Below are 57,671 nucleotides of genomic sequence, written 5' to 3' on the forward strand. Positions count from 1 at the left end.
GATCATTATCGCCGTGATCACGGCACCCGAAAGAGGGACGCTCAGCGGGCACACAATCGCGTGAAGACAGTGGCGTCGACGTCGGACGCGAGAGGCCCGATAGGGGAACGGCCACCGCGACAGATCTAGGCCTGATCGACGCAACTGCCCACCACGCTGAGACCGTGTCGGAGGGGAAGGATAAACGCGGCGATTATCTGCCGCCGGAGTACGCGGGGACGGGAGCGCGCACGACGCTCTGACTGCCCGCCCAGCAACCTACAAACCCGGCGGAACCGCTCATCGTTCGCCGGGGTCAAAGGCGGTCAGGACGGCGGCAACAGGTAGCCGCGTAGGAACTCATCGAATGCGGCGGGCATGTCGACGCTCCCGTCGAGCAACCACTGCTGCTGGAGCCCATCCATCACGGCAGTGATGAGACGCGAGGCATGCCGCACGTCGAGGTCGGTGCGCACGAGGCCGTTGCGCTGTGCCTCGGAGAGCACGCGCTCGGTGTCGGCGGCCGTCGCCGCGTACCGTTCGACGAAGTAATCGTGCACCGGATACTCATAGTCTGTTGCCTCGGCGGAGATGACCGTGTATAGCGATGTCAGCCCGCGCGTGGTCTGATTGTAGGCGACGACCTTGCGCATCTGCTCGAGAAGTGTGATCTCGCTAACATCGCCGACGGCAGCGCGTACGCGCTCGTCTCGCTGTCTCAAGACCTCCGTGAACAAGTCTTCCTTCGAGGCGAAGTGGTGCAGCACCCCCGCGGGGGTCAGCTGCACCCGCTTGGCGATCTCACGTAGGGAGCCGCTGTGGAAGCCGCTCTTACCGAACACGAGAAGCGCGGCATCCAGGATTTCCTGACGTCGGGCCTGGCCCTTGGGGTAGCTACCGCGCTTGCGGTCCTGAGTGTCCGTCATAGAAGAAACCTATCGCATGTAAGGTTTTTGGGCTAGGGTCGAAACTCAACGAGGGGCTTCACCCCTCTGCGGCCGTTACGAGCAGTCGCAACTCTGTCATACGGCAGGAGTCGAACCAATGGAGGCACGACATGAATCGATGGGGATCAATCGCGGCAATGGCCCTGGTGGGGGTTATCGCCCTGACCGGCTGTGGCCGTTCCGAAGGCGGGAATACCGCGACGAGCGGCGCCGTAATCGACGACAAGCCGGCAACGGGCGAAGTCACGGTCTGGGCGATGGGCAACGAGGGCGAAGTACTCGACCAGCTCGCGACCAAGTTCGAGGACGAGAATCCGGCTGTCACGATCAACGTCACGGCGGTGCCGTGGGATTCCGCGCACGACCGCATTGCCACGTCGATCGCTGGCGGCGAGACCCCGGACATCTCGATGCTCGGCACGACCTGGGTCGGCGAGTTCGCTGCCACCGGCGCGCTCGAGCCCACCCCGGAAGGCCTCGTCGACGAGGCATCCTTCTTCGAGGGCTCTTGGAGCACCGCGGTCGTCGACGACGTCGTCTACGGTGTGCCGTGGTATGTCGACTCGCGTGTTCTCTACTACCGCACCGACCTCGCCGAGGCCGCCGGCGTCGAGGCGCCCACCACGTGGGACGAGTACAAGGCCTTTGCCCTGGCGCTCAAGGGCGGCGGCGCCACGTCAGGCGTTTCCCTTCCGCCGGGCGGATTCGACTCCTGGCAGTACGTTACCCCTCTCGTCTGGCAGGCCGGCGGCGACATCCTGAACGAGGATGGCACCGAGTTCACGTTCGACACCCCAGAGTGGGCTGAGGCGTTCGAGTTCTACAAGAGCTTCTTCGACGAAGGAGCCTCCGAGGCGGTTCGCCTTGAGGGCGGTGAGATCGAACAGAAGTTCATCGACGGATCGGTCGGCTCGTTCTTCAGCGGCCCGTTCCACGTCGGACTGCTTCGTGAGCAGGGCGGCCCGGACTTCGCCGATAAGTTCGCCGTCGCCCAGGTTCCCGGAGCCGACACCCGCACGAGCTTCACGGGAGGCGGCAACCTTTCCGTCTTCGGTGACAGCGAGAACCGTGACGCGTCGTGGAAGTTCGTGCGCTGGCTCAGCCAGACTGAGACGCAGCTCGAGTGGTACGACATCTCCACCGACCTTCCCTCGGTTCAGGCCGCGTTCGAGGATCCGATCTTCGCCGACGACCCCTACCTGAGCGTGTTCGCCGCGCAGCTCGCCGACTCGAAGGCGCCGCCCGCGATCCCGACCTGGGCTCAGGTGTCTGCCGTCATTGACCAGGAGCTCGAGAAGGTCACGCGCGGTGACCAGACCGTTGACGCCGCACTCAATTCGATCCAGCAGCAGGCGGACACGATCGGCACCGGCAACTAGCCATGGTCGTCTTCGCACCAGAGACCGGGCGGGCGCCCTCACCGCGTCCGCCCGCGCCGACGGCGCTTCGGCGCTCGCCCGGTCGGCGCAAGATGACCTGGATCGCGTGGGGCTTTGCCGCCCCGTTTATGATCCTGTTCGTGGTCTTCATGGCCGGCCCGATCTTCGCGTCCTTCGTGATGAGCTTCACCGACCTCACGACCCGCGACCTTCGATCGCCTTTCAACGTGAACTTCATCGGCCTCGAGAACTACCTAAACCTCTTTCAGGACCCCCGGTTCCTCAAGGCTCTCTCCAACACCGCGGTCTTTGTGATTGTGGGCGTCCCGCTCACGATCGTTCTCGCTCTGCTCGTGGCCCTCGCCCTGAACAACGGCATCAACAAGTTCCGCACCGTGTTCCGCGTGGGCTATTACGCCCCCGTCGTCACGAGCATCGTGGCGATCGCTATCGTCTGGAAGTTCATCCTCCAGCCGGACGGGTTGCTCAACGGGTTCCTCTCGATCTTCGGAGTCTCCGGCCCCAACTGGCTCGAAGACACCACGTTCGCCCTTCCCTCGCTCATTGCGATGGCGATCTGGCGCAACATTGGAACCCTCATGGTGATTTTCCTCGCCGGGCTCCAGGGCGTGGGGCAGGAACAGCTTGAGGCAGCCATGATGGATGGCGCCGGTCCGGTTCAGCGATTCTTCAACGTCGTCGTACCTGCCCTGCGACCGACCCTGCTGTTTGCGGCGGTCATCACCGGCATCGGGTTCCTGCAGTTCTTTGAGGAGCCCTTCGTGATGACCCGCGGCGGGCCGCTCGACGCGACCCTCTCGACCGCGATGTACACGTTCAACCAGTTCGGATTCGGCAACTATTCCTATGCCTCCGCAGCCAGTTACGTGCTGTTCCTCGGCATCGTTGTCCTGTCGCTCCTGCAGTTCCGATTCCTCCGACAGAAGGACTGACCATGATGAGACGCAAACCAAGATGGTGGCTCTACATGGTGCTCGTCACGGGGTTCGTCGCGATGATTTTCCCGTTCATCTGGATGCTACTCGGCTCGTTTAAGACGAACGCCGAGATCCGCAGCGCCCCACTGAACTTCTTCCCGGAGAACCCGACGCTTGAGAACTACGTGCAACTCTTCGCGCGGCTCGACTTCACGACCTACTTCACCAACAGCGTTGTCGTCGCGGTCTTCGTGACGCTCGGCAACATCGTGTTCTCGTCAATGTTGGGCTACGCGCTTGCAAAGCTTGAGTTCGCGGGCAAGAAAGTGCTGTTCGGTCTTGTGCTCGGCACGCTCATGGTGCCGGGCGTCGTGACCTTTGTACCGCTGTTCGTGCTCACCTCGAACCTCGGCCTCGTGAACTCGTATCCCGGCCTCATCCTGCCGTTCCTGATCACGCCGCTCGGCGTGTTCCTGATGCGGCAGTTCATCCTGAGCCTTCCCGACGACATTATCGAGGCCGCCAGGATCGACGGAGCCAGTGAGTGGCGGATCTTCCTCCGGGTGATCATGCCGCTGTGCGGACCAGCCGTCGCAACCCTTGCGATCCTGACCTTCCTAGGCAGCTGGAACAACTTCCTCTGGCCGCTCGTCGTCGCCACGAGCGAGGACAAGTACACGCTTCCGGTCGCCCTCGCGCTCTATTCAGTCGGCCAGAACGCCTCGCAGTACGGCCTGATGATGGCGGGCGCCGTCGTGGTCGTGGTGCCCGTGCTCGCGATCTTCATCATCCTGCAGCGCTACTTCGTTCAGGGCATCGCCCTGACCGGAATCAAATAGTAAGGAACACAATGACTTTTCCCAACGGATTCCTGTGGGGTGCCGCCACTGCGCCGCACCAGGTCGAGGGCAACAACACTTCCAGCGACTGGTGGCTGCGCGAACACGGGCAGCTGCCGAGCCCACACCCGGTCGAGTCGCCGAGTGGCGATGCCGCGGACAGCTACCACCGCTACCCGGAGGACATGCGCCTGCTCGCCGACGCCGGGCTCACGAGCTACCGGTTCGGCATCGAGTGGGCCAGGATCGAGCCGGAGGAAGGTTTCATGTCCCGGGCACAGCTCGACCACTACCACCGGATGATCGACACGGCTCTCGGCCTCGAACTCACTCCCATGGTCACACTGCACCACTTCACCAACCCCGCGTGGCTCGCGCGGGACGGCGACTGGCGCAACCCCGCGGTCGTCGACCGGTTCGCGCGTTACGTCGAGTCGGCTCTGCCGATCCTCTCCGACGTCGACCTCGTCTGCACGATCAACGAGCCGAACATGGTCGCCATCATGGCGAACTCGAGCGAGGCCTTCCCGCACGTCGGCCTCCGGCCCGGCGACCCCGTCGTCACCGAGAACCTCATCGCCGGACACACACGCGCCGTCGACATCCTGCGCGGCGCCGGCAAGCGCGCCGGTTGGTCGGTCGCGACGCAGGCCTACCAGCCCGAGCCGGGCGCCGAGCAGGCGGCCGACGACTACGGATACTCACGCGAAGACGTCTTCATGGACGCAGCGCGCGGTGACGACTGGATCGGAATCCAAGCCTATACGCGCACGAAAATCGGCTCGAACGGGCCGATCGCAATTCCGGCTGCTGCGGAGCGCACCCTCACCGGCTGGGAGTACTACCCCGGAGCGATCGAATTCGGCATCCGCCGCTCATGGCAGCGCACCGGTGGCGTACCGATATACGTCACGGAGAACGGCATTGCCACCGCCGACGACGCACGCCGCATCGACTACACGACGGGAGCGCTCGAGGGGATTCTGAGTGCCCTCGCGGACGGCATCGACGTGCGCGGCTACCTGCACTGGAGCGCGCTCGACAACTACGAGTGGGGCAGCTACGCGCCCACCTTTGGACTCATTGGCTGGGATGCCGAGACGTTCGAGCGCCACCCCAAACCAAGCCTGGCGTGGCTCGGCGAGGTCGCCCGGGCCGGGCGGCTCTCAACCTGAACACCATGCAGCTGAGCCTCAGCACTGTATCCGCTTACACTCAAAGCCACGTGCCCCGCGCACTGCAGATTCGGCCGCTTGTTCAAGCCGCTGCAGGGCCGGCACGGTCAAAGACGACACGAAGGAAAACTCTGTGAAATGCACACCGAAGATCGCGGCCCTCTGCGCCGCACTCGTCGCCGGAGCACTCATCGTCGCACCGAGCGCATCCGCTTACCCCGCTCAGGGTGCGGTCAAGGGAGCCAGCGACAGCGACAGCGACAGCGACAGCGACAGCGACGGTGAGGCCAAGGTACTCAAGGGTTACGCGGCCGACACCTGGAAATCACTGTCCGCTATGACTAGCAAAAAGACAGGTCTCCCCGCCGACAAGCTCGCGGGCGACCTCTCCACCCCCAGCGACAACACCAGCCCGACCAACATCGGCGGGTACCTCTGGTCGACGATTTCGGCGCGTGACCTCGGCATCATCAGCAAAACTGATGCCTACACCCGCATGGCAACGACCCTCGAGACCCTCGCCAGCATCGAGCGTCACGAGCCCAGCGGCATGTACTACAACTGGTACTCACCCCTCGACGGACACAAGCTCACCGTCTGGCCCGGGAGCGGCGACCCCGTCGACCCCTTCCTGAGCACGGTCGACAACGGCTGGCTCGCCGCCTCCTTTCGCATCGTCGCCGAGGCCGAACCCCGGCTCGCCCCCGCCGCCCATGCTCTCTACGAGAGCATGGACTTCAGTTACTTCCACGACTTGACCGCCGGCGCTGGCGCTGCCTACGGAGCCGGCCTCAACCGCGGCGGTTTCTGGGCCGCCCCGCCGCCCGGCTGCAGCGTTCTCGGCAACTACGGTGACGACGGATCCGAGCTTTACTACACCTGCCACTACTACGACACGACCGTCAGTGAGGCGCGCATCGCGACCTACATCGGAATCGCCAAGGGAGATATTCCGGAGAAGGCCTATTACGGGACTCTGCGCACCATGCCCGATAGAGGCTGCGACTTCTCCTGGCAGGAACAGAAGCCGACCGGTGAAACTCGCGAGTACCTCGGCGTTCCCGTCTACGAAGGTGTCTACCAGTACCGTGGTACGTCCCTTGTGCCAGCCTGGGGTGGCAGCATGTTCGAGGCGCTGATGCCTGACCTACTCGTGCCCGAAGCCGAATGGGGAGCGCGCTCCTGGGCGATCAACCACCGGGCCACCGTTCGCGCTCAGAAGGAACACGGTCTCGACGAGGCCGGCTACGGCTACTGGGGCTTCTCCCCGGCGAGCGACCCCTTTGCTGGGTACGCCGAGTACGGCGTCGAAGAAGTCGGCATGAGCACCGACGGGTATGCCTCCGACAAGGAGCGCACCAACGTCGACAAGGGTTACGACGGATGCCGCGAGGCCGCCAACCCCACGCCGACCTTCGGTGACGGCGTCGTCACCCCGCACGCCGCCTTCCTAGCCCTGCCGTACGACAAAGCCGGCGTGCTCCAGAACCTCGCCGGAATCAAGAATAACCTCGGCGCCTACGGCCCCGGCGGCTTCTACGACGCTGTTGCGACCAAGAGTGGCACCGTGGCCGCCCGGTACCTTTCCCTGGACCAGTCGATGATCATGGCGGCGATCGCCAACGAACTGCTTGACGATCGCGTAAAGGACTACTTTGTCGACAGTGGTTTCGAGGCGGCGGTCCGCCCGCTCATTGCCGCCCAGGTATTCGGCTCGCGCCTGGAGTAGGGCTCGCTCGGCGGTCGCTCGTGCTTCGGCGCGGCGACCGCCACCGCCTGAGATAGTGGTCCGTGCACCTGTCCACGGACGCAGTTTCGGCGCCTATTCGCCGACGTTACGAAGTAACGTGCCCCTATGTTTTTGTCAAGCGGCGAGTTGGTGTTTAGTTTCGTAGAGGGTGCCGTCTCGGAGCATGGCGAAGAGAACATCACAGCGGCGTCGGGCGAGTGCGATGAGGGCTTGGTTGTGGCGTTTGCCTTGGACGATTTTGCGGTCGTAGTAGGTTCGGGAGGTGGGGTCTCGGAGTGCTGCGAAAGCGGATAGGAACAGGGCGCGTTTGAGGATCTTGTTTCCTCGGCGGGAGGGATGTTCGCCGCGGATTGAGCTGCCGGAGCGTCGGGTCACGGGTGCGAGGCCGGCGTAGGAGGCGAGGTGGCCGGCGGTTTCGAAGTGCTTGCCGGTGACTTCGGTGAGGAGCCGGGCTGCGGTCCTGACGCCGACTCCGGGCATGCTCGTCAGGACGGGGGAAAGAGGGTGGTTGTTCACCAGCTTCTCGACCTCGACGGCGATGTCGGACCGCTGTTGGCGTAGGGCGGCGAGCTGTTCAGCCAAGCGCGGGAGGACCGTCGCGGCGGCATGGGTGCCGACGACCACGACAGTTTGTTCGCCCAGTGCGTGGGTGATTTCTTCTGCCAGGCGGCGGCCCATCCGTGGGGCCAGCTTGAGCAGCCGGGTGGCCATCCGCGTGGTGCCGGCTGTTTTCATCGCCGCGGGTGACGGGTAATGCTGGAGCAGATCTAGCATCGCTGGGTGGTCCAGGTGCGGGCCCACGACCCGCTCCAACGCTGGGTGAATCTGGGTGAGCAGCCCGCGAATTCGGTTGCTGGTCGCCGTCATCTGACCCACGATGTCATCGTCAAAACCACACAGCATGGACAGCTCCGCGACGGACTCATCAGCCAGGTGGATCGACCGCAACGCATGCGGCAGCGTTCGGGCGGCTTGGGCGATGATCGCTGCGTCGCGGGCGTCGGTCTTCGCCTCACCCGTGTGGAGGCCTGGCGATGCGCCGCATCGCCAGGCCGGGCAGGTAGCCGACGAGGACTTCTTCGGCTTGGGCGACGGCGATCGGCAAGGCGCCGATCGTGGCCGGTTGGTCGACGATAACGAGCACCGTGCCGGACTGTTTCAGCTTCCGCAGCACCGCCCGCATCTTGCCTTCGTCGTTCGGTAATGCTTTGTCGAAGAGGACCTTGCCGGCCCGGTTCAGGGCGACGGCGTGGTGCTCGCCTTTGCCAACGTCGACACCAACGAACACGTCGACGCTGTCATAGTTTTCGATCATGACTGCTCCCATCCACTTGTATTCGTGGCCTGGTCTACGGCGTCAAGTCTCGGCATCCACGTTACGAACGACCTCGGCTTTACGCCTAGTCGAGCCCCTATCAGCGATCACCCGACGCCAATCGAGTCCGGTGACAACACCCCCCGGATCATCAACGACTGGGGGTAACAATCATGCCGGACCCGACAGGCCAACTCCCTCAGTGGCCTTGACCCCGGAGAGTGGACACGGGTTAAGCGGCGAGTTGGATCTTTGCGGCCTGTGACGAGTATTGCAGCTCGAAGTCCACAGGCGTGACGTGCCCGATCGAGGAGTGGCGACGGCGACGGTTGTAGGGGTCCTCGATCCACGCCGCGACGTCTCGAATCGCCCGGTCCCGGGTGGGCCAGATCCGTCGGTAATAGAACTCCGTTTTCAGCGTCGCGAAGAAGCTCTCAGCCATGGCGTTATCCCAGCAAATTCCGGTGTAGCCCATCGACCGGGTGATGCCATGCGCGGCCGCGAATTCGGTGATCTGAGCCGAAGCGTATTGGGTGCCACGGTCACTGTGAAAAATAACCGTCGGCGGGCGGTCCCCGCGCAGGACCATGGCCATCGTCAGGGCGTCCTGGATAAGGTCGGTGCGCATGTGGTCGGCGATAGCCCAACCGATCACGCGGCGACTGTGGGCGTCGATGACCGTCGCCAAATACACCCACCCCTCCCACGTCCTCAGGTAGGTAATATCGCCGACCCAAACCTGGTTCAACGCGCCGGTATCCCACTTCCGTTTCACGGCATCCACCGGGTAGGCGTCAGCGTGGTCGATGATGGTCGTCGTCTTCCACTTCTTCGGGCAGATCCCCGCCAAACCCAGGCGTTTCATGGTCCTGGCTACCGTTTTGCGGGAGATGATCTCGCCGTCTGCACGCAGGTCAACAAGGATGCGCGGGGCCCCGTAAACCTCGTCAGAATCGCCGTGAAAGAAGGCGACTTTCTGCTCGATGTGCTCCCGCCGGATCGCCGCCGGCGAGGGCGCACGATCCATCCACGCGTAATAGCCGGAGCGGGAGACCTCGAGGAGACGGACCATGCGGGTGATGGTGAAGTTGGTCTTCTCCGCCAGCATCAGTTCGAACGCTTGCCGTTCGTATCCGAGGCTTCCTGGGCGAAGAAGATGGACGCTTTTTTTAGAAACGCCCTGTCCATCTTCAGATCCGCGTTTTCCTTCCGCAGCCGAAGCAGCTCCGCCCTCTCGGACTCCGTCACCTCGGCCTGCCCGGTCTCGTTGCGGGCCTTGAACGCGGTCACCCAGCGGCCCAACGTGGCCTCGTTGATGCCGAGCTCGCGGGCGACGGTCGCGACCGCTCTGCCGGTGGTGACGACCAGCTTCACGGCCTCGTCTTTGTACTCAGGGGTGAAGTCCCGACGTGATCTTGCCATAGTGAACACTCTCTCTTGTGAGGTGTCCACACAACGGGGTCAAGGCCACAGATACTCACACCATCCGAGGTTACAAACAAGGTAAGGGGGAACGCCCCCCGGGATTCAAGTTCGGGCCATGAGAGCAGGTGCGCCGACTCAGGGTGGCGTTTGACTTGCAACTGGGCGATCCTCATGCTGAAGTGATGCAAGGATCCGTGATTGGTGAGCGATATGTCGTGGTCGCGTTGTTCGAGCCGATCGCTGTTGGGACATTATTCAGCCGAAAGGATTGGCCGGCACACGTGACGTTGGCATCGAATTTCATCACTGATGTGTCTGTTGATGACGTGGTCCTCGCCGTGAGACGGGTCTGTGCCCAAATCGAGCCGATTGTCCTACAGTTCGACGGCGCAGCGCTGTTTGGCCGCAATCACGATGTGCCAGTGCGGCTAGTGCGATCCGCAGGAGCCTCGACTCTGCACCGACACCTAGCCGATCAACTCCAACCATTGCCCGGCTTCGCCGCCGACGATCCCGCCTTTTGGCGGAACGGATATCGTCCTCACCTCACCCTCAGCTCGACGGAGTCCGTCAATGAGAGAGACAGCTGGAGCGCGTGCAGTGTCGCGATCGCGCGGCTCGATGACGTCGGCGCAGTGATTACAGCGGCTTTCAACATCCCTGAGAAGTAGCTCTATCTGAACGCGCTGCACGGCCCGTGCACGAGCGCCCGCAAGCGGGACCTCATACGGGAACGCCCCCGCAAAGACAGGGCCCCGCGCACCGTCTGAGCAAACTTGTCCCGTTTGACCTGTCGCGTAAGGAAATCCCGCCAAGGCACGTCAACTGCGACAGGCTGAGGACCGCGTTCGGGTCACGTCTACTCATGACAACGACATGACTTTCAACGAACTTGATAGCCGGATTGTCCGAAGTAGGTGGCAATAGTCCGAACTGGACTGTCACGTGACAGATGTGCCCCCAGGCAGATTCGAACTGCCGCCCCTGCCTCCGGAGGGCAGTGCTCTATCCCCTGAGCTATGGGGGCCAGGGTGGTTCAAGGTTAGCAGCTACCCGAGGTGACCGAGCACCGCCGACATGAGGCGCTCGGAGTCGCCCGGCTCGATGAAGGCTGGCGAGCTCAAGGTGACCCAGTAGGTTCCCGTGAAGACCTGTGCCTGGCCGCTGCCGGCGGCGGCGTATTCAAAGAAGCCGTCGACGGTCGGCGGGGTTCCGTAGGTGGGCACGGCCTGGCTGTCGGCATCCGCTTGCTGCTTGAGTGTGGTCATCAAGACGTCGTTCGGCGCCACCAGCGAGAGCTCGATGAGCTCGCCACTAGTCTGGTTCGAGTAGCCGCAGGCGAGTCCGTTGTAGTCAAGCGCAGACTCGGCCAAGCCACCGGCGGCTGGGGCGAAGCTCGGCGCGGTGCCGTAATTCGGGTTGAAATCGTAGAGATCCTGCAGGGTGAGCAGCTCATCGCAGGCTCGCTCAATCGGAGAACCGGTCGCTTCCGGCGTCGGCGTCGGCGATGACGAGGGCGCTGCACTCTCTGTCGGTTCAGCGGATGCCGTGCTCGTCGCCGCAGAATTCGTCGGCGTCGGCTCGTCGCCACTGGCGCAGCCGCTCAGAACGAGCGCGAACAGAGCGCTACCGGCGAGCACCAGGCCTGCCCGACGCCGCGCAAAGCGAGGAACGGTACGTGCAAATGAGGGGTAGACGCGGGTATCAGTCACGTGTTGACCCTACCAACAGGAGGGGCCGGTACGATTGTCCAGTGACTCCTGCCGAACTCTCCCAGTCCCTCTTCGATCTCATCCAGGACGTAAGCGAACGCCGACGCGAGGCTGACACGGCAAGGGTAGACCTCGGACTCACCCTCGCCGACGTCGCCGTCGAACGCCCGCGCAATCGCGACCACGGTGACTGGGCCTCGAGCATCGCGCTGAAGATCGCCAAGCCGCTCGGCACCAACCCGCGTGAAATTGCAGCGGAGTTGGCCGCCGGTCTCGAACAGCTCAGCGATGTCGCATCCGTTGAAATCGCCGGCCCCGGCTTCATCAATATCCGTCTTGAGGCTGCGGCGGCCGGCGCGCTCGCCAAAACCATCGTCAACCTGGGCGAGGTCTACGGCACCGGCCACCTCTACGACGGTCTCAAAATCAACCTCGAATTCGTCTCGGCCAACCCCACCGGCCCGATCCACATGGGCGGCGTGCGCTGGGCCGCGGTCGGCGACAGCCTCGCCCGCGTACTGCAAGCCGAGGGCGCCGACGTCACCCGCGAGTACTACTTCAACGACCACGGCTCGCAGATCGACCGCTTTGCCCGCAGCGTGCTGGCGAGCTACCTCGACGAGCCCACTCCCGAAGACGGCTACGGAGGAGCGTACATTGGCGATATCGCGGCCAACGTGCTTGCGAAGTACGACGGCGACGTCGCTGCCCTGCCCCGCGACGAGCAGCAGGAAGTGTTCCGCTCGATCGGTGTCGACCTCATGTTCACCGAGATCAAGGACAAGCTGCACGGTTTCGGCGTCGACTTCGACGTGTATTTTCACGAAGACTCGCTGCACGAATCCGGCGCCGTCAACCGCGCCATCGAACGCCTCCGCGAACAGGGTCATATTTTCGAAGCTGATGGCGCCATCTGGCTGCGCACCACCACCTTCGGCGACGATCGTGACCGGGTGATCATCCGCTCCAATGGTGAACCCGCCTATATTTCGGGCGACCTCGGCTACTACCTCGACAAGCGTGAGCGCGGATTCGACCAGTGCCTGATCATGCTCGGCGCCGACCACCACGGTTATGTCGGCCGCATGATGGCGATGGTGTCAGCCTTCGGTGACGAGCCCGGCGTGAACCTGCAGATTCTGATCGGCCAGATGGTCAACCTGCTCAAAGACGGCGAACCGGTGCGCATGAGTAAGCGCGCCGGCACCATCGTCACCCTGGACGACCTCGTCGACGCCGTCGGTGTTGACGCCGGCCGCTACGCCCTGGTGCGATCGAACAGCGACTCGCAACTCGATATCGACCTCGACCTGCTCGGCAAGAAGACGAACGATAACCCGGTCTTCTATGTGCAGTACGCCCACGCCCGCACCTGCTCGGTCGCCCGCAATGCGGCAGCGAGCGGCGTCGAGCGCTCGGTGTTCTCGCCGGAGCTGCTCGTGCACGACAGCGAATCCGCGCTGCTCGGCGTGCTGCAGGAATACCCGCGCATCGTCGCCCAGGCCGCCGAATTGCGGGAGCCGCACCGCGTCGCCCGCTACATCGAAGAGGTCGCCGGCTACTACCACCGCTGGTACGACAACTGCCGCGTCATCCCGCTCGGCGACGAACCGGTCACCGACCTGCACCGCACCCGTCTGTGGCTCAACGACGCGACCGGCCAGGTGATCCGCAACGGCCTCGACCTGCTCGGCGTCACCGCCCCGGAGCGTATGTAATCGTGGCCAAGCGCAAACGTCGCGGTCTGGTTCCGCTGATAATTCTGGGGACGCTTGCCGTTCTGCTCGTGGTCGCGTTTTTCCTGGTCGATAGCGGACTGCGCGCTTTCGCCCAGGACCGTGTCGAAACCGAAATCAGCAAGCGGATGCCCGCCTCCGTGACCGGGGACGTCACCGTGACCATCGGCGGCACCTCGGTGATCGCCCAGTTCATCGGAGGCAATTTTGACGAGGTGGAACTGACCGCGCCGAAGCTGACTGTCGACGGCGTGCCGGCATCCGTTCATGTCATTGCCCGCGATGTGTCGACCAATACGGCCAAGGCGATTGGCTCGCTCAGTGCGACCCTCGACCTCGATGAGGCCGCCCTCAATCAGCTCGTTCAGGCCTCCGGCAGCGCGCCGGCCGACGCCGTCCTGACCCTCGGCGATAATGACGTTGCATTGACCGCGTCGGTGAAGTTGTTCGAGTTCGATGTCGGCTACAGCGCCACGGCCACGGCCAGCGCCGCCGGCGATACCCTGAACTTCACCCCGACCGAAGCGACCGTCACCAGCGGCATCGGCGACATCGACGCAACACCGCTGGTCAATCTCATCCTCCAGCAGGCCCCGATCGGTGTCTGCGTGGCCAGCTACCTGCCCGAGGGAGTCGAACTGAGCGACGTTGACATTTCACCCGAGCGAGCACGCGTTACGCTGGAGTCGAGCACTTTGCGGCTCACCGTGCAGTCGCTGACCACCCTCGGCAGCTGCGCCGACTAATTCGATCGTCGTCACCTGCGGCGGTAGAATTTGGTCAGGCCGGCCCGTCTTGTGGGCTGACCAATTTTTCCGGCTTCAGGGACCAAACCGGGTTCGCTCGCTGAGATTCCCCTTCGACTCTCGTGAGGTACTCCCCGTGACGACTGAACCTAATTCTCTGGCCCCCGACTGGCTGCGCCTTCCCGCCGACGCGAACGCGCTTGCACCCGGCCTCTGGCCGGCGACGGCCGCCCGCAGCACCAGCGGTGAACTCCTCATCGGCGGGGTGAGGGCCTCGGCCCTCGCCGCCGAATTCGGCACTCCTCTCTATGTCATCGATGAAGCGGATGCCCGCGCCCAAGCGAGCGCGCTGCTCACCGTGTTCCAGGCTGAGTTCGCGCGGATCGGCACGAGCGTCAAGGTGTATTACGCCGGGAAGGCGTTTCTGTCGACCGAGATCGTGCGCTGGGTCACCGCCGCGGGCCTCAATATCGACGTCTGCAGCGGTGGCGAGCTCGCCGTCGCGCTGGCTGGTGGCGCCGAACCGGCCAGGCTCGGCTTTCACGGCAATAACAAGTCCCTCGCCGAACTCGACCAGGCCACCCGGGTGGGCGTCGGCACGATCGTGATCGACAGCGAGGTTGAAATCGGCCGCGTCGCCGAAGCCGCCGCGCGAAACGGCCGGGTGCAGAACGTGCGGCTGCGCGTGAACAGCGGCGTGCACGCCCATACCCACGATTTTCTGGCCACCTCGCACGAGGACCAGAAGTTCGGCATCGTGCTTACCGATGCACCGAGGCTGGTCGCGCTGATTCGCGCCGAACCCGCGCTGGGCTTTGTCGGCCTGCACTGCCACATCGGCTCTCAGATCTTCGGTGCAGACGGATTCGCCGAGTCGGCCGCCCGGCTGCTCAACCTGCACGCGGTCCTGCTCAAAGACGGCCCGGTGCCCGAACTCAACCTCGGTGGTGGCTTCGGTATCGCCTACACGAGCGCCGACGAACCCACGCCGATTCGAGAGCTCGCCGTGGCCCTGGCCGACATCGTCGCCACCGAGTGCGCGCGGCTGAACATCCCGCTGCCGGTCGTCGCGTTCGAACCCGGCCGCGTCATCATCGGACGCGCCGGCGTGAGCCTCTACCGTGTCGGCACCACCAAAGCCGTCGACGTGTCGGGCACGCAGCGCCTCTACGTCAGCGTCGATGGCGGCATGAGCGACAACGTTCGCCCGGCCCTCTATGGGGCCGACTATGCGGTACGCCTCGCCGATCGGGTGTCGACGGCCGAGCCGGTGCTCGTGCGCATCGCCGGCAAGCACTGCGAGAGCGGCGACATCGTCGTCGACGCCGACTATCTGCCGAATGATGTGACCCCCGGCGATCTGCTCGCGGTGCCGGCCACCGGCGCCTACTGCTGGGCTTTGTCCAACAACTACAACTACCAGGGCCGCGCGCCCGTCGTGGCCGTGCTGGATGGCACGGCGCGGGTGCTCGTGCGCGGCGAAACGATAGCCGACCTGCTCGCGCGGGACACCGGGATGCCTTCGACGGGCCCGGCCAATGGAGGAGAATCTTGAAGATCGAATACCGCAATCTGCGCGTTGCGCTCCTCGGCGGTGGCAACGTGGGCGCCCAGGTAGCCCGCCTGTTGCTGGAACAGGGCCCTGAACTGGCCAACCGCGTCGGCGCCACCCTCGAACTGGTCGGCATCGCGGTGCGCGACGTGAACGCGGAACGCACGGTCGATCTGCCCCGCGACCTGTTCACGACCAATGCCGAGGAGCTTATTCTCGGCGCAGACATCGTGATCGAGCTGATGGGCGGCATCGAGCCGGCTCGCAGTCACATTTTGCTGGCGATCAATAGTGGAGCGGATGTTGTCACCGCCAACAAGGCGCTCCTCGCCCAAGCCGGACCCGAGCTGTTCGCGGCCGCCGATCAGGTCGGCGCCCAAATCAACTACGAGGCCGCGGTCGCCGGGGCCATCCCCATCGTGCGTCCGCTGCGGGAGAGCCTCGCCGGCGATCAAGTCAAGCGCATTCTCGGCATCGTGAACGGCACCACGAACTTCATTCTCGACCGGATGGACACCGACGGGTCCAGTCTCAAAGACGCGCTGGCCGAGGCGACCGCGCTCGGTTACGCCGAGGCCGATCCGACGGCCGACATCGGCGGATACGACGCCGCGCAGAAAGCGGCCATTCTGGCGAGTCTGGCATTTCACACGACGGTGCCGCTGGCATCCGTTTACCGTGAAGGCATTGAGTCGGTCACCCCCGCGCAGATTGAATCGGCGCGCAAGGCCGGCTATGTCGTGAAGCTGCTCGCTATTTGCGAACGGGTCACCGACGAAAACGGCGTCGACGGGGTGTCGGCACGGGTCTACCCGGCGATGGTTCCGCGCAGCCATCCGCTGGCCGCTGTGCACGGCGCCAACAATGCCGTCTTCGTCGAGGCGGAATCCGCCGGCAGCCTCATGTTCTACGGCGCCGGAGCCGGGGGAGTGGAGACGGCCTCGGCCGTGCTCGGGGACGTTGTCTCCATCGCGCGGCGTCACGTTGCCGGTGGGCCGGGCGTTGCCGCGTCGACCTACGCCGAACTGCCTATCTTTGATATCGGCCGGGTCACCACACGGTACGCGGTGACCCTCGAAGTCACCGACGAACCCGGCGTGCTCGCGACCATCGCGAGCGTCTTCGGCCAACGCAAGGTCTCGTTGGCGCTCGTGGAACAGTCCATGACACCGGCCGTGATGGCAACGAAGAGTCGTGCAGCACGCTCGGCCACGGCTACCCTAGTGATCGGGACCCATGACGCAACGGAGGCCGCACTCGCCGCCACCGTGCAGGACCTGGCCACCAACAGTGTTGTCACCGAAGTCGCATCCGTTTTGAGAGTTGAAGGAGTCTGATGTTTAGCCCAAGCGAGACCAGTACCAATCTGACCAAGCCCGGCGCAATCGTCAGCCGCCAGTGGCGCGGGGTGCTGAACGAATACTCCGACCGACTGAATATCTCCGAGAAGACCCCGATCATCACCCTCGGGGAGGGCGGCACGCCGCTCATCCCCGCCGCAGCGCTCTCCGCGCGCACCGGCGCGAAGGTCTGGATCAAGTTCGAGGGCATGAACCCGACCGGGTCGTTCAAGGACCGCGGCATGACGATGGCCATCTCCAAGGCTATGGAAGACGGCGCGAAGGCTGTCATCTGCGCCTCGACCGGCAACACGAGTGCCTCCGCCGCCGCCTACGCGACCCACGCGGGCATCACCGCCGCTGTGCTCGTGCCCGAGGGCAAGATCGCCATGGGCAAGCTCAGCCAGGCCGTCGCCCACAACGCGCAGCTGCTGCAGGTGCAGGGCAACTTCGACGACTGCCTCGACATCGCCCGTGAGCTCGCCACCAACTACCCGGTGCACCTGGTCAACTCGGTCAACCCCGACCGCATCGAAGGCCAGAAGACCGCCGCCTTTGAGGTCGTCGAGGTGCTCGGCGACGCCCCGGACTTTCAGTTCGTTCCGGTCGGCAACGCCGGCAACTACACCGCCTACTTTCGCGGTTATAGCGAAGAGGTCGCCCGCGGCGCCACCACGAAACTGCCGCGCATGTTCGGTTTCCAGGCCTCTGGCAGCGCCCCGATCGTGCTCGGCCACCGGGTCGACAACCCCGACACTATCGCGAGCGCCATCCGCATCGGCAACCCGGCATCGTGGGACCTCGCGCTGAACGCGCGGGAGCAGAGCGACGGCTATTTCGGTGCCATCACCGATGCAAAAATTCTTGAAGCGCACCGCATCCTCTCGGCCGAGGTCGGAATTTTCGTAGAACCGGCATCCGCTATTGGAGTGGCCGGCCTGCTCGAGCGCGCCGAGGCCGGATTCATCCCCAAGGGCTCGACCGTCGTGATCACCGTCACCGGCCACGGTCTGAAGGACCCGAACTGGGCGCTGCGCACCGCCGACGGCTCCGACGTCGTGCCCACGATCGTTCCGGTCGACACCGCCGAAATCGCCAGCGTGCTCGGCCTGGGCAAGGCATGATCAGTCCGCTCTCGCTGATTGGGCGCGCCGTCTCGGTGCAGGTGCCGGCCACCACGGCCAACCTCGGCCCCGGTTTCGACACGCTCGGGCTCGCGCTGGCCAAGTACGACCAGCTCGAAGTCACCGTGCGCAGCGAACCCGGCGTCTTTGTCGAGGTGCACGGAGTGGGCGCCGGTGAGGTGCCCACCGACGAGAGCAACCTCGTAGTGCGTGCGATCATTCACACCTTCGAGGCCGTGGGTCAGCCCATGCCCGGGCTCAACATCGTCGCGCACAACGTTATTCCGCACGGGCGCGGCCTCGGCTCCTCCGGTGCGGCCATCGTGTCGGGCATCATGGCGGCCAAGGGACTGCTGGAGGGCGTCGTCGACATCGACGCCGAAATGCTGCTCGTACTCGCCACCGAGATGGAAGGGCACCCGGACAACGTCGCCCCCGCACTGTTCGGCGGTTTGACCATCGCCTGGACCACCCCCGAGGGTCCGCGTCACAAAAAGCTCGTTGTGCACCGCGGCGTCAAGCCTCTCGTGTTCGTTCCTGAGCAGGAGATGTCCACCGCGCTTGCGCGCAGCCTGCAACCAGCTTCCGTGCCGCACGAGGACGCCGTTTTCAACCTGTCGCGCTCTGCGCTGCTGATCGCCGCGCTGATTCAGAGCCCGGAACTGCTGCTGGCCGCGACCGAGGACAAGCTGCACCAGAGCTACCGCGCCGCGGCCATGCCGGAGACGAATAAGCTCATCACCCTGCTGCGCGAAGCCGGCTTCGCGGCCGTCGTGTCCGGTGCCGGTCCATCCATTCTGGTGCTGGCGAGTGACCCGGGCCAGCGTCTGGTCGCAGCCGAACTCGTCGCGAGCCAGTCAGACACCCCGTGGCGCGCGCTCATGCTCGCCGTTGATGTGCAGGGTGCCACCGTGCATCCGCTCGCTTCCGCGAGCACGGCCGAGAGCGCCGCGTAACGCTCGTTTTGATCGGGCTGACGTGCCTCGTGCGCGTCGGCCCGACTGGCGATTCGACTGGTGGTGGAGTGCTATGGTTGAAGCGCACCCGATAGAAACCGCCTCCGGCGACATCCGGTGCATTCCCTGTACCTCACTGCTATTGCGATTTCGTGCGTAGCTGTGTGTGTTTACACCAATCCCCTCCACTTGTCGGATTGGATCACCCGCAGCGCATCCGTCGCTGCATACATCTCCTGGCCTGAATTTTTGTTCGGCAGGGGAAAGGAACCCCCTTCGTGACTGATGTCAACCTCCGCGCCACTGGCTCGGATCTTCCCCGTCTCAGTACCCTTCGCGTGTCCGAGCTGCAGGCTCTAGCTCTCGAGCTGGGAATCTCCGGCGCTTCCAAGCTTCGTAAAGGAGAACTCGTGGACGCAATCCAAACGGCTCGGTCCGGCACCGAACAGGCCGATACCGAGCAGACCAGCACTAAACAGGCCAGTAACCCTGCTCCGGCCCTGACCGTTGCTCCCCTCGATGTTGCTCCCGTAGTTGAGTCGTTGCCGGCCGAGTCCGCACCGGTCGAGAGCCTCGCCGAGGCCATCGATGCTGCTCCGCGTAAGCGTGCGCCTCGTCGTGCCAGCACCAGCACCGCCGCTCCCGCCAAATCCCACGTCAATGCCGACGCCAGCTCCGGATTCGGCATCATCCTCCCCGACGCTCCGGCCGCCGGCTCTCGTATTGCACGCAACGCCCGTGGCGCTGCGGCCGCCACGAGCGCGCCGACAGCGGATGCTGCGGCATCCGATTCTGAAAACACCGGCGAGAACACCGAACCGGTCACCGACAAGCCGGTTCGCCAGGCGCGCAAGCGCGTGCAGGTTGCGCCGGTTCACCTCGATGGTGCGGCCGCCGTCGTCCTCAACACCGCTGACAGCGCCCCGACCGACAGCGCAGCCACCGACAGCGCCCCGGCCGCGAGCACGCCAGCCGAGACTGCACCGGCAGCCCGCCGTCCGTCCCGTCGGGCGTCGTCGCAGCGCAACGTTCCCGCAGCCGATGCTGGCACCGACAGTGCCGCGCCGGTCGAGGTGCCCGCGGACGCAGCGGCCCCGCGGGTCGAGGCAGTAGACGACTCAAACGAATCGACCGATGACTCCAACGAGACGAACGCGCCGCGCCAGGGCCGCAGCCGCAGCCGTAGCCGCGGTGGCGATCGTGCGCAGGTCGCCGACCGTAACCAGGTTGATCAGAACAACCAGAACAACCAGAACAACCAGAACAACCAGAACAACCAGAACAACCAGAACGACCGCAACCAGAACGGCTCAAACGACGAGGGCCTGACCCGCGCACAGAGCCAGCGTCAGGCGCGCAATGAGCGCAACCAGGAACGCAATCAGGAGCGCGCGCAGGCGCAGGCCGATCGCAATCAGGACCGTAATCAGGGTCAGGATCGCAACCAGGACCGCAATCAGGGTCAGAACGACCGTGGCCAGGAACGTAACCAGGGTCAGGATCGCAACCAGGGTCCCGACCGTCTCGACGACGACATGAATGGCCGCGGCAACCGCAACCGGTACCGTGACCGCAAGCGTCGCGGCCCGAACCAGGGCGATGACTTCGAGCCCGAGGTCAACGACGATGACGTACTCATTCCCGTCGCCGGAATTCTGGACGTGCTCGACAACTACGCGTTCGTGCGCACCTCCGGCTACCTGCCCGGTGCGAGCGACGTCTACGTCTCGCTCGGCCAGGTCAAGAAGTACAACCTGCGCAAGGGTGACGCCGTCGTCGGCTCCATTCGCCAGCCGCACGAGGGGGACCAGTCCGGCCGACAGAAGTACAACGCCATCGTCAAGGTCGACTCGATCAACGGCCAGACCGTTGAAGAGGCCGCGGCCCGTGTCGACTTCCACAAGCTCACGCCGCTGTACCCGACGGAGCGCCTGCGCCTCGAAACCGAGCCGGGCAAGCTCACCCAGCGCATCATCGACCTCGTTGCTCCGATCGGCAAGGGCCAGCGCGGCCTGATCGTTGCACCGCCCAAGGCCGGCAAGACCATCGTCATGCAGCAGATCGCGAACGCCATCGCCACCAACAACCCTGAGGTTCACCTCATGGTCGTTCTGGTTGACGAGCGTCCAGAGGAGGTCACCGACATGCAGCGAACGGTGAAGGGTGAGGTCATCGCCTCCACCTTCGACCGCCCCGCCGAAGACCACACCACCGTCGCCGAACTCGCCATCGAGCGCGCCAAGCGCCTGGTCGAGCTCGGCCACGACGTCGTCGTGCTGCTCGACTCGATCACCCGCCTCGGCCGCGCCTACAACCTGGTGGCCCCGGCCTCTGGTCGCATCCTCTCCGGCGGCGTCGACGCATCCGCTCTGTATCCGCCGAAGCGTTTCTTCGGTGCGGCGCGCAATATCGAGAACGGTGGCTCGCTCACCATTCTCGCCTCCGCGCTCGTGGAGACCGGCTCCAAGATGGACGAGGTCATCTTTGAAGAGTTCAAGGGCACCGGCAACATGGAACTGCGCCTGTCCCGGCAGCTGGCCGACAAGCGCATCTTCCCCGCCGTCGACGTGAACGCGTCGGGCACCCGCCGTGAAGAAATGCTGATGAGCGCGGATGAAGTCAAGGTCACCTGGAAGCTGCGTCGCGCCCTCGCCGGGCTCGAGCAGCAGCAGGCGCTCGAACTCATCCTCGGCCGTCTCAAGGAGACCTCCTCGAACGTGGAATTCCTCATGCAGGTTCAGAAGTCGATGCCGACCCTGAACGGGTCAGACAAGGATAAGTAATGTTCGAATCCGTCCTCACGCTGCTGGCCGAGCACGACGACCTGCAGTCGCAGTTGGCGGATCCGGAGCTGCACGCGAATCCGGCCCGTTCGAAGAAGGTCAACCGGCGCTATGCCGAGTTGAGTCGCATCATCGCGGCGTACCACGAGTGGAAAGCGGTTGAAGATAACCTCGAAGCCGCTCGTGAACTCGCTGACGAAGACGCTGCCTTCGCCGAAGAGATTCCGGATTTGGTGGAACAGCTTGATGTTACGGCTGAGAAGCTGCGACGCCTGCTGATTCCGCGCGACGAACTCGACGCCCGCGACGTGATCATGGAGATCAAGATGGGGGAGGGCGGTGCCGAATCGGCGCTGTTCGCCGCCGATCTGCTGCGCATGTACCTGCACTACGCCGAGTCCAATCGCTGGAAAACCGAGATCATCGAGCAGACTTCGAGCGATCTTGGCGGCATCAAAGACATCCAGCTCGCTATCAAGGGCAATTCGAGCGGCCCTGCCGAGGGTGTCTGGGCGCACCTGAAGTACGAGGGCGGCGTGCACCGCGTGCAGCGCGTGCCGGCGACCGAGTCGCAGGGACGCATTCACACGTCGGCGGCCGGCGTGCTGGTCTTCCCCGAGGTCGACGAGCCCGAAGAGGTCGAGCTGCACCCGAACGACCTCAAGATCGACGTGTATCGTTCGAGCGGTCCCGGTGGCCAGTCGGTCAACACCACCGACTCCGCCGTGCGCATCACCCACCTTCCGACCGGAATCGTGGTGGCCATGCAGAACGAGAAGTCACAGCTGCAGAACAAGGAAGCCGGGATGCGCGTGCTGCGGGCCCGGGTCCTGGCGCGTCAGCAGGAAGAAATCGACGCGGCGGCCTCGCTCGTGCGCAAGGGGCAGATTCGCACCATGGATCGCTCCGAGCGCATCCGCACGTACAACTTTCCGGAGAACCGCATCGCCGATCACCGCACCGGTTACAAGGCCTACAACCTCGACGCCGTCATGAACGGAGCCCTCGGCCCCGTGATCGACTCCTGCATCCACGCCGACGAGGAAACTCGCCTGGCCGAGCTCGGCGACCCCGAGTAGCACCCGCATTAACCTAACCGGGCCCGGGCCCGGAAAGCGGGCCCACGATAGAACATGGGCCTACTTTCCGGGCCCGGGCCCGGTCGTATTCTAGAGGTAGTACTCGGGCTCCAGGGTGCCTCCTCGGGCGGACTCGACCGTCGCGGGCGTCTGCGGGCGTATCGTCGCCGGCACCCCCACGAGCAGCGACCGCGGCGGGGCATCTTTGGTTACGACCGCGTTCGAGCCGATCGTGCTCCAGGCACCGATGGTGATCGGGCCGAGGACCTTGGCGCCAGCTCCCACGGTGACTCCGTCGTCGAGAAACGGATGCCGCCGCACGCCGCGCGAATGCCCGTGCCGGCTCTTGCCGCCCAGCGTCACCGCGTGGTACAGCATCACATCGTTCCCGAGCACCGCCGTTTCACCGATCACGACACCCATGCCGTGGTCAATGAACAGGCGACGCCCGATGGTTGCCCCCGGGTGAATCTCAATTCCGGTCAGAAACCGGGTCACCTGAGACAGGAGGCGGGCCAGCAGGTGCAGTCCACGACGCCACAGACGGTTCGCGATCCGATACGACCAGACCGCGTGCAGCCCACTGTAGGCAAGGAAGACCTCGGTGTTGCTGCGCGCGGCCGGGTCGTGGGTGCGCGCCGTCGCGATGTCTTCGCGGAGGCGCCCGAAAACGCTCACTGACTCTGGGGGATTCATGGAGGGGCTGACGGCTTAGTCGAGCAGGTCTTCGTACAGCACGGTTGAGATGTACCGTTCGCCGAAGCCGGGAACGATGACGACGATGGTCTTGCCCTTGTTCTCGGGCAGTTTTGCCTGCTCGAGCGCGGCCCAGACGGCAGCGCCACCGGAGATGCCGCCGAGGATGCCCTCATCGGTGCCGAGCTTGCGTGCCGTGGCGAGCGAGTCGGCCAGGGTGACATCGGTGATCGAGTCGTAGACCTGACGGTCCAGAGTTTCCGGCACGAAGTTCGCACCGAGGCCCTGAATCTTGTGCGGGCCGGGCTTGCCGCCGGAGAGAATGGGGGAGTCAATCGGCTCGACGCCGACGACCTTGAGGCCTGGCTTCTGCTCCTTGAGATAGCCGCCGGTGCCGGAAATGGTGCCGCCGGTGCCGATGCCCGCGACGAGAATGTCGACGGTGCCCTCGGTGTCGTTCCAGATCTCCACGCCGGTGGTCGCGCGGTGGATGGCCGGGTTGGCCGGGTTCGTGAACTGGCTGGCCAGAACGGCGCCCGGGGTGTTGGAAACGATCTCGGCGGCCTTCTCGACCGCGCCGCGCATACCGTCGGCACCGGAGGTCAGCACGATCTCGGCGCCGTAAGCGCGCATCATGACGCGACGTTCCTTGCTCATCGTCTCCGGCATGGCCAGAATGACGTTGTAGCCACGGGCTGCGCCGACCATGGCCAGGGCGATGCCCGTGTTGCCGCTGGTCGCTTCAACGATGGTGCCGCCCGGCTTGAGCGAGCCATCCTTCTCGGCCGCGTTGATGATGGCGACGCCGATGCGGTCCTTCACGCTGCTGGAGGGGTTGTAGAACTCGAGCTTGACGAGAACGGTGGCGCCGAGCCCGGCGGTCAAACGGTTCAGCTTGACGAGGGGGGTCCCACCGACGGCTTCGGTGATGTCGGAATAGATCTTGGGCACGTGAGCAACTTTCATTCGGTGATCTTCGGCAAAATATGGTGTGTAGGGCCTTATCCAGCCTATGGCCCTCGGCCACTAACGGCCGGGTGCGTTACATTTCACTACGTGCCTTCTTCAGATTCTGCCCAGCCCGCCACCGTCACTTCCCTGAGAAACCAGGCCATTGCCCGGCTCGGCGCCGCCGGAATCCTCGACCCGGAGGTCGACGCCGACCTGCTGATCGGCCACGTGCTCGGTCAAAGCCGCGGCGAAGTGCAGGCCGCCAGCATCCTGGCTAAACCCGTCAGCAAAGCGGATGCAGCCACCATCGACCTCCTGCTGGCCCGCCGCAGCGCCCGCGAGCCCCTGCAGCACATAACAGGGCGCGCCCCCTTCCGGGCGCTGGCCCTCAACGTTGGACCGGGTGTCTTCGTGCCTCGCCCCGAAACCGAGCAGGTCGCCCAGTTCGCCATCGACGCGCTGCGATCGATGCCCGACGCGGAGCCGATCGGTGTCGACCTCGGCACCGGCAGTGGCGCCATCGCCCTGGCCCTGGCCACCGAGGTGCCGCACGCCCGTATCTTCGCCGTCGAGAACTCAGTGGAAGCGTACCCGTGGACCTCTCGCAACTTCGCCGAGGTCGCTGCCCGCAACGCCACCCTCACCTTCGGTGACCTCGCCGACGCCTTCGTCGAACTCAACGGCACGGTCGCCGTCGTCATTTCCAATCCCCCGTACATTCCAGCGGATGCGATTCCCCGCGACCCCGAGGTGCGCCTGTTCGATCCGGCTCACGCCCTGTTCGGTGGTCCGGACGGCCTCGACGTGGTGCGAAGCGTATCGGCGACCGGCCTGCGCCTGCTGCGACCGGGCGGTGTGCTCGTGATCGAACACGGGGAACTGCAGGGAACGGCTATCCGGGCTCTGCTAGCCGCGGACGGTTGGCGCGCCCCGGCCACCCACCGTGACTACACGAGTCGCGACCGGGCGACCACGGCGTTGCACCCCTGAGCGACGCGCGACGCAACCGGTGGCCGTGGAATCCGCTTCTCACAACCGCACTGGGTTAGAATTGCCGGAAATGACACGTATCTACGACTGCACGAGCGACTCGGACACGGGCGAGTCCGACACGAGCCAATCGAAATACCAGGCGGCCATCGCACTGGCGTGCTCGGCGATCGGCCGAGGGGCCCTCGTCGTCATCCCCACCGACACCGTCTACGGGGTTGCCGCCGACGCGTTCAATGCCGAAGCCGTACAGCTGCTCCTGGACGCGAAGGGGCGCGGGCGCCAGTCGCCGCCGCCCGTGCTGATTCCCACCGTCAGCACCCTCGATGCCCTTGCCGTCGACGTACCGCAGCCCGTACGCGACCTGGTAGCGGCGTTCTGGCCGGGCGGATTGACCGTCATCGTCCATGCCCAGCCATCGCTGGTCTGGGATCTCGGCGAAACCCGCGGCACCGTCGCCCTGCGCATGCCGAGCAACCAGGTCGCGCTCGACTTGCTCGCCGCAACCGGCCCGCTCGCGGTGTCGAGCGCGAACCTCAGCGGCGCGCCCGCCGCCCTCGACGCGCTTTCCGCCGAGGCCGCCCTCGGCGAAAGCGTTGAGGTCTATCTCGACGGCGGCACGGCCGGCAACACCTATGCAAGCGCCTTCGGACTGGCTGGTGAGGGCTCCTCGACCATCGTCGACGCGACCGGCTTTGAGACCAATGGCGGCCTGCTGCACATCGTGCGCTCCGGGGTCATCTCCCGAGACGCGATCTCCGACGTCATCGGCGTACTGCTGGCCCCGGAGGCGGCGCCCGACGCAGCGGTCGATCCCGCCGATGCAGGCGAAACGGATGCTGCACCCACACTCTCCGCACCCTCCCAGGACGACACGGATACCAGCCGGTAGCCCATGACAGTATTCATTCTGCTCGCGCTCGTTTCGGCGATCGTCACCTTCGGGCTGTCGATCGTCGTCTACAAGCTCAGCCACAAGTACCGTCTCTACCCGAAGATTCGGGAACGTGACGTACACACCCGCCCGACGCCGCGCCTCGGCGGAATCGCCATGTTCCTCGGCATCCTGGTCGCATTCGGTATCGCCTACCTCACGGCCGGGGCATTCGCACCGCTGCGCCTGGTCTTTGCCGACCCGCAGCAGATCCTCGCGATCCTCGGCGCAGCGCTGCTGATCGTGCTGGTCGGGGTGGCCGACGACATCTGGGACCTCGACTGGATGACGAAACTCGCCGGCCAATTCATCGCCGCCGGGCTCGTGGCCTGGCAGGGCGTGCAGATCTACTCCCTGCCGATCGGCGGACTGACGGTCTGGAGCGGCTGGACGTCGATCGTCGTCACGGTCGTCGCCATCGTCGTCGTCATGAACATGATCAACTTCATCGATGGCCTCGACGGTCTCGTCACCGGCGTCGCCCTCATCGCCAACGGCGTTTTCTTTCTGTACAGCTACCTGCTCGTGCGTGACACCTCGCCGACCAACTACTTCAACCTCGCCTCGCTGATTGCTGCCATCCTGGTCGGCGCCTGTGTGGGGTTCCTGCCGTTGAACTGGCATCCAGCGAAGATGTTCATGGGCGACGCGGGTGCGCTCCTGGTAGGCCTGCTCATGGCCACGAGCGCGATAGCCATCACCGGGCAGATCGACCTGACCTCCCTCAACCGTTCGCAGCTGTTCCCGGCCTTCATTCCCCTCCTGCTGCCCCTGGCGATCATGATCATCCCGCTGCTGGACTTCGGGCTCGCCGTCCTCCGCCGGGTACACGCGGGCAAGTCACCCTTCAGTGCCGACCGAAAACACCTGCACCACCGCTTGCTCGATATGGGACATTCCCACCTGCATGCCGTGCTGATCTTCTATGGGTGGACAGCCGCAGCATCCATCGGATGCCTGCTCTACTACATCCTGCCGGTTTACCTCGGTCTTCCCACCGGCTACGCGACCATCTTCCTGGTGACCTCGCTCCTGATCTGCACCATCGTCACCCTCGCCCCGCTCGGTCGCCGCAAGACCGGCGAGTGGGCCAGCCAGTCGGCGCCGCTGCCGGTGGTCGTTCTGAATCAACTCGACCCGCTCGACGTCGCGGCCCAGCACACCACAGACACACCCGTATTATCAGACCCCGCAACGACACGAGCGACCGCCCCCGCGGCGACGCCTGCCGAGGAGAACGCATGACCAGCACCAACACGCCCGCCCCCACCCAGCCCACCTCGATCCCCGTGCTGCGTCGCATCCTGATCTACGGCATCTACGTCGCCGTGGCCATCGCGGTGGTCGGATCCATTGTGGGCTTTGTCGTCGACGGCGGTACCGGGGTACTCAGCGCTCTGATCGGAACGGCCATGTCGGTCGCCTTCATGGGAATCACGGCCGGCAGTATTCTCCTGGCCAACCGCGTGGCCGGAAACGAATCCGCCATCGGTGGATTCTTTGGCATCATCATGGGCGGCTGGCTGCTCAAGTTCGTCGTCTTCCTGGTGCTTTTGGTGCTGCTGCAGGACCGCGCCTGGATTCAGCCAATGGTGCTGTTCTTCTGCATCATTGCCGGAGTGATCGGCTCCCTCGTGGTCGATACGGTCGTGGTGATGAAGAGTCGAATGCCCTATACGAGTGACGTCACGTTGCCCCCTGCACCCATCGACGACTGACCTTGGCACCCAAGCCTCGACCCATCCCGCTCTCGATTCGGCGCAGCGCCTGATCTTTGCTAGAGTAAACACCGATCCAACCCCGGTTTGCACATGCTTTACAGCGTAGTGAACCTGCCCATATTCGTCGATGCGCGAGCAGAGCTCACCGCCCCGAAACAGGAGAAAGCGCTGCTAAAAATCGCCGTAAACCTGATGGTCCCGTCTGCCACCGACGACGGTGAATTCCACGGTCCCTCCATCAATGAGTTCTTCCCCGATGTAATCTTCTTCGCCGATACTCCGTTCGAGATTAACCGCATCATCCTGATTCGCTTCCTCGCGGTTGCGGTCCTGATGCTGGTGTTCTGGCTTGGTACGCGTCGCATGAAGATCATTCCGACCCGCGGCCAGAGCCTGGCCGAAATGGGACTCGACTTCGTTCGCGTCAATATCGCCGAAGACCTGCTCGGTAAGAAAGACGGCAAGCGTTTTCTGCCGCTTCTGACGACCATCTTCTTCATGGTGTTGTTCATGAACATCACGGGCATCATCCCGTTCCTCAATATCGCCGGTACGTCGGTGATCGGGGTTCCGCTGCTGCTAGGCGTCATTTCCTACGGAACCTTCATCTACGCCGGCATCAAGAAGAGCCCGGGCAAGTTCTTCCGTAACTCGCTCTTCCCGCCCGGAGTTCCGCCGGCCCTGTACATCATCGTGACGCCGATTGAATTTATCTCGACGTTCCTGGTGCGGCCGGTCACCTTGACTCTCCGACTGATGATGAACATGATCGTCGGACACCTTCTGCTCGTGCTGTTCTTCAGCGCCACGCATTTTTTCTTCTTCACTGCCGATGGTGGTTTCAAGCTCTTCGGTGCTGGCACCCTCGTCTTCGGCTTCGCCTTCACGCTGTTCGAAGTGCTGATCGCCGTCCTCCAGGCTTACATTTTTGCCCTACTCACCGCCGTCTACATCCAGCTCGCGCTGGCTGAGGAACACTAGACACTTTACGAATCCGGCGATCGCCGCATTCACCACTACGGAAGGAAACACACGTGGACGCAACAACCGTTCTCGCGGAAATCAGCGGAAACATCGCGACCGTCGGTTATGGCCTCGCAGCCATCGGCCCGGCAATCGGTGTAGGTATCGTCGTTGGCAAGACCATTGAGGGTGTCGCACGTCAGCCTGAACTGGCTGGCCGCCTGCAGGTGCTGATGTACATCGGTATCGCCTTCACCGAGGCGCTCGCCTTCATCGGCATCGCGACCTACTTCATCTTCACGAACTAGTCCTCTTCACTACTTAGTTAGGAGGCATGATGCTTCACGCAGTAATTGCAGCCGCGACGGAAGAAGCGGCGCCAAACCCGCTCATCCCGGAGCCGTACGACATTATTTGGTCGGCGGTCTGCTTTGTCGTGATTTTGTTCTTCTTCTGGAAGCTTGTGCTCCCCAAGATGCAGAAGCTTCTTGACGATCGTGCAGAAGCCATTGAAGGCAACATCGCCAAAGCCGACGACGCCCAGCGCAAGGCCGAAGCTGCACTCGTGCAGTACACGGCTCAGCTCGCTGAAGCTCGCGCCGAAGCCGGTCAGATTCGTGACCAGGCCCGCACCGATGGCCAGCGCATTGTCGCTGAGCACAAGGAAGCGGCCACGGCCGAGGCCGGCCGCATCGCGGCCAGTGCCAAGACGCAGATCGAAGCCGAACGCCAGGCCGCCGTTGTCTCCCTGCGCAGTGAGGTCGGCACTCTCGCCATTGATCTCGCCTCGGGTGTCATTGGGGAAAGCCTGTCCGACGACGCCAAGGCCAGCGCCATTGTCGATCGTTTCCTGGCCGAACTTGAAGCCAGCGAAGCGCCAGTAGCAGGAAAGATCTAACCAATGGGAAGCGCCACCAGAGAAGCACTCGCCACATCGAGGGCGGCACTGTCCGTCCCCGGCAGCACGACTGATCTGGCGACGGGCGAAAGCCTCTTCGGCGCCGGTCGAGTGATCGGGTCGTCGTCGCAACTCCTGTCGGCGCTTGGCGATGCATCAGCGGATGCTGCGGCCAAGGTCACCCTCGTTCGTGCCGTCTTCGGTGCGAGCGTGACGCCTCGGGCGCTGGATCTGCTCGCCGCAGCCGTTGCCGAACGCTGGTCCAGCCACGACGACCTGCTCGCTGGGATCGAAGAACTGGGCCTTCGGGCATCCGCCCTGTCTGTTTCGACCGAAACGTCGATCGAGGGCGAACTGTTCTCCTTCGGCAAGACCGTCTCCTCTGACGCCGAGCTCGAACTGGCCCTGGCCAGCAAGCTTGGCAAAATCGACGCCAAAGCCGCCCTCGTTGAAAAGCTCCTGGCCGGCAAGGTGTCCGGTCAGACGCTCGCAATCGTTCGCCACCTGGTGCAGCAGCCTCGCGGCCGTCGCATCGGCGAATTGCTGCGGCAGGCGGCATCCGTTGTCGCCGACCAAGCCGGAACGTCGATTGCCACCATCACTTCGGCGAGCGTTTTGACGCCCGCCCAGCTCGACCGTCTGCGCAAGAGCCTCCAGGAACGCCATGGGCGTGCACTCACCATCAACCAGGTCGTTGACCCGGCTCTGGTCGGGGGAGTACGCGTACAGATCGGCGATCTGGTTATCGACGGCAGCATTGCAACCCGCCTGGCCGATTTGAGACTCCAGCTCGCCAGCTGATTTTTGCGCAGTTCGGCAAAACCAGCAGCACCGTAAACCACGCAGTACCAGATTCAGGGCGGCAGCGTCTTGAACAGACAGAACCTGTACAGCCGTACAGAAAAGGGAAGATGATGGCAGAACTAACGATCAGCCCCGATGAGATCCGTGGCGCTCTCCAGGACTTCGTGAAGTCCTATGAGCCGAACAAGACATCGACGACCGAGGTCGGCTACGTCACCACGGCCGGTGACGGTATCGCCCACGTTGAGGGCTTGCCCGGCGTGATGGCCAACGAGCTCATCAAATTCGCCGACGGCACCCTGGGCCTGGCCCAGAACCTCGATGAAGATGAGATCGGCGTCGTCGTCCTCGGCGAGTTCGCCAGCGTTGTTGAGGGCATGGAGGTGCACCGCACCGGCGAGGTTCTGTCCGTTCCCGTCGGTGACGCCTTCCTCGGTCGCGTCGTCGACCCGCTCGGCGCGCCGATCGATGGTCTCGGCGAGATTGTCAGCGAGGCCCGTCGTGCCCTCGAGCTGCAGGCCCCCGGTGTCATGCACCGTAAGAGCGTGCACGAGCCGATGCAGACCGGTATCAAGGCCATCGACGCCATGATTCCGATCGGCCGCGGCCAGCGTCAGCTCATTATCGGTGACCGCCAGACCGGCAAGACCGCGATCGCGATCGACACCATCATCAACCAGAAGGCCAACTGGGAGTCCGGTGACACGAACAAGCAGGTTCGTTGCATCTACGTCGCCATCGGACAGAAGGGCTCCACCATCGCTTCGGTGAAGGGTGCGCTCGAGGATGCCGGAGCGATGGAGTACACCACCATCGTCGCCGCCCCCGCTTCCGACCCGGCTGGCTTCAAGTACCTCGCCCCGTACACCGGTTCGGCCATCGGCCAGCACTGGATGTACGCCGGCAAGCACGTTCTCATCGTCTTCGACGACCTGTCCAAGCAGGCCGAGGCTTACCGTGCCGTTTCGCTGCTGCTGCGTCGCCCGCCGGGACGCGAAGCGTACCCCGGAGACGTGTTCTACCTGCACTCCCGTCTGCTCGAGCGTTGTGCCAAGCTGTCCGACGCCCTCGGCGCCGGTTCGATGACCGGTCTTCCGATCATCGAGACCAAGGCCAACGACGTTGCCGCGTACATTCCGACCAACGTGATCTCGATCACTGACGGCCAGATCTTTCTGCAGTCCGACCTGTTCAACGCCAACCAGCGTCCCGCTGTTGACGTGGGTATCTCGGTCTCCCGCGTCGGTGGCGACGCGCAGGTCAAGTCGATCAAGAAGGTGTCTGGAACGCTCAAGCTTGAGCTGGCTCAGTATCGCTCGCTCGAAGCCTTCGCGATGTTCGCCTCCGACCTCGACGCGGCCAGCCGCCGTCAGCTCGCTCGCGGCGCTCGTCTAACCGAACTTCTGCGTCAGCCGCAGTACTCGCCGTACCCCGTTGAGGACCAGGTTGTCTCGATCTGGGCCGGCATCAACGGCAAGCTCGACGAAGTTCCGGTTCCCGACGTGCTGCGTTTCGAGCGCGAGCTGCTCGACTTCCTCGGTCGCAACACCGAGATCCTGAAGAACCTGCGCGAGACCAACGTTCTCTCCGACGAGACCGTTGCCGCTCTGACCGCGGGTGTCGACAAGTTCAAGCTCGAGTTCCAGACCGGCGAGGGCAAGCCGCTCGCCTCGGTTGGCAAAGAGAAGTTTGAGGCCATCGCCGCCGAAGACGTCAACCAGGAAAAGATCGTCAAGCACCGCCGCTAGTCGCTTTTCGACTTGCGGTGCCACTGATCTCATCAAACTGAAAGACAAGGAAGCAGACACATGGGAGCGCAACTTCGCGTCTACCGGCAGAAGATCAAGTCTGCCCAGACGACCAAGAAGATCACTCGGGCCATGGAGCTAATCTCCGCCTCGCGCATCCAGAAAGCGCAGGCGCGGGTCGCTGCGTCAACCCCGTACTCGCGTGCAGTGACTCGTGCCGTTTCGGCCGTGGCCACGTACTCGAACGTCGAGCACGTGCTCACAACGGAGCCGGAGAAGATCGAGCGCGCAGCGGTCGTTATCTTCGCCTCCGACCGTGGCCTGGCCGGTGCGTTCAGCTCGCAGGTTCTGCGTGAAGCGGAGTCGCTCAGTGAGCTGCTGCGCGGCCAGGGCAAAGACATCGTCTACTTCTTGGTGGGCCGTAAGGCCATCGCCTACTTCACGTTTCGGGGCCGCGCGTCTGAGCGAGTCTGGACCGGCGGCACCGATCAGCCGCAGTTCGAAACGGCCAAGGAAATCGGCGAGGCCCTGCTCGAGTCGTTCCTCACGGACTACTCCGATGGCGGCGTCGATGAGATTCACATCGTCTACAACCGCTTCGTGAGCATGGTTACCCAGGTTCCCGAAGTCGTTCGACTGCTTCCGCTCGAGGTCGTCGAGGGTGTGGAAGAACCGGGCAACAACACGGTTCTTCCACTCTACGAGTTCGAACCCGACGTGGAAACGGTTCTGGACAGCCTCCTCCCGGTCTACATCGAGAGTCGTCTGTTCAACGCCATGTTGCAGTCGGCGGCTTCCGAGCACGCGAGCCGTCAGAAGGCGATGAAGTCGGCCAGCGACAACGCCGACAAGCTGATCACGGACTACACGCGGTTGTCGAACAACGCGCGGCAGTCCGAGATCACCCAGCAGATTTCCGAGATCGTGGGTGGAGCCGATGCGCTCTCATCCGCCAAGAAGTAACCAGAGAAGAGAGAGCAATGACTGACACCGCAACCGCGCCAGTCCGCGCGGAGGATACGGCCGGCTCTGTTGGCCGCATCGCCCGTGTCACGGGCCCTGTTGTCGACATCGAGTTTCCGCATGACTCGATCCCCGGCATCTACAACGCCCTGAAGACCACGATCACCATCGGCGACGAGTCGAACGAGATCACCCTCGAGGTTGCCCTGCACCTCGGCGACGACCTGGTTCGTGCCATCGCACTCAACCCGACCGACGGACTTGTCCGCGGCCAGGAAGTGCGCGACACCGGCAGCCCCATCACGGTTCCGGTCGGAAACGTCACCAAGGGCAAGGTCTTCAACGTCATCGGCGATGTGCTGAACGCCAAGCCGGGCGAGAAGATCGAGATCACGGAGCGCTGGCCCATCCACCGCAAGCCGCCGCCCTTCGACCAGCTCGAGTCGAAGACTCAGCTGTTCGAGACCGGTATCAAGGTCATCGACCTTCTGACGCCGTATGTTCTCGGTGGAAAGATCGGCCTGTTCGGTGGTGCCGGTGTCGGCAAGACCGTTCTGATCCAGGAAATGATCCAGCGCGTTGCGCAGGACCACGGTGGAGTTTCGGTATTCGCCGGAGTCGGTGAGCGTACCCGTGAGGGCAACGACCTCATCGCCGAGATGGAAGAAGCCGGCGTCTTCGACAAGACCGCACTGGTCTTCGGCCAGATGGACGAGCCGCCGGGAACGCGTCTGCGCGTCGCGCTCTCTGCCCTCACCATGGCGGAGTATTTCCGCGATGTCGAGAAGCAGGACGTGTTGCTCTTCATCGACAACATCTTCCGCTTCACGCAGGCCGGTTCAGAGGTCTCCACACTGCTCGGCCGTATGCCGTCCGCCGTGGGTTACCAGCCGAACCTCGCCGACGAAATGGGCATCCTGCAGGAGCGCATCACGTCCACGCGTGGCCACTCGATCACCTCCCTTCAGGCGATCTACGTTCCTGCCGACGACTACACCGACCCGGCTCCGGCGACCACGTTCGCCCACCTCGACGCCACGACCGAGCTGTCGCGTGAAATCGCGTCGAAGGGCCTCTACCCGGCCGTCGACCCGCTCACCTCGACCAGCCGTATCCTCGACCCCCGCTACCTGGGTGCCGATCACTACAACACGGCCGTTCGCGTGAAGGCCATTCTGCAGAAGAACAAGGAACTCCAGGAGATCATCGCGATCCTCGGTGTTGACGAGCTGTCTGAAGAAGACAAGGTCACGGTTTCCCGTGCCCGTCGTATTCAGCAGTTCCTTTCCCAGAACACCTACATGGCGAAGAAGTTCACCGGTGTTGAGGGCTCCACGGTTCCACTGAAGGACACCATCGAGTCGTTCACGGCGATCGCCAACGGTGACTTCGACCACGTCGCCGAGCAGGCATTCTTCAACGTCGGTGGCATCAACGACGTCGAAGAGAAGTGGGCTCAGATTCAGAAAGAGAACGACTAAGCATGGCAAAGTCGCTGTCCGTCAGCGTTGTGTCGGCCGACCAGCAGGTCTGGACCGGCGAAGCGACGATGGTCGTCGCCAAGACCGTCGAGGGCGAGATCGGTATTCTTGCCGGTCACGAACCGATGTTGGCGATTCTGGCCATAGGCGATGTTCGCCTCACCCTGGCCGATGGTTCCAAGGTCGTCGCGAAGGCTGAAGATGGCTTTCTGTCCGTCGACAACGACATTGTGACCGTCGTGGCTCGCAAGGCTGAACTCGTCTAACAACGGAACACCTTTGCTGATACTGCTACCGCCGTCGGAGACGAAACGCTCCGGCGGCGAAGCTGTACCCCTGGACTGGTCGCTCCTGGCCTACCCGGCCCTCAGCGTCAAGCGCCGATCCCTGGCCCGGGCGCTGGTGAGCCTGTCGCGGCACCCGGAAGCGGCGATGGCCGCCCTGAAACTCGGTCGCACCCAGCTGTTCGAACTGGACCGCAACCGTGAGCTTCTGCGGTCGCCGACCATGCCAGTCATTGACCGTTATACCGGGGTGCTCTTCGATGGGTTGGATGCTGCCACCCTGACGGTCCCGCAGCGCGAGTTCGCGCAGGCCCACCTGGTCGTGCATTCCGCGCTGCTCGGGCCGCTCGCTGCCCTGGACCCGATTCCGGCCTACCGGCTGTCGCATGACTCCCGGGTGCCGGATCTGACCTTGAACAAGCATTCGCTCAAACAACATTGGGCCGCCGACGTGCAGAAGCTCCTCGGCCGAACCGAGGGCCTGTTGCTTGATTTGCGCTCGGAGGCCTATGTCGCCCTGGGTGCCCGTCCGGTGCGCCCGAACTCGATCTACCTGCGGGTCGTCGCCGACAGCGGCGACAGCCAGAGGCGCGCTCTCAATCACTTCAACAAGAAGTCCAAGGGGGAATTCGCGCGGGCATTGATCGACAGCGGGCAGGAATTCGGGGCCGTTGCCGACCTGATCGACTGGGCCCGGTCGGTCGGTATCAGCCTGGCACCCGGTGCGCCCGGTGAACTTCAGCTTCTCGTCGAGCAGCACTTGGCGAGCAAGGGCCAGCCGGCGAAGTCGACGATCTTCACGGCGCAGTAGCACGCAGACGTGTCTTCGGGAGCAAGCTAGTGGTGCATGATGCCCTCGTGGTCGAGCAGCCAGGCCTTGGTGGGGATGCCCTGACCGGCACTGTAACCGGTGATTCGCCCCGTGGTCGCGAGCACGCGGTGGCAGCCGATTATGATCGGCACCGGGTTGGCGCCGACAGCTCCACCGATGGCGCGGCCCGATCCGGCGCGCCCGATGTCAGTGCCGAGCGCACCGTACGAGATGACCTCGCCGAAGCCCAGAGTTGAGAGGCGAGCCCACACGCTGCGTTGAAATTCGGTGCCGCGGGTCAAGTGCACCGGAAGGTCGAACGAGTGTCGGGTGCCCGCAAAGTACTCGTCCAGCTGCTCGGCCGCCTGTCGCAGCACGGGGGAGGGGTTCTCGGCGTATTCTGCGAGCGGAAGGTGACCGTCCGTTTCGATCGAGAGGGAGAGGATGCCGTCATCATCGGCGGTGAGCTCAAGCCGCCCGAGGGGACTCGGCAAGCGAAGGAGCGCGGGAGGCGTGGTGGTCATATTTCGACTGTAGCCGCACCCAAATGAGCGCGCTCGCGGATTTCGGACATCGGTGCCGAACGCGCGCAACGGTGCGCTGTGCAGGAGACGGTCGGTTTGCCCCGAGCAGGCCGAACGGTCATAGTCTAAAGGAATGGCTCAGATTGAATATCGCAGACTTGGCTCCTCCGGACTGACCGTTTCAACGATCGGACTGGGTTGCAACAACTTCGGCCGCAGCGGCACGGCGTCGGAGGGACAGGACGGCACGACCGCCGTCATTGATGCGGCATTCGAGGCCGGGGTGACGCTCTTCGACACGGCAGACATCTATGGTGCCGAGCGAGGGCTGAGCGAGACCCTGATGGGTCACTCGCTGCGCGGCAAACGCGACCAGATTGTGCTCGCGTCCAAGTTCGGCATGGACATGGGCGGGTTGAACGGTCCGGACTGGGGCGCGCGCGGCTCGCGCCGATACATCCGTTTGGCCGTTGAGGCATCGCTGCGACGTCTGCAAACCGACTGGATCGACCTGTATCAGCTGCACGTCGCCGATCCATTGACACCGATCGAGGAAACGCTGTCCACGCTCGATGACCTCATCACCGAGGGCAAGATTCGCTACATCGGCCACTCCAATCTGGCCGGCTGGCAGATCGCGGAGGCGGAGTTCACAGCGCAAATGAACGGGCATCCCAAATTCATCTCAAGCCAGAACGAGTACAGCCTGCTGGTGCGCGATGTCGAAGAGGAGGTCCTTCCGGCCGTGAACGCTTACGGCTTGGGCTTTCTCCCGTTCTTCCCCCTCTATAACGGACTGTTCACGGGCAAGTTCTCCCGTGCGGGTGGGCCAGCTGACAGCCGCATCATGATGATCCGGCGCCACCTCGCTGACGATGCTCCCTGGGACGTGATCGAGCAGTACCAGGAGTGGTGCGACGCGCGTGGCGTTAGCATGTTGGCGGCGACGTTCGCCTGGCTGCTCGCCCAGCCCGGGCTGACGAGTGTGATTGCCGGCGCGACCAAGCCCGAACAGATTCGTCAAAATGCCAGCGCGGCGACCGCGTGGCAGCCGAGCGTCGACGAGGTGGCTTACATTTCGGACCTCTTTGCCTGAACGTCTGATGTGAAGTTGTGCCGAAGTCGGCGTTTTTTGCGCAGCGCGCAATATTTCGGTCGACGACGTGTCGGAAAGAGTGCACTATGGCATCAGAGGTAGCTGCGTCGACCCCTCGGTCTGGGCGGTGCCTATTCACGCATCTAGACCGTTCAGTAGGAGAGTTTCGTGCTTTGGTCCTTGCTCGTGAGTTTTCTGCGGCCGTACTGGCAACTGCTTACCGGGGTGATCGTCTTTCAACTGGCCCAGTCGATTGCTTCCCTTTTTCTGCCCACTCTCAACGCCGACATCATCGACGAGGGCGTCGCTACCGGCGACACCGGCTACATTCTGCGTGTGGGCGGGCTGATGTTGCTCATCATCACGCTCGCGCAGATCGGGTGCGCGATCGTCGCCGTGTACTTCGGTGCCAAGGTAGCGATGAAGGTCGGTCGTGACCTGCGCGGGGCGGTCTTTAGCCGGGTGGGGCAGTTCTCCGAGCAGGAGGTCACCCGGTTCGGCGCTCCGTCGCTGATCACCCGCTCCACCAATGACGTGCAGCAGGTGCAGATGCTCGTGCTCACCACCTGCACACTGCTCGTCTCCGCGCCCATCCTCAGCATTGGCGGCGTGATCATGGCGATCCGCCAGGATGTGCAGCTGTCCTGGCTGATCGCGGTGAGCGTGCCGATACTGCTCATCGCGGTTGGTCTCATCGTCGTACGAATGGTTCCCCTGTTTCGCAAGATGCAGACTCGCATCGACACCGTCAACCGGGTGCTGCGGGAACAACTCACCGGCATCCGTGTCGTTCGGGCGTTTGTTCGTGAGAAGCAAGAGATTGCCCGGTTCGCCAAGGCCAACCAGGACGTCACCGACGTGGCCCTGGGCTCGGGTCGGCTGATGGCGCTCATGTTCCCCATCGTTATGCTCGTGCTCAACGTGTCGAGCGTCGCCGTGATCTGGTTCGGCGCATTCCGCATCGAAGACGGTTCGATGCAGGTCGGCACCCTGATCGCCTTCCTCAGCTACCTTATGCAGATTCTGATGGCGGTCATGATGGCCACGTTCATGGCCGTGATGATTCCGCGGGCCGCCGTCTCGGCCGACCGCATCGGCGAAGTGCTGGCCACCGCGTCGAGTGTCGTGCCGCCGGCAAACCCGGTGAACGTGACCGTCGGCCACGGCGAGCTCGAACTGCTCGACGTGGGCTTCGCCTATCCCGGCGCCGAACAACCGGTGCTGCGCAACGTGAGCTTCATCGCTCGCCACGGCGAGACCACGGCGATCATCGGCAGTACGGGGAGTGGCAAAACCACCCTAGTGAACCTGTTGCCGCGACTGTTCGACGCCACAAGCGGCTCCGTTCTGGTGGATGGCGTGAATGTGCGCGAGTTGAACCCCGACCTGCTTTGGGGCAATATCGGTCTCGTACCGCAAAAGCCCTACCTGTTCTCCGGCACTGTGCGCAGCAACTTGCTCTACGGCAAACCGGATGCGACGGAAGAGGAACTCTGGCAGGCGCTTACCATCGCCCAGGCCCGGGATTTCGTCACCGAAATGGAGGGCGGGCTTGATGCGAAGATTACCCAGGGCGGCACCAATGTGTCGGGTGGGCAGCGCCAGCGCCTCGCGATCGCCCGCGCCCTGGTGAAACAGCCGGAGCTGTACATTTTCGACGACTCGTTCTCGGCCCTCGACCTCGCGACGGATGCCCGGCTGCGGCTCGCGCTCAAACAGAGCGCCAATGGAGCCACCATGCTCATCGTCGCCCAGCGGGTGTCGAGCATCATCGACGCCGACCAGATTCTGGTGCTGGAAGACGGCCGCATCGTCGGCCGAGGAACGCACGAGCAGCTGCTCGAGTCCAACACGACCTACCAGGAAATTGTGTCATCCCAGCTCACCGCGGAGGAAGCAGCATGAGCGAGACACACGCTGACGACAAGCCGGCTCCGCGCCCGCAGCGCGGCGGTGGGCCGTTCGGGGGGATGAACCTGCCCGCCGAGAAATCCCTGAATTTCACGGCCTCGGGCAGACGACTGCTCGGCAAGCTACGGCCGGAACGCCTGTGGCTCGCGCTCGTGTTCGCCCTCGCGGTGATCAGCGTGACGTTCTCGGTGCTTGGGCCGCGCCTGCTCGGCGAGGGCACCAACCTGATCTTCTCCGGCGTGGTGTCGAAATCGCTGCCGAGCGGCAGCAGTCAGGCCGACGTGATCGCGGGGCTGCGGGCATCCGGTGACAGCACGCAGGCCGACATGCTCAGCGGCATGACGCTCACGCCGGGGCTCGGAATCGACTTCGCTATGCTTTCTACCGTGCTGTTCTGGGCGCTCGCGCTCTACGTACTCTCGAGCGTGTTCAGCTGGATGCAGGCCTACGTACTCAACGGAGTCGTGCAGCGTACCGTCTACCGGCTGCGCGAAGAGATCGCGGCGAAAATCAATCGCCTGCCGCTGAGCTACTTCGATAAGAAGCCGCGCGGTGAACTGCTCAGCCGGGTCACCAACGACGTCGACAATATCTCGCAGAGCCTGCAGCAGTCGCTCAGCCAGGTAGTCACGAGCCTGCTCACCGTGATCGGCGTCATCGTGATGATGCTCATCCTGTCGCCACTGCTCGCCCTGATCGCGCTCGTCACCGTGCCGCTGACCCTCGTGATCACCGCCTTCATCGCCAAGCGTTCGCAGAAGCTGTTCGTGGCCCAGTGGGCGAACACCGGGGAGCTTAACGGTCAGATTGAGGAGACCTTCACCGGCCATGCCCTGGTCAAGGTGTTCGGCCGGCAGAAGGAAGTCGACGCCCGGTTCAAGGCCAAGAACGACGAACTCTATGAGGCCAGCTTCGGCGCGCAGTTCATCAGCGGCCTGATTATGCCGGCGATGACCTTCATCGGCAACCTCGTCTATGTCGCCATCGCGGTCGTCGGCGGCCTGCAGGTCGCCTCCGGCGCCATGCAGCTCGGTGACGTGCAGGCGTTCATTCAATACTCCCGCCAGTTCACCCAGCCGCTCGCGCAGCTCGGGTCGATGGCCAACCTGCTGCAGTCGGGCGTCGCATCCGCTGAACGGGTCTTCGACCTGCTCGATGCCGAGGAGCAGAGCGAAGACCCGGACTTGGCGGAGACGCCGACTGAAGCGCACGGCCGGTTGGTCTTCGAGAACGTGTCGTTCCGTTACAGCGCCGAGCAGCCGCTGATCGAAGAGCTCAGCCTCGTCGCTGAACCCGGGCAAACCATCGCGATCGTCGGCCCGACCGGGGCCGGCAAGACCACCCTCGTGAACCTCATGATGCGGTTCTACGAGATTGATTCCGGGCGCATCCTGCTCGACGGCGTTGACGTGGCGACCATGACCCGGCACGACCTGCGCAGCCGTATGGGAATGGTGCTGCAGGACACCTGGTTGTTCGGTGGCACCATCCGCGACAATATCGCCTACGGCCGACCGGATGCGACGGAGCAAGACATTCTCGCTGCCGCCACAGCCACGTACGTGGACCGGTTCGTGCACTCGCTTCCGGACGGATATGACACCGTGCTCGACGACGAGGGAGGCAACGTGAGCGCGGGGGAGATGCAGCTGCTCACCATTGCCCGGGCATTCCTGGCCAAGCCGAGCGTTCTTATCCTCGACGAGGCGACGAGCTCGGTCGACACCCGCACCGAGGTGCTCGTGCAGAAGGCGATGAGCGCGTTGCGGGCCGAACGCACCAGCTTTGTCATCGCGCACAGGCTGTCGACCATTCGCGACGCCGACCTGATTCTCGTGATGGAGTCTGGCCGCATCGTGGAGCAGGGCAACCATGTGCAGTTGCTCGCCGCGAACGGTGCCTACCAGGCGCTGTATGCGGCGCAGTTCGCGGCCCCGGTCGGCGACGAGGTTTAGAGCGTCTCCTCCACAGGAGGCCTGTCGCCGAGGTGATCCCCAGATACGCGGTCGGTAGCGGCGGGTTTACGCGCGACCGGGCACAGTGGCGGCATGCAACCAACCCGTGTTAAAGCCCAGAAGGCCCAGGACTTTCTGGCACTCGTTCCCCAGCTGCTCGGGTTTCTGCCCGAGACCAGCGCGGTTCTCGTCGCGTTTCGCGGCAATCGCACCTGCGGCGCCTTGCGCTTCAACCTGCCCGAGGATGGCGCACCGCAGAAGGTGTATCAACGCATCGCCACGACACTGGCCGGGATGCTCTGCAAGATTCCCGGCGTCGACGCTGTCGTTCCCGTCATCTACACGGACGACTCCTTCGTCGAAGCCCGCGGAATCCCACGGGAGGGTTTTGCGGAGATACTGAACCGGCGGCTCGAACTCAGCGGTTTTCTGTTGCGTGATTCGCTCTGCGTGTCAGTGGATGCCTGGGGCAGTTATCTCGACCCGCAGTGCCCGGCGGGCGGGCATCCGCTCAGTGACATTGCCGAGTCCCCACTGAACGACAAGGCGACCGATCCGGCCGCGCGACCGCTCGGCACTCTGCAGAATGGCGCGGAACCGGTCGGCGTCAATCTGGCCACCAAGGAACGCCTCGCCCGGGTCTACCGGCGCTACCGCCACCTGATCGCGCGGGCCGAAAATGCCCCGGAGTTGTTTCCTACCCTCGGCGCGCTTCTCGACCCGGTCGCGATCGCGGAGGAAGCGCTGACCTGGAGCAATCCGCCCACCGAGGATGACGCGGCAGCGCTGCTCGTGCTCGTGCAGTCACCGCCCAATCGCGACCAGATCATGGTGCAGTTCGCCTTCGGCCGAGAGGAAGGCGTTCGCGCCCACAAGGTCAACCTGCACTACGTCCTGCTCCAGCACGAGACCGGGCGTAGCCTCGACGATCTTGTGGCCGAGGAGATGGACTCCGGTGACTGGAGCGCCCAACACACCGGGGACATCATGCTCGGGCTGCGGCAGGAACGACCGGATGTCGACCGGATCCGGATGGCCATCACCCTGTTGCGCACCGTGGTTGCGCTGGCGCCGCGTTCCGCCAGACCGGCGCCGCTCTGCATGCTCGCCTGGCTGTCCTGGGCCCTCGGCAGTGGCTCCGTTGCCGGATTCTTCGTGGACCAAGCGCTCGCCATCGACCCGCGGTACAGCATGGCGAACCTGCTGGAAGTGCTGCTCGGGTCGGGACACCTGCCGGAGTGGGCGTTCGCGGTTCCGCGCCGGGACGACGCGGAGAGCGACGATTTCGGCTACGAAAATGACGAAGACTTTGGCGAAGATGCCGCGCTCAGCGACGACGCTCTGTGGTCCTTCGAGGGCGAGAACAACGAAGACGACGACGAGGCGAGGGCCGCCGGCGGTTGAGGCAGGTGCTGCCCGACGGCGACCCGGTCGCGCATTCGTTTGAAGGCGAGACCAGGTCCCGGCGAACGAACTACAGGTGCTTCGGTGCCTCCGAGAGCACGCCGTGCAGAATCTCGCTGATCTCGGCGAATTCCTTCGGGCCAATGGTCAGCGGGGGAGCGAGCTGAATCACCGGGTCGCCGCGGTCATCGGCGCGGCAGTACAGGCCCGCCTCATACAGCGCCTTGGACAGGTAGCCGCGCAGCAGACGCTCGGACTCGTCGTCGTTGAAAGTTTCCTTGGTGCCCTTGTCCTTGACCAGCTCGATGCCGAAGAAGTAGCCGGCACCGCGCACGTCGCCGACGATCGGTAGGTCGAGCAGCGTCTCCAGCTCCTTGCGGAACAACGGCGAGTTCTCGCGCACGTTCTCGTTGAGCTTCTCCTCCTCGAATATGTCGAGGTTGGCCAGGGCGACGGCCGAGGAGACCGGGTGGCCGCCGAAGGTGTAGCCGTGGTAAAACGTCGTATCGCCGTGCTTGAACGGCTCGTAGATGCGGTCGCTGATGATGGTCGCACCGATCGGCGAGTATCCGCTCGTCATGCCCTTGGCACAGGTGATCATGTCGGGCTGAATGTCATAGGTCGTCGATGCGAACATATTGCCGATGCGACCGAAAGCCGTGATGACCTCATCGGCGACCAGAAGCACGTCGTACTTGTCGCAGATCTCCCGCACGCGCTTGAAATAGCCTGGAGGTGGCGGGAAGCAGCCACCGGAGTTCTGCACCGGCTCGAGGAACACGGCGGCCACGGTCTCCGGCCCTTCGAACTCGATCATCTCTTCGATGCGGTTGGCGGCCCACTGGCCGAACATCTCGAGGTTGTCGCCGAGGCCAAGGCCCGGGCTCATTTCGTCGGCGCGGTAGAAGTTGGTGTTGGGAACACGGAAGCCGCCGGGGGTGACCGGTTCGAACATTTCCTTCATTGCCGGAATGCCGGTGATGGCCAGCGCACCCTGCGGGGTGCCGTGGTAGGCGACGTTGCGGGAGATGACCTTGTGCTTGGTCGGGCGTCCCATCAGTTTCCAGTAGTACTTGGCGAGCTTGAATGCGGTTTCAACGGCTTCGCCGCCACCGGTCGAATAGAACACGCGGTTGAGGTCGCCGGGCGCATAGGAGGCGAGGCGGTCAGCGAGCTCGATCGCGTTCGGGTGGGCATACGACCAGATCGGGAAGAATGCGAGTTCTTCGGCCTGCTTGGCGGCGACCTGGGCCAGGCGCTTACGTCCGTGTCCGGCGTTGACGGTGAACAATCCGCTCAAGCCGTCGATGTACTGCTTGCCCCGGGAATCCCAGATGTGGTGGCCCTTGCCCTTGACGATGATGGGCACTCCGGCGCCGGATTCCATCACCGACTGACGGGAGAAGTGCATCCAGAGATGATCCTTGGCCTTTTGCTGCAACTCGGCGTTGTGCGCGTCGCTGAAGGCAACCGGTGAATCGATGGGTGTGGTGAGCGTCATATTCTTTACCGTGTTCCCCAGTTATAAAACTGTTTGTGGAGTTTGAGATAAACGAAAGTCTCGGTGGAGAGAACCCCATCGAGGTTGCGGATCTTGGAGTTGAGCAGTTCAAGTAATTCGTCGTCGTCTTCGCAGACGACCTCGGCGAGAATGTCAAAGGTGCCGGCCGTGAGTACGACATAGTCGACGGCATCAATCGCAGCGAGTTGCTCGGCGAGAATGCGGGTGTCGGCCGAGGCTCGAATGCCGATCATCGCCTGGCGAAAGAAGCCCAGCTGCATCGGGTCGGTTACGGCGACAACCTGCATGACGCCGGAATCGGTGAGCTTTTGCACCCGCTGCCGCACGGCCGCCTCGCTGAGGCCGACAGCTTTGCCGATCTCCGCGTACGACCGGCGTCCGTCGACCTGCAGTTGTTCGATGATCTTCTTCGACACATCGTCGAGCTGGGCCGGCTTGGGCGGGTGACCACGCCTTTGTCCATTCATGCATCGATTGTGTCAGTCGAAATGCACTTCAGCAAGCGAATCCGTAGCAGTCTTCGCAAAACACTGCGGATTTCATTTGTGAATCTGGGTGTGCTTCAAACCGAAATCGGTACACTGGGCCGCATGAGCGCCCCCGAACTACGCAACTTCATCAATGGCCAGCACTCCGAGTCGACGTCGACGGAACGGTTTGACCTGATCGATCCGGCGACCGAATCGGTCTATGCCTCGAGCCCGGTCTCGAACGCGACCGACGTCGATGCTGCCTACCGCGCCGCGGCATCCGCTTTCGAAATTTGGGGCGAAACGACCCCGGCGGTCCGGCAGCTCGCACTGTTTCGCATAGCGGATGCGATGGAGGCGCGTGCCGAGGAATTCGCCGACGCCGAGTCGCTCGACACCGGCAAGCCACGTTCGACCCTCGTCGACGACGAGATTCTGCTCTCGGTCGATCAGATTCGGTTCTTCGCCGGAGCCGCCCGCAATCTGGAGGGCCGTGCGGCCGGCGAGTATCTGACCGACCACACCTCCTTCATTCGCCGCGAACCGATCGGTGTCGTCGGTCAGGTCACGCCTTGGAACTACCCGCTGAACATGGCGGTCTGGAAATTCGCGCCCGCGCTCGCCGCCGGCAATACGACCGTGCTCAAGCCCTCCGACACGACGCCGAGCGCGACCCTGCTGCTTGCCGAGATCGCCGCGGAGTTCCTGCCGAAGGGAGTGCTCAACGTAATCACCGGTGACCGCACGACCGGTGCGGCCATGATCGACCACAAGACTCCCCAGCTGGTATCGATCACCGGATCGGTGCGGGCCGGTATGGCCGTCGCCGAAGCTGCCTCACATGATCTCAAACGGGTCCACCTTGAACTCGGTGGCAAGGCACCGGTGATCGTCTTTGACGATACCGACATCGAGCTCGCCGTGGCCGGTATCGTCGCAGCCGGCTTCTTCAACGCCGGCCAGGACTGCACCGCTGCGACCCGGCTGCTCGTGCAGGCCGGCATTCACGACGAATTCGTCGCCGCGCTCACCGCCTACGCCAGAGAGAACGCGCGCACCGGTGCTCCCAGCGCACAGGGAATCCTGTTCGGCCCGGTGAATAACGTCAACCAGCTCGCTCAGGTCTCCGGTTTCGTCGACCGGCTGCCCGACCACGCCGTGCTCGAACTCGGCGGTCATCGCGTCGGCCAGGCCGGCTATTTTCACGAAGCGACCATCGTGAGCGGACTGCTGCAGACCGACGAGGCCGTGCAGCAAGAGATTTTCGGCCCGATGATGACCGTGCAGCGATTCACTGACGAGGCCGAGGCGCTGCGCTGGGCGAACGACGTGCAGTATGGTCTTGCGTCGTCGGTGTGGACCCGGGATCACGGTCGGGCGATGCGCTTTGCCAAGCACCTTGACTTCGGTTGCGTCTGGATCAACACCCACATACCGATCGTGGCCGAGATGCCGCACGGCGGTTTCAAGCACTCCGGGTACGGCAAGGACCTCTCGATGTATGGCTTCGAGGACTACACCCGGATCAAGCACGTGATGAGCTACATCGGACATTAGGTGCGGTACGGTGCCAACGGACGGTGCCGTTATTATGGTGCAAGTCCTTCGGTGAACGTTGGAACGGCGGGGCCGGCTTCGCGCCCCACACTCGGAAGGCACTACCCGTGACCCAGATTGGTCAAGGTTCGACCGAATTTCGTGTCGAACTGCCCAGCGTTGGTACGTCGTTAACGCTGGCGTGGGCTGCCCTGACCGACGTTGGTCATCGCCGGGAGGTCAACGAAGACAGCCTGCTCGCCGCGCCACCGCTGTTCGCCGTCGCCGACGGTATGGGGGGGCATTCGGCCGGCGATGTCGCCAGTGCCGCCGTCGTCACCAGGCTGGCCGAGCTGTCCGGAACGCTCGTCGCCGAGGCCGGTTCGATTGACCGCGCCCTCGTGCTGGCCGTCGAGGATATGGCGCAGGGTGTCGGAGTCACCGACCAGGGCACCGGAACAACGGTGACCGGGGTTGCACTGGCCCTGGTTTCGGATGCCGTCAGTTGGATCGTCTTCAACATCGGCGACTCCCGGGTTTATCAGTTGTCCAACGGTGTACTCGAGCAGATCACCAACGACCACTCGGTCGTGCAGGAACTCGTCGATGCGGGGCGCATTACCCGCGAAGAGGCCGACGTGCACCCGCACGGCAATATCATCACCCGGGCGGTCGGCTTTCACGAACCGCCTATTCCCGACTATCGCATTCTGCCGATCCAGGTCGGCATGCGTATCCTGGTCTGCTCAGATGGGCTCACCAAGGAACTGACCTCGTACGGTATTCGTCATTTTTTGCTCGAAAAGAAGCTGGCAGCGGATGCCGTCTCAGCGATGGTCGACGCGGCCCTCGAAAACGGTGGTCGCGACAACGTCACCGCGATCGTGGTCGACGTGCTGGCGGTCGACCCCTACGAGGCACCCACGGACTAATTGGCCCGCGTTCGGGCTTCCAAGCGATCTTTTGTGGGTGCCGGAGCGTGCCTTCCCAAACGTGGCCTGTTTGTGGAACGCGACTCTTTCCGTTGGTCGAGCTTGCCGAGACCGCCGTGGACTGGGCTGAGCCGTTCTCGACAACGCACGGTCGGCCCGAATGCATATTCGCACAGAAATCCAAACATATCTGAGAATCTCTCGACTCTGGCGCATGGTTTTGGTATACTTCTTCTATGAGCCAGAGCGGCGATACTCCCCAGCCGGGCCGTGTCGATCCATTCTTCGCGGCTCACGACTACCCGCCGTCCACACCCGAGGAGCGCGCCGAGTTCGAGGTGTTCTGGGCGCAGTGTCAGGCTGATTGGCGGTTTGAAATTGCCGAGGGGCTCGGAGACTGCGCCCCGTACGAGGTCACCGACCCGGTCGATCCGGAACCGGTCAACCTGGAACCGGTGAGCCCGGCAGCACTGAGCCCGGTGCCTGGCCGCCCGGAGTTGATTGACGGCCCGACCATTCCGGCCGACCTCGATCTGACCGAGGTGTTCGCTGCGGTGCCGCCCGAGCATCTCTTCGATGAGGACCTCCGCGAGGAGTTCCTGTATACGAATTACCTCGCGGACAATTTTCTCCCGGACGATTTCATCCCGGACGGATGCACCGCTGACGAGCGTCACACTGACCGTGGCGAGGCTGACCCGGCTGACGCTGACCCGGTTGAGGCTGACCCGGACCAACCCGGCATGGCCCCTGGTGGCCCCGCGGATGTGCTGAGTCCGTTCCAGCGGCACCAGGCGCAGTTCGTCGACCGGGTGATTTACCTGGAGAAGGTGATCGCGTGGGCGCAGGCGAGTAAGGCTGAGGTCTTGACTGAGGCGTGGGATTACACCACTAACAGTGCTGAGACCGGGTGTCCCCAGGCCGGTTCGCAGCATGAGCACGACTGGGATGCGACCTTCGCCGCTCAGCAGGGCCTGGTCGCCGAAATGGCCTGTGCGCTGCGCATCCCGGCCGGGACCGCGTCTGGCCTGTTGCGGGAGAGCCGGGTGCTGGTGGAGTCCCGGCCCGAGACCCTCGATGCTCTCCGCACTGGGGAGATCTCCCTGCGGCATGCCCAGCGGCTGCTCGACCAGCTCGATTCCGTCTCCGAGCCCGCCCGCGCCGAGTTGGAGGCGGTGTTGCTGCCGCACGCTCGCAAACTCACCGCGACGCAGTTCGATGGAAAAGCTCGCAAGCTGCGGGAGCGGTTCCACCCCGACAGCATCACCGTTCGCCGCACCCGGTGTCTGGCCGATCGCCGGGTGCAGTTCTTCCCCGACAAGGACGGCATGGCGACCTTGTGGTTGCGGGCGGCCGGCGACGACGTGCAGAGTATCTATACCCGCGTCACCGATGCTGCGATCAGTCTGCAGGGCCCCGATGAGCCCCGCACCCTCAGCCAACTCCGCGCCGATGCCGCCATTGACCTGCTCCAGCAGGGCGTCACCGGCAGCGGCCTCGGCGCCGGCCTCACCGCCAACGTCAACATCACCGTCCCCGTCCTCACCCTGATGGGTCAGAGTGAGGAACCCGGCGAGCTCGAAGGGTACGGGCCGATCGATCCGGAGACGGCCCGCCGGCTGGCTGGGACCGCGACGAGTTTTCTGCGCGTCCTCACTCACCCGCACACCGGCATCGTCCTCGACGTCAGCTCCACCCCGTTCCGCGTGCCGGCGGCGCTGAAGAAATACCTGCGCCTACGCGATGGAACCTGCCGCTTCCCCGGCTGCAACCGCTCCGCCGGCCATTCTGACCTTGACCACACCATAGATAAACAATTCGGCGGCCCCACCACAGCCACCAACCTCCACTTCCTCTCGCCCGCCCACCACAACCTGAAGCACTTCTCCGATTGGAAAGCCACCGCCGATCCCGACGGCACCGTCCACTGGACCAGCCCCGCCGGCAAGCACTACGCCACCGACCCCGCCACCCGCATCAACCCACCGCAACAACAACAGGCAGCAGTCCCACCCGAACCACCAGCCCCACCGCCGCCCGACCCCTGGAACACCCCCTCGAACACCGACTGGAACCTCGACTGGAACCTCGACGACTCTAATCCGCTACCGTTCTGACCGCTGAGCGGCGATACTGACCGTGCTTCGCGGCGGCCTCGGCTTCGGTCTCAACCTCATGCAAGACCGCAAACACATCCGTCCTGCACATGTACATTGCTGGCATGCACCGCTATTAGGTATTGCCTACTACCAGTCCTAGGGTAGTAGTCATGACGCCCACACCGAACACGCCGGCCTTGCCGCAAGACGCGCAGTCCTTGCGCGGGGTGCTGCCCATGCTAATCCTGAGCCAACTGCGTCTGGCTGAGTCGTACGGCTATGAACTCGTGGTGCGGCTGCAGAACATTGGGCTCAGCGACCTCTCGACCGGCACGGTCTACCCGGTGTTGTCGCGGCTCGAGCAGGACGGCTCGCTCACCAGTTGCCTGGTGGCGTCCACGGCTGGCCCGGCCCGCAAGTACTACGCACTTAGCCCGGCCGGGGATGCAACTCTCGCGCTGGCGACGGCACGATGGCATGCCCTCATCGCCATCGTGCAGACCGGCCAGACTGCCACCCCCGCAGAAGAACCACTCCGAGAGGATCAGAAATGAACACCCAAACCACCGAGACCCAATCCACGTTCGGAGTCTGGCGTCGCCGGGAGTCCTACCTGTTCCGGCTCGACCTCTGGCTTGAAGAACGCGTGTCCTTGCGCGAACGTCGATCGATTCTGCGGGAGATTCGCGACAATATCAAAGCGGATGCCGCAACCCGCGGCATCGACACTGCGCTCGACTCGCTTGGCTCACCCCGCGCCCTGGCCCGAAGCTTCGCCGAAGACGGCCGCGGCAACCGGCCATCCTGGAATCGGGCAATCTACTGGTTCACCGGCCTGCTGGTGCTCTGGTGGACCCTAGCCTTCGTTTACACGGCCGGCATGCTGTCGGCCCTGATCTCCAGCGGAGCGGAGTCGGCCGAGTCCTACTTCCTCGGGCTGCCGGTATCGGCTTTCAATCGTGAGTCCGGAATCGGCATCGGCTGGGAAGCCTCCTCTGCCGTTGCCTACATTCCGCTGATGGTCATGGTCGTTGCCGCCATCATCGCCGGGCGGCTGTGGCGCGTGCGGATCGGTCGCCGATAGTCGGCCCAGGGCAGTCGCGTATTATGGAACGAGTGAATGAGACCCTGCCTCCGTGCCCTGAATGCTCTAGTGACCTGTCCTACGAGATGGGCGCCCTGCTGGTTTGCCCGCTCTGCGCCCACGAATGGTCGAATGAACCGGTTGAAGAAGAGCAGGAAGCCGTCGTCAAGGACGCCTTCGGTACCATCCTGACGGACGGCGACACCGTGTCGATCATCAAGGACCTCAAGGTCAAGGGTCAGGCACTGTCGATCAAGGTCGGCACCAAGGTGCGCAACATTCGCTTGGTCGACCCGGTCGACGGCCACGACATCGACTGCAAGGTCGACGGTTTCGGTTTCATGCAGCTCAAGTCCAGTGTGGTCAAGAAGGTTTAAGTGAGCCGGTCGTGACGTGTCAGATTTGCGGTGCCTGGCTGCCGGTTGGTGCCATGTTCTGCGGCGAGTGCGGTAGCTCCCGATCGGCCACCGTGGAATCCCGCAAGCGCCCGGATCCGCGCCCGAACGACACGACCATCATCGCGCGCCTCCCGCACAAGGCCACGATCATCTCCGTTCCGATTCCCGCACTCGTGCCCGTGCCGGTGCGCGCGGCCGCCGCAGTGACGAACGTTCCCCCCGCAGCATCGACGCTGCCGAGCAGCGCGACCTTCGTTTTGACCTTCAGCACCGGTCGGAAAGTGTCCGTGCAGGGGTCGGGCCTAATCGGGCGCAAGCCCCTGCCTCAACCCGACGAGATCTTCGACGACCTCATTCGGGTAGCGGATGCTGACCGCTCGGTCTCCAAGACTCACCTCGAGTTCGGCCAGCACGACGGCGAATTCTGGGTCAGCGACCGGGTCTCCGGCAATGGCACCGTCATTCGCCGGCCCGGCGAAACGGCCGAGCCGCTCGAACCGGGACGACGCTACGTGCTGCCGCGCGGCACGCGAGTCGAGATCGCCGACCACTCATTCACCGTCGCCTGAACCGTTAGCCGCGGCGGGTCACTCCTCCACCGGTGACCCGGACGCAGATTACGCACGGATGGCTCTCGCACTGCCCGCGTGAAGCTGATCCTCTGCTCTGATGGTCCTGTGTCGACCGTTGACGAGAACCTCAGCCTGCCGCCAGCGTCGGCCGCGCCGCCACCGGCCGGATTTCCGCTTTTCGCCACCGTGGCGCCACTGGCTGCCGCCGGCCTGATTTGGTCGATCACCGGGTCAGCGTTCGCGCTGATCTTCGCCGTACTCAGCCCGCTCATCGCGGTCGCCAGCATGGTCGACGCGCGGCGCACCGGGCGCAAACGCCGCCGGACCGAAACCGCCGCACAGGCCGAGGCCGTCACGGTGCTTCGGCTGGCGATCACCGAACGCCAGGCCCGCTGGAGGGAGTCCGCCTGGCAGCAGACTCCCTCGGCCAGGGACATCGTGCTCGGCCGTGCCGCTGCCGCGCGCTGGAGGCAAACGGATGCCACGCTCGTCACCCTGGGCTGTGGCCCGGCTCCGAGTGGCATACGGCTGGGCGGGGCGACCTCCCCGAACGACCATCGAGAACTTCGGGACTGGGCCGCGACCATCAAAGACGCTCCGATCGTCGTCGACCTGATGCACGGACTCGGCATCGTGGGTGCTGCGCCCCTTCCCGAAGCCCTGGCTCGGGCGGTGCTCGTACAACTGTGCTTTGCGCTGCCGCCGACCGACGTTGGCTTGGATCTGGACCCCGGCCCCGGGTGGGAGTGGGCAGCCGCGTTTCCACACGACGACGTGTCACCAGCGGCTCGATGCATAGTGCTGCATCAGGCGACGGCGGGAACGCCTGCCCGCACCGCGCGCGATCTCGGCCAAGGGCGACTGTTGGTCGCTGTCGCAACCCGGCTCGACGATCTGCCGCCGGGTTGCGGGACCGTCGTGCGGGTGATCGGTCCCGGCCGAGCGCAGCTGATCCGATCGCCGAATCGGGCGCCGGCCATCGATTTCTTCCCGGAACTGCTGACCCGGGCCGCGGCCGCCGACTTTGCGGTGGCGCTCGCCCGGCAGGCAAGAGATGCCGGCCTCGTCACTTCAGCCGGGGCGATCCCGGTCGGCGTTACCCTAACCGACCTGCTCGCCGTAACCGCCGCCGCCGACCCGTCCTCGGTCACCCCGACCGGCCTGGGTTGCGTGATCGGAGTCGGACCCGCAGGGCCGGTACACATCGATCTGGTGCGAGCCGGACCGCACGCCATCGTGGGCGGCACGACCGGCAGCGGCAAGAGTGAGCTCCTGACGACCTGGGTGGCGTCCCTGGCCGCAGCCCATTCAGCCGACCAGGTGAATTTCTTACTCGTTGACTTCAAGGGCGGTGCCGCGTTTGCGCCCCTCGGCAGGCTTCCGCACTGCGTCGGGCTCATCACCGACCTCGATTCCCAGACTGCTGCCCGCGCCCTGGCCAGTCTGGGGGCCGAACTGCGCTTTCGAGAGCGGATGCTCAGCACGGCTGGCGCGCGGGATCTGACCGAACTCGAGCATCCGCTGCCCCGGCTGGTCATCGTTGTCGATGAATTCGCGACCATGCTGGGGGCCTTTCCGGAGTTGCACGCCCTGTTCGTCGACATCGCTGCGCGCGGGCGGTCGCTCGGAGTGCACCTGATTCTGTGCACTCAACGACCGGCCGGGGTGGTGCGTGATGCCCTGATGGCCAACTGCAGTCTGCATCTGTCTCTGCGGGTCAACAACCGGGCTGACAGCCAGGCCCTGGTCGGAACGGATGCTGCGGCCACCTTGGATCCGAATCAACCCGGCCGGTGCGTGATCGCCACCGATACCGCCGAGCCCGTGCTCTGCCAGGTCGCCTCCACCGGCGAAAGCGACATTCTGGAGATTGCGGCGCGTTTCTCTGGCGGCACCGCACCGCGGCGCCCGTGGCTGGATGCGCTTCCGACGCTGGTGACCGAGGCCGATCTGCGCCGGATCGCCGGCGAGGGTGCTCCGGCTCCCGGCTACCCCCTCGGTCTGCTGGACGAACCCGACAGTCAGCGGTACCGGGTGTTCGCCTACGTTCCCGAGCTCGATGGCCACCTGCTCGTCGTGGGCGGGTCCGGCTCGGGCAAGTCCACGCTGCTGTGCCACCTCGCTCGGGTGGCCGAATGTCCGGGTGATGCCCCGGTTGCCGTGGATCGAGTGAGCGCTGATGTCGAGGCGACCTGGGACGCACTGGAACGGGTGAGCGCGCTCATAGAAAGCGGGCAGCAGACCGCAGCGCTGCCGCGACTGTTGCTGCTCGATGACTTCGATTCGGTCTTGGCGCGCTGGCAGCCGGATCATCGACTTGCCGCCGCCGATCTGCTCACCGGGTTGCTGCGCGACGGCCCTGCCGCCGGCGTGCACCTCGTCGTCGCCGTGCAGCGGCTGACCAGCACGGTTCCCGGACTCGCCTCACTCTGCCCGAGCACACTGCTGCTCAAGCTCCCCAGCGTGCAGGATCACCTCGCCGCGGGCGGATTGTCGGCCAACTACCACGCCACCCTGCCGGCCGGCGGGGGAGTCTGGCACAACACCCGCGTGCAACTGCTGGCGCCGTTGCCGTTGCAGCTCACCCCGCTCGCCCGGTCGACCGCACAGTTGCCCGAACACGGCCCGCTGCTCGTCGTATCGTCATCTCCGGCGCGCACCGCCGCGCGACTGCGCGCTGTGCTGGGGGTGCCGGTGGTGGAGTTGGCGGGAACGACCGCGCCGGCAGCATCCGCCCTGATCAGCGTCGAAACCGGTCAAACGGATGCCCCCGGCCGGCTGGTCGTCGTCGGTGACGCCGAAACGTGGCAGGCGCACTGGACCCTGCTGACCCGGCTGCGTGGTCAGACTGCCGGCAGCCGGGCCAGCATCGTCTTCGATCGGTGCGGCCTGTCGGATTTTCGGATGGTCAGCCACAGCCGTCAGTTGCCGCCGCCGCTGGCTCCCGGGCGCGGACGAGTGTGGGTGCTGCACCCCGACGGTGACCTGACCCGGGCGATCCTGCCAGAACCGGACGGCGGCCAAGTGAGCAGCTAGAGGAGCACCTCGGCGAGCGGCCGGTGCGTCATTCCGTGGGCGAGCGCGACCGGGGCGCTGATCAGGCGGCCGCCGAACACGTTGAGTCCCTGCGCCAGCGCGGCATCGGCGCGCAGCGCGTTCAGCCAACCGAGCGTCGCGAGGGCCCGCACATACGGCAGCGTCGCATTCGTCAGGGCATAGGTCGAGGTGTGCGGCACAGCGCCGGGCATATTGGCGACACAGTAGAACAGGGATCGGTGCACGGTGAAGGTGGGGTCGGCGTGAGTGGTCGGATGGCTGTCGGCAAAGCAGCCGCCCTGGTCAACGGCGATGTCCACGAGCACGCTGCCCGATTTCATGCGTGACACCAGCTCGTTGCTGACCAGCTTGGGGGCCTTCGCGCCGGGAATGAGCACCGAACCGATCACCATATCGGCCTCCATGACAGCTTTGTCGATCTCGAAGCTGTTCGAGGCGATGGTCTTGACCCGGCCGAAGTGCAGGGCGTCGATCTCACGCAGCCGAAACAGATTCGTATCGAGCACGGTCACCTCCGCGCCGAGGCCGAGCGACACCTGCATCGCAGCGGTCCCGGCGACACCGCCGCCGAGCACGGCGATCTTGGCCGGATGCGTGCCGGGAACCCCTGGCACCAGCAGGCCGGGGCCACCGTTCGGTTTGAGCATGGCATTGGCACCCACAATGGGTGCGAGTCGACCGGCGACCTCGCTCATGGGCGCGAGCAGCGGAAGCGCGCGGGAGGGCAACTGCACAGTTTCGTAGGCGATCGCGGTGACCTGACTCGCGAGCAGGGCCCGCGTCAGGTCGGGTTCGGCGGCGAGGTGCAGGTAGGTGAACAGCACCAGATCGGCCCGAAAATAGCCGTATTCGCTCGCTACCGGTTCTTTCACCTTGAGCAGGAGGTCGGCGGCCGCCCAGACGCTCGCGGCGTCCGGCAGAATCGTCGCACCGGCCGAGCGATACTGCTCATCGCGGATCGAGGACCCCACCCCGGCACCGGCCTGAACCATCACTTCGTGACCGTGCGACACCAGGTCGTGCACCCCCGCCGGGGTGATCGCGACCCGAAATTCATTATTCTTGATCTCGGTGGGAACTGCGATTCTCATGGTGTTCCTCTCTCGCTCCTGGCCACCACCCTAGTCTCGGTGAACCGACGATTTCGCGGGCGAATATTGCAAGTATGTGCTGATTTCGTGACAAATCGGTTCCAAAATCAATGCTTTGAACACTTTTAGGTGTAATTACCGCCGATATGTGCAACTATCGACCAACTCGCAACGTCGTGAGCCTTGACCGTGCGCGTGCCCAAAATGCTAGGAGAACCAGATGAAGTCCAAGCCGCTGCCCGCTGATCCCATGATCCGCCAGCTCATTCGTCAGGCGCAGAACTCGCAACTGGGTCGTCGAACGCTGCTGGCCGGGGCCGGTGCCGGTGCCACCGCGTTCGCGCTCGCCGCGTGTTCCTCCGGCGCCACGGCCAAACCCACCGCCGCGGCCGACACCTCGGCCACCGACAAGTCCATCCGCTGGGATAACTGGGCGCTCTACATTGATGTGGACGACGCCGGCAGCTACCCAACGCTTGCGGCGTTCAAGGCGCAGACCGGCATTTCGGTCAAGTACACCGAGGCCGTCGACGACAACAACTCCTACTACGGCAAAGTCAAGGACCAGCTCGCCCTCGGCCAGGACATCGGTGCCGATGTCGCCTGCCTGACCGACTGGATGGTCAGCCGCATGATCCGATTCGGCTACACCCAGGAACTCGATCACGCCAACATTCCCAACCTGGCCAATCTGCTGCCGTCGCTGCAGGACGTCGACTTCGACCCGGGGCGGGCCATGAGTGTGCCGTGGCAGGGTGGCTTCGCAGGCCTGGCTTGGAACAAGGAGAAGTATCCCCAGGGACTCAAATCGGTCGAAGACCTGTGGGCTCCCGACCTGAAGGGGCGCGTCGGTGTGCTCTCCGAAATGCGCGACACGATGGGCCTGATCATGCTCGACCAGGGCGTCGACATCTCCGGCGACTGGGGCGAAGACGAGTTCACCGCGGCCATCGACGAATTCAAGAAGCAGGTCGCCGACGGTCAGATCCGAAACATCAAGGGCAACTCTTACAAGGAAGACCTCGCCAACGAAGACACCCTCGCCGCCATCGTCTGGTCCGGCGACATCGTGCAGCTTAACGCCGAAAACGGCGACAAATGGGGCTTCATCGTTCCTGAGAAAGGTGGCACCCTCTGGAATGACAACTTCGTTGTGCCGATCGGCTCGCCCGCCAAAAAGAGCGTGGAACAGCTGATCAACTACTACTACGACCCGGCCGTTGCCGCCGAGGTCGCCGCCTACGTCAACTACATCACCCCGGTCGCCGGTGCCAAGGAAGCCATGATGGCCATCGACCCGGCGTTGGCTGAAGACCCGCTGATCTTTCCCGACGATGCCACCCTCGCCAACGCCTACGTTTTCCGCGGTCTCGACGGCACCGAAGAGCAGACGTTCAACGCCCAGTTCCAAGCGATCCTGCTGGGCGCAGCCTGATGGCCGTCGGTGCGTTCGCCGATCGTGGTGCTGACCTGGAACTGGTCGGCATTGAAAAACGTTTCCCCGGGTTCACCGCCATTGAAAATCTCAACCTCACCATTCCGGCCGGATCATTCTTCGCGCTGCTGGGCCCCTCCGGCTGCGGAAAAACGACGACCCTCCGCCTCGTCGCCGGACTGGAAGAACCGACCAGCGGCCGCATCCTGATCGGTGGAACGGATGTGACGAATCAGAAATCCTTCCAGCGTCCGGTTAACACCGTGTTCCAGAGCTATGCGCTGTTTCCGCACATGACCGTGCTGGAGAACGTCGCCTTCGGGCTGCGCCGACGCAAAATCGAAGGCCCCGTGGCCAAGGCGCACGAGGCGCTGCTCCTGGTGGAGCTCGACCACCTCGCCCACCGTAAACCGCAGCAGCTGTCCGGCGGGCAGCAGCAGCGCGTGGCGCTGGCCCGCGCGATCGTCAACCGGCCGGCCCTGCTCCTGCTCGATGAGCCGCTCGGCGCCCTCGATCTCAAACTGAGGCGTCAGATGCAGCTCGAGTTGAAAACCATCCAGGAAGAG

49 protein-coding genes, 1 tRNA gene and 2 pseudogenes (1 of these 52 running past the window's edge) are annotated in these 57,671 nt (G+C 64.2%); 41 read left to right on the plus strand and 11 right to left on the minus strand.

Annotated features, from left to right (window positions below; all coding sequences use genetic code 11):
• Positions 1–305: 305 nt before the first annotated feature.
• On the minus strand, positions 306–905 hold the full coding sequence (locus E3T41_RS02250; protein WP_134477150.1) for a TetR/AcrR family transcriptional regulator: 600 nt from the start codon (positions 903–905) through the stop codon (positions 306–308).
• A gap of 131 nt (positions 906–1,036) precedes the next feature.
• On the opposite strand from E3T41_RS02250, the gene E3T41_RS02255 reads away from it, so the two are divergent.
• The 5 genes from E3T41_RS02255 (at position 1,037) to E3T41_RS02275 (ending at position 6,986) form a co-directional block, all read left to right on the plus strand.
• Positions 1,037–2,305, plus strand: a complete 1,269-nt coding sequence (locus E3T41_RS02255) for a sugar ABC transporter substrate-binding protein (RefSeq protein ID WP_241991001.1) — start codon at positions 1,037–1,039, stop codon at positions 2,303–2,305.
• Between the two features lie 92 nt (positions 2,306–2,397).
• Complete coding sequence (locus E3T41_RS02260; protein WP_241991002.1) at positions 2,398–3,258, plus strand: carbohydrate ABC transporter permease; 861 nt, start codon at positions 2,398–2,400, stop codon at positions 3,256–3,258.
• 2 nt (positions 3,259–3,260) lie between these two features.
• A complete protein-coding gene (locus E3T41_RS02265) occupies positions 3,261–4,082 on the plus strand; it encodes a carbohydrate ABC transporter permease (RefSeq protein WP_198416384.1) in 822 nt (273 codons plus the stop codon).
• An 11-nt stretch (positions 4,083–4,093) separates the two neighbouring features.
• Positions 4,094–5,257 carry a glycoside hydrolase family 1 protein gene (locus tag E3T41_RS02270; RefSeq protein ID WP_134477156.1) on the plus strand — a complete coding sequence of 388 codons (1,164 nt, stop codon included), beginning with the start codon at positions 4,094–4,096 and terminating at the stop codon, positions 5,255–5,257.
• Between the two features lie 133 nt (positions 5,258–5,390).
• Positions 5,391–6,986 carry a glucoamylase family protein gene (locus tag E3T41_RS02275; RefSeq protein WP_241991003.1) on the plus strand — a complete coding sequence of 532 codons (1,596 nt, stop codon included), beginning with the start codon at positions 5,391–5,393 and terminating at the stop codon, positions 6,984–6,986.
• A 135-nt stretch (positions 6,987–7,121) separates the two neighbouring features.
• On the opposite strand, the pseudogene E3T41_RS02280 reads toward E3T41_RS02275, so the two are convergent.
• Both E3T41_RS02280 and E3T41_RS02285 read right to left on the minus strand, forming a co-directional pair.
• A pseudogene (locus tag E3T41_RS02280) lies at positions 7,122–8,378 on the minus strand (IS110 family transposase).
• Positions 8,379–8,554: 176 nt separating this feature from the next.
• Positions 8,555–9,744: pseudogene (locus E3T41_RS02285) on the minus strand (IS3 family transposase).
• A 155-nt stretch (positions 9,745–9,899) separates the two neighbouring features.
• Here E3T41_RS02285 and E3T41_RS02295 point away from each other — a divergent pair.
• Positions 9,900–10,418 carry a 2'-5' RNA ligase family protein gene (locus E3T41_RS02295; RefSeq protein WP_134477167.1) on the plus strand — a complete coding sequence of 173 codons (519 nt, stop codon included), beginning with the start codon at positions 9,900–9,902 and terminating at the stop codon, positions 10,416–10,418.
• A gap of 284 nt (positions 10,419–10,702) precedes the next feature.
• Here E3T41_RS02295 and E3T41_RS02300 read toward each other — a convergent pair.
• Positions 10,703–10,774 (minus strand) — tRNA-Arg (locus E3T41_RS02300).
• A 22-nt stretch (positions 10,775–10,796) separates the two neighbouring features.
• The gene (locus E3T41_RS02305; protein WP_134477170.1) at positions 10,797–11,459 is read right to left on the minus strand and encodes an iron ABC transporter ATP-binding protein; all 663 of its coding nucleotides are present in this window, start codon (positions 11,457–11,459) and stop codon (positions 10,797–10,799) included.
• Positions 11,460–11,500: 41 nt separating this feature from the next.
• Here E3T41_RS02305 and argS point away from each other — a divergent pair, with 41 nt between their 5' ends.
• The 8 genes from argS to prfA all read left to right on the plus strand — a co-directional run bounded on the left by argS (position 11,501) and on the right by prfA (position 22,775).
• Positions 11,501–13,177 carry an arginine--tRNA ligase gene (argS, locus tag E3T41_RS02310; protein ID WP_092448762.1) on the plus strand — a complete coding sequence of 559 codons (1,677 nt, stop codon included), beginning with the start codon at positions 11,501–11,503 and terminating at the stop codon, positions 13,175–13,177.
• A 2-nt stretch (positions 13,178–13,179) separates the two neighbouring features.
• Positions 13,180–13,941 (plus strand): DUF2993 domain-containing protein, encoded by a 762-nt coding sequence (locus tag E3T41_RS02315; protein WP_166791484.1) that lies wholly within the window; start codon positions 13,180–13,182, stop codon positions 13,939–13,941.
• 136 nt (positions 13,942–14,077) lie between these two features.
• Positions 14,078–15,496 carry a diaminopimelate decarboxylase gene (gene lysA, locus E3T41_RS02320; protein ID WP_134477176.1) on the plus strand — a complete coding sequence of 473 codons (1,419 nt, stop codon included), beginning with the start codon at positions 14,078–14,080 and terminating at the stop codon, positions 15,494–15,496.
• Entirely contained in the window at positions 15,493–16,830 is a 1,338-nt protein-coding gene (locus E3T41_RS02325) for a homoserine dehydrogenase (RefSeq protein ID WP_241980469.1), read from the plus strand. The genes lysA and E3T41_RS02325 overlap by 4 nt, the downstream gene beginning before the upstream one ends.
• Positions 16,830–17,957 carry a threonine synthase gene (gene thrC / locus E3T41_RS02330; RefSeq protein ID WP_092448759.1) on the plus strand — a complete coding sequence of 376 codons (1,128 nt, stop codon included), beginning with the start codon at positions 16,830–16,832 and terminating at the stop codon, positions 17,955–17,957. The genes E3T41_RS02325 and thrC overlap by 1 nt, the downstream gene beginning before the upstream one ends.
• On the plus strand, positions 17,954–18,913 hold the full coding sequence (gene thrB, locus E3T41_RS02335; RefSeq protein ID WP_092448758.1) for a homoserine kinase: 960 nt from the start codon (positions 17,954–17,956) through the stop codon (positions 18,911–18,913). The genes thrC and thrB overlap by 4 nt, the downstream gene beginning before the upstream one ends.
• Positions 18,914–19,191: 278 nt before the next feature.
• Entirely contained in the window at positions 19,192–21,696 is a 2,505-nt protein-coding gene (gene rho, locus E3T41_RS02340) for a transcription termination factor Rho (RefSeq protein ID WP_134477179.1), read from the plus strand.
• Entirely contained in the window at positions 21,696–22,775 is a 1,080-nt protein-coding gene (gene prfA / locus E3T41_RS02345) for a peptide chain release factor 1 (RefSeq protein ID WP_134477182.1), read from the plus strand. The genes rho and prfA overlap by 1 nt, the downstream gene beginning before the upstream one ends.
• Positions 22,776–22,865: 90 nt before the next feature.
• Here the strand turns inward: prfA and epsC are convergent, their stop codons facing one another.
• Positions 22,866–23,471, minus strand: coding sequence for a serine O-acetyltransferase EpsC (gene epsC, locus E3T41_RS02350; protein WP_198415516.1), 606 nt, complete (start codon positions 23,469–23,471; stop codon positions 22,866–22,868).
• Positions 23,472–23,486: 15 nt separating this feature from the next.
• Positions 23,487–24,437, minus strand: coding sequence for a cysteine synthase A (cysK, locus tag E3T41_RS02355; protein WP_104133220.1), 951 nt, complete (start codon positions 24,435–24,437; stop codon positions 23,487–23,489).
• Positions 24,438–24,527: 90 nt separating this feature from the next.
• Between cysK and prmC the strand changes: the two genes are divergently transcribed.
• The 13 genes from prmC (at position 24,528) to E3T41_RS02420 (ending at position 36,019) form a co-directional block, all read left to right on the plus strand.
• Positions 24,528–25,412: a peptide chain release factor N(5)-glutamine methyltransferase gene (gene prmC, locus E3T41_RS02360; RefSeq protein WP_092448753.1), complete on the plus strand. Its 885-nt coding sequence runs from the start codon at positions 24,528–24,530 to the stop codon at positions 25,410–25,412.
• A 70-nt stretch (positions 25,413–25,482) separates the two neighbouring features.
• Positions 25,483–26,304 (plus strand): L-threonylcarbamoyladenylate synthase, encoded by an 822-nt coding sequence (locus tag E3T41_RS02365; RefSeq protein WP_104133219.1) that lies wholly within the window; start codon positions 25,483–25,485, stop codon positions 26,302–26,304.
• A 3-nt stretch (positions 26,305–26,307) separates the two neighbouring features.
• Positions 26,308–27,591, plus strand: a complete 1,284-nt coding sequence (locus E3T41_RS02370; protein ID WP_092448751.1) for an MraY family glycosyltransferase — start codon at positions 26,308–26,310, stop codon at positions 27,589–27,591.
• Positions 27,588–28,064: a hypothetical protein gene (locus E3T41_RS02375; protein WP_134477185.1), complete on the plus strand. Its 477-nt coding sequence runs from the start codon at positions 27,588–27,590 to the stop codon at positions 28,062–28,064. Before E3T41_RS02370 ends, E3T41_RS02375 begins: the two co-directional genes overlap by 4 nt.
• Before the next feature lie 195 nt (positions 28,065–28,259).
• Positions 28,260–29,048: a F0F1 ATP synthase subunit A gene (gene atpB, locus E3T41_RS02380; protein WP_233195466.1), complete on the plus strand. Its 789-nt coding sequence runs from the start codon at positions 28,260–28,262 to the stop codon at positions 29,046–29,048.
• Between the two features lie 53 nt (positions 29,049–29,101).
• Positions 29,102–29,338, plus strand: coding sequence for an ATP synthase F0 subunit C (gene atpE, locus E3T41_RS02385; RefSeq protein ID WP_092448748.1), 237 nt, complete (start codon positions 29,102–29,104; stop codon positions 29,336–29,338).
• Between the two features lie 29 nt (positions 29,339–29,367).
• On the plus strand, positions 29,368–29,928 hold the full coding sequence (locus E3T41_RS02390; RefSeq protein WP_092448970.1) for a F0F1 ATP synthase subunit B: 561 nt from the start codon (positions 29,368–29,370) through the stop codon (positions 29,926–29,928).
• 3 nt (positions 29,929–29,931) lie between these two features.
• Positions 29,932–30,729 (plus strand): F0F1 ATP synthase subunit delta, encoded by a 798-nt coding sequence (locus E3T41_RS02395; RefSeq protein WP_104133217.1) that lies wholly within the window; start codon positions 29,932–29,934, stop codon positions 30,727–30,729.
• Between the two features lie 113 nt (positions 30,730–30,842).
• Entirely contained in the window at positions 30,843–32,480 is a 1,638-nt protein-coding gene (gene atpA / locus E3T41_RS02400; protein ID WP_092448969.1) for a F0F1 ATP synthase subunit alpha, read from the plus strand.
• A gap of 60 nt (positions 32,481–32,540) precedes the next feature.
• Positions 32,541–33,443, plus strand: a complete 903-nt coding sequence (locus E3T41_RS02405; protein WP_092448746.1) for a F0F1 ATP synthase subunit gamma — start codon at positions 32,541–32,543, stop codon at positions 33,441–33,443.
• 17 nt (positions 33,444–33,460) lie between these two features.
• Positions 33,461–34,924 carry a F0F1 ATP synthase subunit beta gene (atpD, locus tag E3T41_RS02410; protein ID WP_092448745.1) on the plus strand — a complete coding sequence of 488 codons (1,464 nt, stop codon included), beginning with the start codon at positions 33,461–33,463 and terminating at the stop codon, positions 34,922–34,924.
• Positions 34,925–34,926: 2 nt separating this feature from the next.
• The gene (locus tag E3T41_RS02415; protein ID WP_092448744.1) at positions 34,927–35,190 is read left to right on the plus strand and encodes a F0F1 ATP synthase subunit epsilon; all 264 of its coding nucleotides are present in this window, start codon (positions 34,927–34,929) and stop codon (positions 35,188–35,190) included.
• A 13-nt stretch (positions 35,191–35,203) separates the two neighbouring features.
• A complete protein-coding gene (locus tag E3T41_RS02420) occupies positions 35,204–36,019 on the plus strand; it encodes a YaaA family protein (protein ID WP_092448743.1) in 816 nt (271 codons plus the stop codon).
• 26 nt (positions 36,020–36,045) lie between these two features.
• Here the strand turns inward: E3T41_RS02420 and E3T41_RS02425 are convergent, their stop codons facing one another.
• On the minus strand, positions 36,046–36,543 hold the full coding sequence (locus E3T41_RS02425) for a methylated-DNA--[protein]-cysteine S-methyltransferase (RefSeq protein WP_092448742.1): 498 nt from the start codon (positions 36,541–36,543) through the stop codon (positions 36,046–36,048).
• Between the two features lie 133 nt (positions 36,544–36,676).
• Between E3T41_RS02425 and E3T41_RS02430 the strand changes: the two genes are divergently transcribed.
• The 4 genes from E3T41_RS02430 to E3T41_RS02445 all read left to right on the plus strand — a co-directional run bounded on the left by E3T41_RS02430 (position 36,677) and on the right by E3T41_RS02445 (position 42,909).
• Entirely contained in the window at positions 36,677–37,639 is a 963-nt protein-coding gene (locus E3T41_RS02430; RefSeq protein ID WP_092448741.1) for an aldo/keto reductase, read from the plus strand.
• Positions 37,640–37,807: 168 nt separating this feature from the next.
• A complete protein-coding gene (locus E3T41_RS02435; protein WP_134477188.1) occupies positions 37,808–39,544 on the plus strand; it encodes an ABC transporter ATP-binding protein in 1,737 nt (578 codons plus the stop codon).
• Positions 39,541–41,505 carry an ABC transporter ATP-binding protein gene (locus tag E3T41_RS02440; protein WP_134477191.1) on the plus strand — a complete coding sequence of 655 codons (1,965 nt, stop codon included), beginning with the start codon at positions 39,541–39,543 and terminating at the stop codon, positions 41,503–41,505. Before E3T41_RS02435 ends, E3T41_RS02440 begins: the two co-directional genes overlap by 4 nt.
• 93 nt (positions 41,506–41,598) lie before the next feature.
• A complete protein-coding gene (locus tag E3T41_RS02445; RefSeq protein WP_134477194.1) occupies positions 41,599–42,909 on the plus strand; it encodes a DUF4192 domain-containing protein in 1,311 nt (436 codons plus the stop codon).
• Between the two features lie 70 nt (positions 42,910–42,979).
• Here the strand turns inward: E3T41_RS02445 and E3T41_RS02450 are convergent, their stop codons facing one another.
• Positions 42,980–44,410 (minus strand): aspartate aminotransferase family protein, encoded by a 1,431-nt coding sequence (locus E3T41_RS02450; protein ID WP_092448739.1) that lies wholly within the window; start codon positions 44,408–44,410, stop codon positions 42,980–42,982.
• Between the two features lie 5 nt (positions 44,411–44,415).
• Positions 44,416–44,898 carry an Lrp/AsnC family transcriptional regulator gene (locus E3T41_RS02455; RefSeq protein ID WP_092448738.1) on the minus strand — a complete coding sequence of 161 codons (483 nt, stop codon included), beginning with the start codon at positions 44,896–44,898 and terminating at the stop codon, positions 44,416–44,418.
• A gap of 123 nt (positions 44,899–45,021) precedes the next feature.
• Here E3T41_RS02455 and E3T41_RS02460 point away from each other — a divergent pair, with 123 nt between their 5' ends.
• From E3T41_RS02460 to E3T41_RS02495, 8 genes are all read left to right on the plus strand, one after another.
• On the plus strand, positions 45,022–46,458 hold the full coding sequence (locus tag E3T41_RS02460; protein ID WP_092448968.1) for a gamma-aminobutyraldehyde dehydrogenase: 1,437 nt from the start codon (positions 45,022–45,024) through the stop codon (positions 46,456–46,458).
• A 107-nt stretch (positions 46,459–46,565) separates the two neighbouring features.
• Entirely contained in the window at positions 46,566–47,369 is an 804-nt protein-coding gene (locus E3T41_RS02465) for a PP2C family serine/threonine-protein phosphatase (protein ID WP_104133212.1), read from the plus strand.
• 236 nt (positions 47,370–47,605) lie between these two features.
• Positions 47,606–49,486, plus strand: coding sequence for an HNH endonuclease signature motif containing protein (locus tag E3T41_RS02470; RefSeq protein WP_134477197.1), 1,881 nt, complete (start codon positions 47,606–47,608; stop codon positions 49,484–49,486).
• Between the two features lie 152 nt (positions 49,487–49,638).
• Positions 49,639–50,022 (plus strand): PadR family transcriptional regulator, encoded by a 384-nt coding sequence (locus E3T41_RS02475; RefSeq protein ID WP_134477200.1) that lies wholly within the window; start codon positions 49,639–49,641, stop codon positions 50,020–50,022.
• Positions 50,019–50,552, plus strand: coding sequence for a hypothetical protein (locus E3T41_RS02480; RefSeq protein ID WP_134477203.1), 534 nt, complete (start codon positions 50,019–50,021; stop codon positions 50,550–50,552). The genes E3T41_RS02475 and E3T41_RS02480 overlap by 4 nt, the downstream gene beginning before the upstream one ends.
• Positions 50,553–50,575: 23 nt before the next feature.
• Positions 50,576–50,929, plus strand: coding sequence for a zinc ribbon domain-containing protein YjdM (locus tag E3T41_RS02485; RefSeq protein WP_134477206.1), 354 nt, complete (start codon positions 50,576–50,578; stop codon positions 50,927–50,929).
• 11 nt (positions 50,930–50,940) lie between these two features.
• Positions 50,941–51,519 (plus strand): FHA domain-containing protein, encoded by a 579-nt coding sequence (locus tag E3T41_RS02490; protein WP_134477209.1) that lies wholly within the window; start codon positions 50,941–50,943, stop codon positions 51,517–51,519.
• 108 nt (positions 51,520–51,627) lie between these two features.
• Positions 51,628–54,558 (plus strand): FtsK/SpoIIIE domain-containing protein, encoded by a 2,931-nt coding sequence (locus tag E3T41_RS02495; protein ID WP_134477212.1) that lies wholly within the window; start codon positions 51,628–51,630, stop codon positions 54,556–54,558.
• Here the strand turns inward: E3T41_RS02495 and ald are convergent.
• Positions 54,555–55,670, minus strand: a complete 1,116-nt coding sequence (gene ald, locus E3T41_RS02500; RefSeq protein WP_092450110.1) for an alanine dehydrogenase — start codon at positions 55,668–55,670, stop codon at positions 54,555–54,557. The two genes, E3T41_RS02495 and ald, sit on opposite strands and share 4 nt — an antisense overlap.
• Positions 55,671–55,890: 220 nt before the next feature.
• Between ald and E3T41_RS02505 the strand changes: the two genes are divergently transcribed.
• Positions 55,891–57,105, plus strand: a complete 1,215-nt coding sequence (locus E3T41_RS02505) for a PotD/PotF family extracellular solute-binding protein (protein WP_092450108.1) — start codon at positions 55,891–55,893, stop codon at positions 57,103–57,105.
• Positions 57,105–57,671, plus strand: the start of a protein-coding gene (locus E3T41_RS02510) for an ABC transporter ATP-binding protein (protein WP_104131312.1). Its footprint extends 633 nt past the window's final position; 567 of the gene's 1,200 nt are visible here — the first part of the coding sequence; the start codon lies at positions 57,105–57,107; the stop codon falls past the right edge of the window. Before E3T41_RS02505 ends, E3T41_RS02510 begins: the two co-directional genes overlap by 1 nt.

The sequence above is a fragment of the Cryobacterium sp. Hh38 genome, from assembly GCF_004403235.1.
Lineage (GTDB): Bacteria > Actinomycetota > Actinomycetes > Actinomycetales > Microbacteriaceae > Cryobacterium > Cryobacterium levicorallinum.

Bases quoted from the DNA above. Each gene is read 5' to 3' on its own strand.
- E3T41_RS02250 (WP_134477150.1), bottom strand. From the start codon at position 905: ATGACGGACACTCAGGACCGCAAGCGCGGTAGCTACCCCAAGGGCCAG.
- E3T41_RS02255 (WP_241991001.1), top strand. From the start codon at position 1,037: ATGAATCGATGGGGATCAATCGCGGCAATGGCCCTGGTGGGGGTTATC.
- E3T41_RS02260 (WP_241991002.1), top strand. From the start codon at position 2,398: ATGACCTGGATCGCGTGGGGCTTTGCCGCCCCGTTTATGATCCTGTTC.
- E3T41_RS02265 (WP_198416384.1), top strand. From the start codon at position 3,261: ATGATGAGACGCAAACCAAGATGGTGGCTCTACATGGTGCTCGTCACG.
- E3T41_RS02270 (WP_134477156.1), top strand. From the start codon at position 4,094: ATGACTTTTCCCAACGGATTCCTGTGGGGTGCCGCCACTGCGCCGCAC.
- thrC (WP_092448759.1), top strand. From the start codon at position 16,830: ATGTTTAGCCCAAGCGAGACCAGTACCAATCTGACCAAGCCCGGCGCA.
- thrB (WP_092448758.1), top strand. From the start codon at position 17,954: ATGATCAGTCCGCTCTCGCTGATTGGGCGCGCCGTCTCGGTGCAGGTG.
- prfA (WP_134477182.1), top strand. From the start codon at position 21,696: ATGTTCGAATCCGTCCTCACGCTGCTGGCCGAGCACGACGACCTGCAG.
- epsC (WP_198415516.1), bottom strand. From the start codon at position 23,471: ATGAATCCCCCAGAGTCAGTGAGCGTTTTCGGGCGCCTCCGCGAAGAC.
- cysK (WP_104133220.1), bottom strand. From the start codon at position 24,437: ATGAAAGTTGCTCACGTGCCCAAGATCTATTCCGACATCACCGAAGCC.
- E3T41_RS02365 (WP_104133219.1), top strand. From the start codon at position 25,483: ATGACACGTATCTACGACTGCACGAGCGACTCGGACACGGGCGAGTCC.
- E3T41_RS02370 (WP_092448751.1), top strand. From the start codon at position 26,308: ATGACAGTATTCATTCTGCTCGCGCTCGTTTCGGCGATCGTCACCTTC.
- E3T41_RS02375 (WP_134477185.1), top strand. From the start codon at position 27,588: ATGACCAGCACCAACACGCCCGCCCCCACCCAGCCCACCTCGATCCCC.
- atpB (WP_233195466.1), top strand. From the start codon at position 28,260: ATGGTCCCGTCTGCCACCGACGACGGTGAATTCCACGGTCCCTCCATC.
- E3T41_RS02390 (WP_092448970.1), top strand. From the start codon at position 29,368: ATGCTTCACGCAGTAATTGCAGCCGCGACGGAAGAAGCGGCGCCAAAC.
- E3T41_RS02395 (WP_104133217.1), top strand. From the start codon at position 29,932: ATGGGAAGCGCCACCAGAGAAGCACTCGCCACATCGAGGGCGGCACTG.
- atpA (WP_092448969.1), top strand. From the start codon at position 30,843: ATGGCAGAACTAACGATCAGCCCCGATGAGATCCGTGGCGCTCTCCAG.
- E3T41_RS02405 (WP_092448746.1), top strand. From the start codon at position 32,541: ATGGGAGCGCAACTTCGCGTCTACCGGCAGAAGATCAAGTCTGCCCAG.
- atpD (WP_092448745.1), top strand. From the start codon at position 33,461: ATGACTGACACCGCAACCGCGCCAGTCCGCGCGGAGGATACGGCCGGC.
- E3T41_RS02415 (WP_092448744.1), top strand. From the start codon at position 34,927: ATGGCAAAGTCGCTGTCCGTCAGCGTTGTGTCGGCCGACCAGCAGGTC.
- E3T41_RS02425 (WP_092448742.1), bottom strand. From the start codon at position 36,543: ATGACCACCACGCCTCCCGCGCTCCTTCGCTTGCCGAGTCCCCTCGGG.
- E3T41_RS02430 (WP_092448741.1), top strand. From the start codon at position 36,677: ATGGCTCAGATTGAATATCGCAGACTTGGCTCCTCCGGACTGACCGTT.
- E3T41_RS02440 (WP_134477191.1), top strand. From the start codon at position 39,541: ATGAGCGAGACACACGCTGACGACAAGCCGGCTCCGCGCCCGCAGCGC.
- E3T41_RS02445 (WP_134477194.1), top strand. From the start codon at position 41,599: ATGCAACCAACCCGTGTTAAAGCCCAGAAGGCCCAGGACTTTCTGGCA.
- E3T41_RS02450 (WP_092448739.1), bottom strand. From the start codon at position 44,410: ATGACGCTCACCACACCCATCGATTCACCGGTTGCCTTCAGCGACGCG.
- E3T41_RS02455 (WP_092448738.1), bottom strand. From the start codon at position 44,898: ATGAATGGACAAAGGCGTGGTCACCCGCCCAAGCCGGCCCAGCTCGAC.
- E3T41_RS02460 (WP_092448968.1), top strand. From the start codon at position 45,022: ATGAGCGCCCCCGAACTACGCAACTTCATCAATGGCCAGCACTCCGAG.
- E3T41_RS02470 (WP_134477197.1), top strand. From the start codon at position 47,606: ATGAGCCAGAGCGGCGATACTCCCCAGCCGGGCCGTGTCGATCCATTC.
- E3T41_RS02475 (WP_134477200.1), top strand. From the start codon at position 49,639: ATGACGCCCACACCGAACACGCCGGCCTTGCCGCAAGACGCGCAGTCC.
- E3T41_RS02480 (WP_134477203.1), top strand. From the start codon at position 50,019: ATGAACACCCAAACCACCGAGACCCAATCCACGTTCGGAGTCTGGCGT.
- E3T41_RS02485 (WP_134477206.1), top strand. From the start codon at position 50,576: ATGGAACGAGTGAATGAGACCCTGCCTCCGTGCCCTGAATGCTCTAGT.
- ald (WP_092450110.1), bottom strand. From the start codon at position 55,670: ATGAGAATCGCAGTTCCCACCGAGATCAAGAATAATGAATTTCGGGTC.
- E3T41_RS02505 (WP_092450108.1), top strand. From the start codon at position 55,891: ATGAAGTCCAAGCCGCTGCCCGCTGATCCCATGATCCGCCAGCTCATT.